Origin of the sequence: Leuconostoc sp. S50 (assembly GCF_016624925.1) — a bacterium.
Taxonomy (GTDB): Bacteria; Bacillota; Bacilli; order Lactobacillales; family Lactobacillaceae; genus Leuconostoc; species Leuconostoc pseudomesenteroides.
This window is the reverse complement of record NZ_JACVUE010000017.1, coordinates 1-43,877: the sequence shown is the minus strand read 5'-3', so window position 1 is coordinate 43,877 and position 43,877 is coordinate 1. Positions and strand designations below refer to the sequence as shown.

At 39.4% G+C, this 43,877-nt stretch carries 37 protein-coding genes and 1 pseudogene; 10 read left to right on the top strand and 28 right to left on the bottom strand.

The window, feature by feature from the left end:
* Positions 1-53: 53 nt before the first annotated feature.
* The 4 genes from IAE53_RS10795 to IAE53_RS10780 all read right to left on the bottom strand — a co-directional run bounded on the left by IAE53_RS10795 (position 54) and on the right by IAE53_RS10780 (position 4,207).
* Positions 54-1,127 (bottom strand): PTS transporter subunit IIC, encoded by a 1,074-nt coding sequence (locus tag IAE53_RS10795; RefSeq protein WP_148423445.1) that lies wholly within the window; start codon positions 1,125-1,127, stop codon positions 54-56.
* Positions 1,128-1,162: 35 nt separating this feature from the next.
* Entirely contained in the window at positions 1,163-2,152 is a 990-nt protein-coding gene (locus tag IAE53_RS10790) for a D-2-hydroxyacid dehydrogenase (protein ID WP_200136484.1), read from the bottom strand.
* Positions 2,145-3,338 carry an aminotransferase class I/II-fold pyridoxal phosphate-dependent enzyme gene (locus tag IAE53_RS10785; protein WP_200136485.1) on the bottom strand — a complete coding sequence of 398 codons (1,194 nt, stop codon included), beginning with the start codon at positions 3,336-3,338 and terminating at the stop codon, positions 2,145-2,147. The genes IAE53_RS10790 and IAE53_RS10785 overlap by 8 nt, the downstream gene beginning before the upstream one ends.
* Positions 3,339-3,622: 284 nt before the next feature.
* Positions 3,623-4,207, bottom strand: a complete 585-nt coding sequence (locus IAE53_RS10780) for a guanylate kinase (RefSeq protein WP_148423713.1) — start codon at positions 4,205-4,207, stop codon at positions 3,623-3,625.
* A gap of 117 nt (positions 4,208-4,324) precedes the next feature.
* Here IAE53_RS10780 and IAE53_RS10775 point away from each other — a divergent pair, with 117 nt between their 5' ends.
* Positions 4,325-5,725 carry an APC family permease gene (locus IAE53_RS10775; protein WP_148423442.1) on the top strand — a complete coding sequence of 467 codons (1,401 nt, stop codon included), beginning with the start codon at positions 4,325-4,327 and terminating at the stop codon, positions 5,723-5,725.
* A 39-nt stretch (positions 5,726-5,764) separates the two neighbouring features.
* Here the strand turns inward: IAE53_RS10775 and IAE53_RS10770 are convergent, their stop codons facing one another.
* Both IAE53_RS10770 and ezrA read right to left on the bottom strand, forming a co-directional pair.
* Entirely contained in the window at positions 5,765-6,292 is a 528-nt protein-coding gene (locus IAE53_RS10770; protein ID WP_148423441.1) for a GNAT family N-acetyltransferase, read from the bottom strand.
* A gap of 48 nt (positions 6,293-6,340) precedes the next feature.
* Positions 6,341-8,056: a septation ring formation regulator EzrA gene (gene ezrA, locus IAE53_RS10765; RefSeq protein ID WP_148423440.1), complete on the bottom strand. Its 1,716-nt coding sequence runs from the start codon at positions 8,054-8,056 to the stop codon at positions 6,341-6,343.
* Between the two features lie 305 nt (positions 8,057-8,361).
* On the opposite strand from ezrA, the gene rpsD reads away from it, so the two are divergent.
* Positions 8,362-8,973 carry a 30S ribosomal protein S4 gene (gene rpsD / locus IAE53_RS10760; protein ID WP_139968492.1) on the top strand — a complete coding sequence of 204 codons (612 nt, stop codon included), beginning with the start codon at positions 8,362-8,364 and terminating at the stop codon, positions 8,971-8,973.
* A gap of 73 nt (positions 8,974-9,046) precedes the next feature.
* Here the strand turns inward: rpsD and IAE53_RS10755 are convergent, their stop codons facing one another.
* Positions 9,047-10,780, bottom strand: coding sequence for an ABC transporter substrate-binding protein (locus tag IAE53_RS10755; RefSeq protein ID WP_200136486.1), 1,734 nt, complete (start codon positions 10,778-10,780; stop codon positions 9,047-9,049).
* A 112-nt stretch (positions 10,781-10,892) separates the two neighbouring features.
* Here IAE53_RS10755 and IAE53_RS10750 point away from each other — a divergent pair, with 112 nt between their 5' ends.
* From IAE53_RS10750 to IAE53_RS10725, 6 genes are all read left to right on the top strand, one after another.
* Complete coding sequence (locus IAE53_RS10750; protein WP_148423438.1) at positions 10,893-12,122, top strand: MFS transporter; 1,230 nt, start codon at positions 10,893-10,895, stop codon at positions 12,120-12,122.
* A gap of 94 nt (positions 12,123-12,216) precedes the next feature.
* Positions 12,217-12,591 carry a YueI family protein gene (locus tag IAE53_RS10745; protein ID WP_010292632.1) on the top strand — a complete coding sequence of 125 codons (375 nt, stop codon included), beginning with the start codon at positions 12,217-12,219 and terminating at the stop codon, positions 12,589-12,591.
* A 7-nt stretch (positions 12,592-12,598) separates the two neighbouring features.
* Positions 12,599-13,882 carry a replication-associated recombination protein A gene (locus IAE53_RS10740; protein WP_148423437.1) on the top strand — a complete coding sequence of 428 codons (1,284 nt, stop codon included), beginning with the start codon at positions 12,599-12,601 and terminating at the stop codon, positions 13,880-13,882.
* A gap of 392 nt (positions 13,883-14,274) precedes the next feature.
* Positions 14,275-14,718, top strand: coding sequence for a universal stress protein (locus IAE53_RS10735; RefSeq protein ID WP_004914992.1), 444 nt, complete (start codon positions 14,275-14,277; stop codon positions 14,716-14,718).
* A gap of 171 nt (positions 14,719-14,889) precedes the next feature.
* Positions 14,890-16,785, top strand: a complete 1,896-nt coding sequence (locus IAE53_RS10730; protein ID WP_200136487.1) for a glycoside hydrolase family 2 TIM barrel-domain containing protein — start codon at positions 14,890-14,892, stop codon at positions 16,783-16,785.
* Entirely contained in the window at positions 16,763-17,728 is a 966-nt protein-coding gene (locus tag IAE53_RS10725; protein ID WP_148423435.1) for a beta-galactosidase small subunit, read from the top strand. The genes IAE53_RS10730 and IAE53_RS10725 overlap by 23 nt, the downstream gene beginning before the upstream one ends.
* An 88-nt stretch (positions 17,729-17,816) precedes the next feature.
* Here the strand turns inward: IAE53_RS10725 and IAE53_RS10720 are convergent, their stop codons facing one another.
* The 7 genes from IAE53_RS10720 to araA form a co-directional block, all read right to left on the bottom strand.
* The gene (locus tag IAE53_RS10720; RefSeq protein WP_148423434.1) at positions 17,817-18,812 is read right to left on the bottom strand and encodes an aldo/keto reductase; all 996 of its coding nucleotides are present in this window, start codon (positions 18,810-18,812) and stop codon (positions 17,817-17,819) included.
* Between the two features lie 40 nt (positions 18,813-18,852).
* Positions 18,853-19,461: a DapH/DapD/GlmU-related protein gene (locus IAE53_RS10715; RefSeq protein WP_010292619.1), complete on the bottom strand. Its 609-nt coding sequence runs from the start codon at positions 19,459-19,461 to the stop codon at positions 18,853-18,855.
* A 36-nt stretch (positions 19,462-19,497) separates the two neighbouring features.
* On the bottom strand, positions 19,498-20,532 hold the full coding sequence (locus tag IAE53_RS10710) for a galactose-1-epimerase (protein WP_148423433.1): 1,035 nt from the start codon (positions 20,530-20,532) through the stop codon (positions 19,498-19,500).
* A 15-nt stretch (positions 20,533-20,547) separates the two neighbouring features.
* Positions 20,548-21,252 carry an L-ribulose-5-phosphate 4-epimerase gene (locus tag IAE53_RS10705; protein ID WP_010292618.1) on the bottom strand — a complete coding sequence of 235 codons (705 nt, stop codon included), beginning with the start codon at positions 21,250-21,252 and terminating at the stop codon, positions 20,548-20,550.
* Between the two features lies 1 nt (position 21,253).
* Positions 21,254-22,873, bottom strand: coding sequence for a xylulokinase (locus IAE53_RS10700; RefSeq protein WP_148423432.1), 1,620 nt, complete (start codon positions 22,871-22,873; stop codon positions 21,254-21,256).
* Positions 22,874-22,975: 102 nt separating this feature from the next.
* Positions 22,976-24,355 carry a sugar porter family MFS transporter gene (locus tag IAE53_RS10695; RefSeq protein ID WP_148423712.1) on the bottom strand — a complete coding sequence of 460 codons (1,380 nt, stop codon included), beginning with the start codon at positions 24,353-24,355 and terminating at the stop codon, positions 22,976-22,978.
* 10 nt (positions 24,356-24,365) lie between these two features.
* Complete coding sequence (gene araA / locus IAE53_RS10690) at positions 24,366-25,790, bottom strand: L-arabinose isomerase (protein WP_148423431.1); 1,425 nt, start codon at positions 25,788-25,790, stop codon at positions 24,366-24,368.
* A 293-nt stretch (positions 25,791-26,083) separates the two neighbouring features.
* Between araA and IAE53_RS10685 the strand changes: the two genes are divergently transcribed.
* Both IAE53_RS10685 and fba read left to right on the top strand, forming a co-directional pair.
* Positions 26,084-26,650 (top strand): hypothetical protein, encoded by a 567-nt coding sequence (locus tag IAE53_RS10685; protein ID WP_200554231.1) that lies wholly within the window; start codon positions 26,084-26,086, stop codon positions 26,648-26,650.
* A 3-nt stretch (positions 26,651-26,653) separates the two neighbouring features.
* On the top strand, positions 26,654-27,532 hold the full coding sequence (gene fba, locus IAE53_RS10680) for a class II fructose-1,6-bisphosphate aldolase (protein WP_200554229.1): 879 nt from the start codon (positions 26,654-26,656) through the stop codon (positions 27,530-27,532).
* Between the two features lie 41 nt (positions 27,533-27,573).
* Here fba and IAE53_RS10675 read toward each other — a convergent pair whose 3' ends face one another.
* The 14 genes and pseudogenes from IAE53_RS10675 to IAE53_RS10610 all read right to left on the bottom strand — a co-directional run.
* Complete coding sequence (locus IAE53_RS10675) at positions 27,574-28,659, bottom strand: GntR family transcriptional regulator (RefSeq protein ID WP_200136505.1); 1,086 nt, start codon at positions 28,657-28,659, stop codon at positions 27,574-27,576.
* Positions 28,660-28,829: 170 nt separating this feature from the next.
* A complete protein-coding gene (locus IAE53_RS10670; protein WP_148423427.1) occupies positions 28,830-29,999 on the bottom strand; it encodes an ROK family protein in 1,170 nt (389 codons plus the stop codon).
* 36 nt (positions 30,000-30,035) lie between these two features.
* On the bottom strand, positions 30,036-31,049 hold the full coding sequence (locus IAE53_RS10665) for an aldose epimerase family protein (RefSeq protein ID WP_200136504.1): 1,014 nt from the start codon (positions 31,047-31,049) through the stop codon (positions 30,036-30,038).
* 59 nt (positions 31,050-31,108) lie between these two features.
* Positions 31,109-32,482, bottom strand: coding sequence for a sugar porter family MFS transporter (locus tag IAE53_RS10660; protein WP_148423425.1), 1,374 nt, complete (start codon positions 32,480-32,482; stop codon positions 31,109-31,111).
* An 84-nt stretch (positions 32,483-32,566) separates the two neighbouring features.
* Positions 32,567-34,255, bottom strand: coding sequence for a glycoside hydrolase family 43 protein (locus tag IAE53_RS10655; RefSeq protein ID WP_148423424.1), 1,689 nt, complete (start codon positions 34,253-34,255; stop codon positions 32,567-32,569).
* A gap of 120 nt (positions 34,256-34,375) precedes the next feature.
* A complete protein-coding gene (locus tag IAE53_RS10650) occupies positions 34,376-34,990 on the bottom strand; it encodes a hypothetical protein (protein WP_242019397.1) in 615 nt (204 codons plus the stop codon).
* 117 nt (positions 34,991-35,107) lie between these two features.
* Positions 35,108-35,914 carry a hypothetical protein gene (locus IAE53_RS10645; protein ID WP_200136503.1) on the bottom strand — a complete coding sequence of 269 codons (807 nt, stop codon included), beginning with the start codon at positions 35,912-35,914 and terminating at the stop codon, positions 35,108-35,110.
* Positions 35,904-36,215, bottom strand: a complete 312-nt coding sequence (gene asp3 / locus IAE53_RS10640; protein ID WP_200136502.1) for an accessory Sec system protein Asp3 — start codon at positions 36,213-36,215, stop codon at positions 35,904-35,906. The genes IAE53_RS10645 and asp3 overlap by 11 nt, the downstream gene beginning before the upstream one ends.
* A 4-nt stretch (positions 36,216-36,219) precedes the next feature.
* A complete protein-coding gene (gene asp2 / locus IAE53_RS10635; RefSeq protein WP_148423422.1) occupies positions 36,220-37,764 on the bottom strand; it encodes an accessory Sec system protein Asp2 in 1,545 nt (514 codons plus the stop codon).
* Between the two features lie 4 nt (positions 37,765-37,768).
* A complete protein-coding gene (gene asp1 / locus IAE53_RS10630) occupies positions 37,769-39,256 on the bottom strand; it encodes an accessory Sec system protein Asp1 (protein WP_200136501.1) in 1,488 nt (495 codons plus the stop codon).
* A complete protein-coding gene (locus IAE53_RS10625; protein WP_148423420.1) occupies positions 39,253-40,083 on the bottom strand; it encodes a glycosyltransferase in 831 nt (276 codons plus the stop codon). The genes asp1 and IAE53_RS10625 overlap by 4 nt, the downstream gene beginning before the upstream one ends.
* Entirely contained in the window at positions 40,073-41,536 is a 1,464-nt protein-coding gene (locus IAE53_RS10620) for a glycosyltransferase (RefSeq protein WP_148423419.1), read from the bottom strand. The genes IAE53_RS10625 and IAE53_RS10620 overlap by 11 nt, the downstream gene beginning before the upstream one ends.
* A gap of 33 nt (positions 41,537-41,569) precedes the next feature.
* Positions 41,570-42,217: a hypothetical protein gene (locus IAE53_RS10615; protein WP_148423418.1), complete on the bottom strand. Its 648-nt coding sequence runs from the start codon at positions 42,215-42,217 to the stop codon at positions 41,570-41,572.
* Between the two features lie 105 nt (positions 42,218-42,322).
* Positions 42,323-43,877 (bottom strand): annotated as a pseudogene (locus IAE53_RS10610) (hypothetical protein); the annotation flags it as partial.

Here is a 43,877-nt window from a genome sequence, read left to right as displayed (position 1 = left end):
CTCCTCTCTCTCGTTCGCTTCATCCACCCCGCCCTTTACCTTATCTTAATAGCTCACTTCAATGTTAACTTTAAATCTTCCGGTTGAATCATATTTATTTTAGTCATAAACAACCACTTCATCCCTAACGCAAGCAAAATTGGTAAAACAACAAACACAATGATCACATTCAACATGGCCATTCCCGTTTTTCCAGCTTCATTAAACGCCGTTAAAGGACCAATGAGGCCGGAAAATCCAAAACCAGCTGAAAAAGGCGTTCCTTTGATGTTTAGCAAAGTGGAAATAGCCCCCATTATAGCGGCCGCTATAGTTGTTGGCAAGAAGAGCTTTGGTTTTGTTAGCATATTAGCCATCTGAATCTTTGGCGAACCAACAAAGTGTGCCAAGGTTCCACCCAGCGGATTCACACTGGCACCCATTGCAGCCAAAGTGAAGCTTGCGACCGTGATACCAACGTTTGCGGCACCAGATCCCACTCCGGTCAAACTAATGGCCATTGCTACTCCAACCGATGATAATGGTGAAACCACTAAAAATGCAAACGCTGCCGCTAGTACAGCCCCCATCAGAATAGGTGTTAAATCAGTGGCTTGCGCAACCCATGACCCAATGACCATTTGCACGCGTCTGAGAGGATCTAAAGTAATTAAACCAATTCCGCCCGCAACAACAAGTACAAACAGCGGTTGGAGTAACATTTTCAAGTGTCCAAAAATTGTTTCAGTTAATTTAACCAATGCCGTGGCAAGTAGCGCTACTAAAATGATATTAAGCACAACGCCCGTTCCACCAATAATCATCCCCTTGGGCGTATTCGTTACAACGCCAGCTGAAACAAACATCGCTAAGCCAATGGAACCAGAATCAATAGTCGACAATTTAAAAATTTGCCCTACTGCAAATCCCGCAACAATTGGTAACGCACTTTGAATCAAGGTTGTCATGAAGCCAATTTGAGTCGCAATTTGATTACCAGAAAACAATAAGAGCAACTGGCTGACTAGCGCTCCAGGAATTAAAGTAATAACAATACCCAAACTAGTGCCATTTAAGACATTAATGATGAACTGTTTGATTGATAAGGGATTTGTTCGTTTTTGAATGTTTTGAGTGAGTGTTGTCATATTTTTTCCTTATGTATGCGCTAAAAAGCGCTTTTTTATATTTCATGTGGTGAAGTGGCGCCTGACAGAAGAGTTAAGACATCATCTAAGGCAAAATCTACCATGTTAGCAACAGCAATATTCGTGAAAAAGGCAATATGTGGTGTTAAGAGGACATTTGGCATCGCCAATAACTTTTTAATGCGCTCATCTGCTACCCCTGTTTTTCGTAAATCATGGTTAAAAACTGGTGACTCGTCGGTTACAGTGTCTAAAGCAACAGCATGCAACTTGCCATTATCTAATGCATCAATAAGATCATCAGTGTTAATCACTGGACCACGAGAGGCATTGACGAGTAAGCCACCATCTTTCATTTGAGAAAAATCAGAAGCAGATAGTAAATTAACAGATGTGTCATTCAAGTCAACGTGCAAACTAATCACGTCACTCTGAGATAAGAGATCTTCCTTAGAAACGTACGTCACAATATCTCGTAGTTCCTCACGCGGTTTAACGTCATAAGCTAAAACTTTTGTCCCCAGCGCATGAAGTAAGCCAGCTAATGTACCACCAATACGACCAGCACCAATGATACCAACTGTCACAGAATGAATTTCTCTCGACTGCAAGCCTGCCCAGCGGAAATCATTTTGTGCAATACGCGCATCAAACTCTGGTGTTCGTCGTAGTAAACGGAAAATTTGCATCAGGGCCATTTCTGCTACTGATCTTGGAGAATAGGCTGGCACATTAGTAACTTTTAATCCGGCGTTTTTGGCCAAGTCGACCTCAATCATGTCATATCCCGCTGTACGCGTCGCAATTTGGCCAACTTGTTGCGCTAGTTGATTGTAAAATGATTGATCGCCACCTATTGCAGCAGTTTGCTGAATCACCAAACCATCAATATCTGTTAAATCGGGCATTGTTTCTGGATGAAACTCATCTCGAGAAATCTCTATTTCAATGTGATGCAATTTGGCGTAGGCATCAATCGCCTCTTCTTCATCATTTCGAACACTAGTCATTAAAATTTTAGTCATTTTTATTTTCTTTCATATATAATGTCAAACGCGACATTGCTTCTTGAAGCGTTTCAATTGCTGCTGCGTAGCTCAAACGAACGTACCCTTCTCCGCCAGGTCCAAAGGAAGAGCCCGGAATCAAAGCTAAGCCATTCTTGTTAGCTAAGTCGCGCGCAAATTCAAAATCATCTTGCAAGTAGCCAGCTGGAATTTTAGCAAAAATGTAAAACGCGCCATCCGGTTTAGCAACTTGAAATCCTAATGATGTCATTTGTTCATAGACAAAGTCTCGACGCTGACGATAGGCTGCCTTCATATCCAAAGTATCTTGACGACCAGCTTCCGTACCTAGCGCTTCTGTCGCGGCTGCCATTGCCGGATTTGAGGCAGTTGTAATTGTAAATTGATGAATCATAGCAATTTTTTGCACTAGTTTTGCTGGTCCAGCCAAAATTCCAATACGATAACCTGTCATGGCATGTGATTTTGATACGCCATTTAGCACAATTGTTTGTTCTGGGAGATATTTTGCCATTGAAACATGATCATTATCATACGAAAGTTCTGAATAAATTTCATCAGAGATGACGATAATATTAGTTTCACGCAGCACGTCAGCCAATGCTTTAACCTGTTCGTCACTGTACGTGACGCCAGTGGGGTTAGATGGAAAGTTCAGAACCACAGCTTTAATAGCGTCACCATGTTCGGCAATCGCAGCTTTCAACAAATCCGGTGTAAGAATAAAATCAGTTGGTGCTGTATTAATATAAACAGGTTGCGCACCGTCAACTAAGCCTACGGCAATGTACAAAGGGAAAATAGGCGTTGGCAAAATAATTTTATCTTCAGGATTAAGTATCGTTGTTAGCGTTGCATAAATTGCTTCTGTGGCACCAACTGTCACAATAATTTCAGATTCAGCATCATAATTAACTTGATAGCGATCTTGTAAAAAGTTGGCAGCCGCTTGACGCAGTGCCAATGTACCATTCGAGGCAGCATAGTGCGAATCATCATTAATAATTGATTGAATTGCAGCTTGTTTGATATGCTCCGGAACATTGAAATCTGGTTCACCCAATGTCAACTTAATAATATTTGGAATGGCACTAACTTCTACATCAAAAGCACGTATCGCTGATGGTCCAACCAGCGAAAGATTTTTATTCAGCGATTGCAATAATTCCGGTTTAACTTCCATTTTCATTCTCCTTAATCAAAACAAATATAAAACGCACACTCGGACGACTATCCGAATGTGCGTTTGCTCATTAATAATGAACTCATCGCGGCATTCGGAACGTTGTCCGAATACCTACGCAAAATGCTTTAAGTATTAGGACGATTAGTCGAAATACTTAAAGTAATAATTTACTGAAATTGCGCGATGTGTACGTGTCATATAACCAATACCTTTTTAAATTATGAGATAATTATAATGCCAAAATTATTTTATGTCAAGCATATTCTAAAAAAAATCACAGTTTATATTTTTTTAGGTAGACTTCTACCATTCATAACGTCCGTTACAATCAAATCTAATCGTGCTTTTGTCTTCGCCCAATCATCATTTTCTAATTGGTAGGCAATTCCTCTCAACGCTTCAGGCAATGTCACATCGCGCATGAATTCCGGTGAAGCAATCCGCTGTTGCACGATTGACGGGTCATCCCCACGAATTTGGACCCGCTCAATTAACACATCTGGATGCGTTACTGTCACAAAAATAATGACAGCTTGTTCACCCAGTTCTCGTGCGTAAGTAATTGCACCTGCCGTATCCAAAACGATCGTCGCAAAATTACTTTGCGCCCACGCTAATGCCAAAGCCTCGTGCGAAGAGCCATATTTTGAACCCGCGTACATGACCCGTTCTAAATAATGATTTTTTTCGAAACTATCATTTGTTTCAAAATAGTAAGCACCGCCATTTTCTTCACGCTCACGTGGCTTTCTGGTCGTGTGTGTAATTACCCTTGGCATATGATAGGTTTCTTGTAAGTAGCGCGCAATGGTGGTTTTCCCAACGCCAGTCGCTCCCGTTATAACAAACACTTTATTATTTTTCATCATCTAAATTCCTTATCTTTCATTGTAACGTAAAACCTCAAACACCGTTAGACAAGAGCGTGTTAAATTGATAAAATAATAGTTATTGATTTATTAAAATTTTGTTGGAGAATTATTATGTCTATATTATCAAGAGCTTTTAAACGGGAGTCAGTCAATAATTATATTGCTGCTGATTCACACATGCAGCGTGTCTTAACCACCAAAGATTTGATCAGTCTAGGGGTTGGAACTGTTATTGGCACAGGTATTTTTATTTTGCCTGGTCACGAAGCGGCTGAGCATGCTGGACCGGCTGTGGCGATCGCTTTTTTGATTGCGGCAGTCTTTTCTGGTTTATCTGGTATGGCGTTTGCTGAATTTTCATCAGCGATGCCAGTGGCTGGTTCAGCCTATTCTTACGGCGGCGTGATTTATGGTGAAATTATTGGTTGGCTACTGGGCTGGTCCTTAATTGTCGAATATTTTCTCGCTGTTTCTGCTATTGCCACTGGCTTTTCTGCTTATTTAGGCAACTTACTGACAATATTTAATATCCATATGCCAAAGGCACTCATGGCAGGTCCAATGGAAGGTGGTGTGGTGAATTTATTTGCCATGCTGATTATTCTGATTGTGGCAGCAATTCTTTCTCGTGGTCTTAGCACCTCGAAAAAGATTGAAAACGGAGCAGTCGTTTTAAAAATTGTCATCCTTGCACTATTCATTATTGGTGGCTCGTTTTTCATTAAAACAACCAATTATGTCCCATTCTATCCAAAAGAATTTCACAGCGGTCTTGGTGGATTGAATGGTATTTGGGCAGCTACCGCTAGCATTATTTTTGCCTTTCTTGGTTTTGATACAATTGCTGCGCATGCTGCCGAAGTTAAAAATCCTCAAAAGACGATGGCAAGAGGTATTGTTGGTACAGTCATTGTTTCTGCCTTGCTTTATACACTTTTCTCAATCGTCTTAACTGGTATTGTTAACTACAAAAAATTAGGTGTTGATGATCCTGCTGCTTTTGCTTTACAAGTCGTTCATCAAACACAATTCTCTGTTGTCATCACGGTTGGTGCACTAATTGGTATGTTTACAGCCGTCTTAGCGCTTGTTTATGCCTCATCACGATTAGCGTATTCTTTCGGTAGAGATGGTTTGCTACCAAGCTCACTGGGGCGCATTTCAAAAGGATCTCATTTACCCGTCAATGCATTGATTGTGGCCGTTGCCATCGAAATGATTTTTGCAGGTTTGATTCCATTAAGTACTTTGGCTAGTTTAATCAACGCCGGAACCTTAGTTGCTTTCATGTTTATCAACTTTGGTATACTGATTTTACGGCGTCGTAAAGACTTAGCTCATGATGGTTTCAAAGTTCCCGGCTATCCTGTCATACCATTCATCGGCGGTTTGTTGAGTCTGTTTTTCATCTCACAGTTGTCAGCTGAAACGCTCAAAATGTTTGGTATCTGGCTTGTGATTGGTATTATTTGGTATTTTGCCTATGGTATCAAGCATTCCAAAATGTCTTAACATAAAAGGATTCATCTAACAGATAGATGAATCCTTTTATTATTGCATTGCAAGATACTGACTCTTAGTCAATATCCAAATTTGGTGTCCTTTTGAATCTACACCTTCAGTATGAAAACCAAGTCGCTGAGGAACCCGCCGACTTCGAACATTACCTTGATCATGTCCAATCCAAATAACGTTAATGGCTAATTCTGTAAATCCGATGTGAAGCAATGCTCTCACTGCTTCACTAACATAGCCATTGCCACGCCGTTGTGGTGTCAAAACATAACCAATTTCTGCATCGTTTTGATTAGAATGGTATCGAAAATCAATTGTACCAATCAACTCATCAGTTTCCAAATCAGCAATGGCATATTTCATGGTGCCGGGTTCATCGTGCCAAAAATAATCACGAATAGATTGTGCTATTTCGGTAATCGTTTGTTTTCTTACTCCAGATAACCAACGTACTGTATCTTCATCGCTCATATATATTAGCATTGCCGACGCATCCGATAGACGAACGCGACGAAGCCGCAAACGCTCAGTTTGAATTTCTGGGTAATCATTAACTTGTTTCATTTGTTGCCTCATTCTTAATGTAAAAAGCCATCACGGTTGTGATGACTTTTAGGACAATGGCGTTTTACGACGCATATAGGAATCAACAATTTTTTCATATATACCAGGTTCAACACTATTAAGTGCTGGCCCCAAGACGTCCATTGCCTGTTTGAAATTGTACTCTCGTTCATAAAACATACGTGCTTGCTCGCTAGCGGCAGCTACCCGCTCACTTGAAGCACGATAACGATTTGAATATTGCAATAGTTGCTCAGTTAGTGCGGCTTCGTCAACAATATCATCTGTCTTTTCTTTTAATGTATCAATATCGGCAGAGACAATGTTAAGCTGACGTTGGACTTCATCCATATCAATCAAATTAGCATTTAGAGACTTAGCCAATCGTTCTAATTCATTGGATACAGCGTAGAAATATTCCAGATAAACCGCTGGCAAACCTGGTAAATTAAGGCGTTCAACAGCGTGTTTAATATTTTCAATTTCTTGTTGATATTGACCGCCAAGCTGACGGGCTGAACGATCTGCTTTTTCCAATCCGGAAATCTTGTCCCAAATTTCAACTTGTTGTGTTTCAATTTCGGCAAACTGCTTCAAGAGTTTTTCTTGTTGAATTCGCAACTCACTATATGAAATTTCTTTGGATTCTAACAAATCATCATTATGATCAATTTGTGCTTCCGCCGTATTAATTTGTTCAAGTAATGTCCGTCGGGTTTCCAACTCTTGGTGATTAAATTGAAAACTTTGTCCCAAACGATCTAATTCAATTGTCAAAGCTTGATTTTGTTCTCGCAAGCGCAACAAATCAGATGATAAGTTATTCGCGTTTTTAACAACATGTTGGCGTGCCTTGACTTCAGTTTCCATTGTATCGTACATATTGTCGATACGTGTTTCAATGTAACCATTTTGCTCAGCAACTTCTTTTAATTTAAGATCAGCCAGTAAGTTTAACACTTGTTGGCGTTGCCCATCAATCGCTTGTAATTCTTGCTCCACGCTATCATTTGGGAACACGTAGCCATCAGCCACCAACTGTGCATGTCCCTGCGCGAGTTCATTTAATTGTTCAACATATTTAACGTTCAATTTGTCAAAGTAAGCCGGAATATCTTGCATCATGTTTTCCATTTGTGTGGTTTCCATGGCAAGTTGTTCGTAAATGTCTGAGGCCGTGGCATGATCACCCGCTTCAGTCAAACGGGTGAATTCATCATAATCACCTTCAAGTTGACTCAAAAACTGGTCAAGTGCAGGATTGGCCGGACCAAACTTGAAATTTTCGGCCAGTAAACGTTTGCGTAAGTCTTCATACTTCTTTTTAAGATCACGAATTGCTTCTCGATGCGCTTCATCAATTTTCTTCAAATCCGACAAACCTGCGCGTACGTCTTTAATGGTCGTCTCTGTATCATCAACCATTGATTGCAAACGCACCATTTCACGGCGTGTTTTAACAATATTGATCCCGCGCGCCTCAAAAAGAACCAAATTGGCTTGTTGATCAATTTTCAAAAATTTATTATTTTGAACGTCGTTATAGTCACTTTCAAATTTTTGATAATTTTTGAGTGATTGCCCTGTCAAGGACAGCTTACGTGCCTCAACCAACTCATTACGAACCTTGAGCGATTCGAGTTGGGCTTTCCGAGCTTTCAGTTCATTGACCTTTTTGACAGTGGCTCTTTGTAAAACAAAGACTGCCAAATAGGCAATAACCACAAGTGCTAATATAATTGCTAGAATTGTAAAATTGAACATAGAGATAGTTTCCGACCTTTTAATTTTCACTCTCAATATTATCACTTATTTAGCTGAATTAAAGGACGTTTGCTAAATCTCAAATCGTTTACAGCTTTCTTAAGAACTTGCTATTTCCTTAGGTTTCTGGTACTATGGGAGAAGTTGTTAAATTGAGTAGCAGTAAGTAAAGAAGCGCGTCAACAGCGCCCCAAATCGTTAGTAAGGCCATAGCTACTGGTTCTGAGAAACGTCAAGTTCGGCGCTGCACGCATCTGGTGCTTACCCTCAAATGTACAGCAAACTACATTTTGGAGGACATATACATGTCACGTTATACAGGTCCAAAGTGGCGCATTTCTCGTCGCTTGGGTGTTTCATTGTCTGGTACTGGTAAAGAATTGTCACGTCGTGCATACGCACCTGGCGATCACGGTGCCGGCCGTCGCGCTAAGATTTCTGAATATGGTACACAATTGCGTGAAAAGCAAAAGTTGCGTTTCACATACGGTTTGACTGAACGTCAATTCCATTCTTTGTTTAACAAAGCTGGTAAGATCCGTAAGGGTACTCACGGTACTAACTTCATGATCTTGTTGGAGCAACGTTTGGATTCATTGGTTTACCGTCTTGGTTTGGCAACGACACGCCAACAAGCACGTCAATTAGTTAACCACGGTCACATCTTGGTTGATGGTAAGCGCGTTGATATCCCATCATACAACGTTCAACCTGGTCAAGTTGTCTCAGTTCGCGAGAAGTCAAAGAACATCTTGCCTATCCAAGTTGCTGTTGAATCAGTAGTGGCTCGTCCACAATTCGTATCATTTGATGCCGAAAAGCTTGAAGGTACTTTAGTTCGTTTGCCAGAACGTGAAGAACTAGATGCCGAAATCAACGAAGCGTTGATCGTCGAATACTACAACCGTTTGGGTTAATAACTTAATTCAATTCGGTTTAAAAAGCACCACCATTCATGATAGTACACCAAAAAGTTGCTTTAACTTTTGGTTACATATCACGTTCGGTTGTGCTTTTTTTGTGTCCTTTTGGCATTTGCCACGCGTTTTTATAGTCATTTCCATATTCACCATTAGCTAGAAATTGATGGATATAGACATCACGAACCGCATGAACTGTATAAATCACGAAAAAATGATCTGTTAACCAATTATCAATCGTCAAATATATAGTATGTCGCTGTTCTATAGTTGGTGCTTGTTTGAATTGAATAACCATTTGCTGTAAATCATTTTTCAAATCAATTGTTAACATCTTTTGTACCAACAATGTCGGGCTTGTTAAAAATTCTATATAAGCAAATTCGTCGTCGTTCATTGGGACATCAGCTAACATGACGAGATCTACTTGTTGCTCCAAAACATCGGAATAGTAATCATTTGTGAAACTATAATACAAAATTTCAATATAAATACCAGCTTGTTGTGCGCGTTCTTGTATCCCCTTTGCCATATCAATAGCCGATTTGATATGCGAAAGCACACCTAGAACAATTGGTTCGCCGGAATAACCAGATTTCCTGATTAAATTTTGGGCCTGCTGCATCGATTTACTATGATCTGCAATAGAATCCTCACGGTTGTAATGACTGGCAATATCACCCAAATGCCTATCAAAGTAACGCATATCAATGATGTTGTATAACGCTTCCCGCACTAATACGTTCTGAATAATAGTCTTGCGATTCATGTTCACGATGACAAATTCAGCACCAGGTATAGCACGTTGTTTTTTTATATAGTCATAATTGCCGTAGTCTTCGGGATTGAATAAATGTTTGGCGATATTATCGTCATCAACTAACAGATACTGAACCTCATCAATCATGGCGCGAAAACCATAATAATTATTGAAAGCTTTCAACCTAAAGATGTCATTTGTGCTTTCAACCACTTCAAAAGCGCCCGTTCCAATCCAATGAAGATTATCAATTGATGAATCACAATCAATAATAATATATTTGGCGTCGACAACAAATCTCGCAAATAGTGGTTCAGAAGCACTAAAATAAAATTCAACGACGTCTGTGGCTCGCGGAACTATTTTTACAAGATTGATCAACTGCCAATAGCGATCACCTACTCGCTGTTGCACACGCTCAAATGTCTTTTTGACATCAAGACTGGTCATTTCTTTGCCATTATGAAATTGCACCCCTTTACGTAAATAGAAAGTCCAGATCGTCGCCGATTGATTTGACGTCCAATGGTGTGCTAATCCTGGTTGTAAACCATTGTCATATTTGATTAACGTATCACCTAGTTGCATAGCTAATTCATATTCATGATGAATAGCCACGTTAACTGGGTCTAATGACGTTATTTTACGCGTCGAAACTTGCCTTAAGATTCTTTTATGATCATCTTGCACTTGTAATCCTAAAAGATTTGTTAATTGACGACGAAATTGTGCCAACCAACTTGTCGGTACGCCTAGTTGAAAGAGATAAAACATCACGTCAGTATCATTTATGGTGATTGCATGACGCATCGTGTCTGTTAACTCAACGCGAAAATCATTCAAAAAATGAATTTGTGACAAATGACCACGTCCTCGTCCCGGTTCATAAGTTAACAATCCGTCATCCGAAAAGTGCCGCAATCTTCGTTGCGTTTGTTTAACTGAAACCGCCCAAAAATCAGCTAATTCTTGGATTCTAAACTGAACAATTGTTCCAAATTTTAAATAATGAAGACGTAATTCAATGTAAATTTTGCTAATCATTTTCATATTCCTGCTGTAAAAGTAGACATTTTATTTTAACGAAGTCCGTTTTACAAAATTAATGTCCATTTTATAATCATAACATGCACTTATGAAAGCGAGAAATAATCTCATGTGGCAAACTTTACATCCTAATATTAAAGCTCGTATCAAAATCCAATTTTTAAGTCGTTTTGGTAGTTCACTGATTTTCCCATTTATGGCTATCTATTTATCCCATGCCTATAATGCACAAACAGCAGGAATCTTAATGATGATTAATATCGTCATTGCTTTTTTAGCCGGTGTTTATGGTGGTCATTTGACAGATATGTATGGACGGCGACCTTTATTGATTACTGGTGAAACCATTAAACTAATCGGATCAGCTGGTATTTTTTTGGCAAACATTCCAGTATACCATCTGCCTTGGCTAACCTTTATCATGATGTCAATTGGCAATATTGCTAGTGGCTTGCTTAGCCCAGCCAGCGAGGCAATGTTAATCGATGTTTCGACTAAAACAACACGTGCCTTTATGTATGCCATCAATTATTGGGCTAGTAACTTATCCTTAATGATTGGCAGCATGCTTGGCGGTTGGTTATTTGAATCACACTTCATAACATTATCTTCTACGCTCGTGATAATTAACACTTTATCACTCTTATTGACGATTTTTTCAATTACCGAAACCTATCAAAGCAACCAAAAATCCTCACCAAAAATCGGCATGCTTGCTGTCTTCAAACACTATAAGCCCGTCTTCAAAGATTTACCATTTCTCATTTTCACGTTAGGTGGCATTTTATTGCTTGCGGTTGAATTTCAACGGACAAATTATATTGCAATTCATCTTGCAGAAAAATTCGTTCACACGACAATATTTACTGTGCCACTGAACGGCGTTAAAATGATTAGCGTGTTAACGACAATCAACACATTAATTATTATATTTTTCACTGCGCTGTTTTCAAATTGGATTGCGCGATATAATACGCGCTATATTTTCACAATTGGCACATTATTATTCACGATTGGCTATGCTTTGCAAGCAACCACAATCACTTTTTTACCACTCCTTATTTCAAGCTTAATTCTATCTTTTGGAGAACTCATGTATGTGCCAACTCGACAGGTACAGTTGGCTATTTTAATGCCCAAAAGCCAGCGTGGCGCCTATATTGCTTTCAATGGTAGTATCTTTCAACTAGGTAAAATATTGGCTAGCTTGGTTTTAGTTGGATCACCACTACTCACTAATTCACTCATCGGCATCCTGATTTTATTTCTAGGCGGTGGCGCTATTATTTTAACGTTACTATCACTAAAAATGTTTGAGGCTCATCACGTTCAAACTTGACAAATAAAATTGATCCGCAAAAATCCTCATCTAAACATGAAAAACCATTCTCAGATAACGTATAATGGAAGTATCAAACGTATCGGAGAAAAATATGGACATCAATGAACGCTTACAGCAAGAGCAACTTGGTAACGGCACACCAAAAATTAATCCTGACGAACAAAGCCGCTACCTTGGCACGTTTCGAGAACGTGTTATTGTTGCTGTTAAAGTTTCGCAACTTGGCAGTACTGCAATACAATCAGCTTTTGCCACTTCGTTAAAATCACACAGCATTGGGAAAGTGCTGATCGACCAAAATCTCGCAGGCGACTATTTTGCTAAATACGTTGGTCTAGCTACGCAAAGCAAGCACCCTTTCACGCTACTATCTGATGCAACCAAAAGCCATCAGCAAGATGATCCAATCGCCGTTTTACTAGCAGCCAACACCGCTGTTAATGTTGATAATATTTATTTAGGATAAGTGCCTCATGCAACAACCGCTTGCGTACCGTATGCGCCCCACAAAAATTGAAGAAATTGTTGGTCAACAACATCTTGTCGGTGAAGGCAAGATTATTTGGCGTATGGTCGCTGCGTATCGCTTGAGTTCCATGATTTTATATGGTCCACCCGGTACAGGTAAGACTTCAATCGCTAGTGCGATTGCTGGTTCGTCAAAATATGCTTTTCGTATGCTTAACGCAGCAACTGATAGTCAAAAAGATCTGCAAATTGTTGCTGAAGAAGCCAAAATGTCTGGTACAGTCGTATTATTGCTCGACGAAATTCATCGTTTGAACAAAGTTAAACAAGACTTTTTGTTGCCACACCTTGAATCAGGGGCAATTATTCTAATCGGTGCTACCACCGAAAATCCATATATCAACGTCACACCAGCCATCCGCTCCCGTACACAGATTTTTCAGGTGAATAGTCTTAGTGCTGAGGATATTAAAAGTGCCGTTGCACGTGCACTAGATGATAAAGAAAAAGGGCTGGGCGAATATGATGTTGCGCTTGATGATAATGCATTAACACAATTATCACGAGCAACTAATGGCGACCTTCGTAGTGCACTCAATGGTTTGGAGCTCGCTGTATTATCCACAAAACCAGATAAAGATAATATCATCCATATTACCTTGCCTATTATTGAAGAAACGGTGCAACGCAAGGCATTGTCAGCAGACAAAGATGGCGATGCACATTATGATGTTATTTCTGCGCTACAAAAATCAATTCGAGGATCAGACGCTGATGCTGCGTTGCATTATGCAGCGCGCATTATTGAATCTGGCGATTTACCAATCCTAGCGCGACGATTAACTGTGATTGCGTATGAAGACATCGGTTTAGCTAATCCAGCTGCAGCACAACGCGCTATAACAGCCATTCAGGCCGCACAAACGCTCGGATTTCCAGAAGCGCGCATTCCATTGGCCAACGCCATAATCGAACTCGCTTTATCACCAAAATCAAATGCTGCTTATACTGCAATTGATAACGCTCTCAGTGATGTGCGCAGTGGTAAAATTTCAGATATTCCAGACCACTTGAAAGATGCGCATTACAAAGGTGCGCAAGATCTTGGTCATGGTGTGGGCTACATTTATCCGCATGATTTTGATAATGACTGGGTGCCGCAACAATATTTACCAGACAAACTCAAAAACAAAACTTACTTCCAACCAAAAGGTAATTCCAAAACCGAAAAGCAATTCCGTGATGTTTATCAGTCGTTAAAATCACAACAACAAAAAGGTTTAAGCTGAAAATGTCAAGACTGTTGTTCAAAATCTTTTCGCGTTATAATATATTTTGAATTACTCAGATATACGCATTGTTGCATCATCAGCTTTTTCCTTACAACCTTTATTTTCGGTTGGGAATTCTTGACTTAGAAGATCTGCCCTTTCATTCGGTAATCTGACAATCTTGATGCACCATCCACCTCGATAATTTCGAGGAAAATCTGCGCAACGATTAACGGTATCAATTGAGTATTCCGGGCATGACCCGTGCGTTCACATTTGTGAACGCTTTTTTATTGGAATTAGACTATTCTGTGAAATAATAGACAATTTACTACTAATTTCAGTATGAAAGCGCTATACTAAAGGTGTAAAGAAAAACCGTGGGAACACGTTTTATGGAGGAAGTTATTATGACAGCAAACTATCACAAGATTTTGGTACCTATGGATGGCTCAAAAGAATCTGAAGCTGCCCTGTCTCGCGCCATTGAATTAACACTGGATGCTGGCGATGCCGGTGTTTTGTCAATTTTGAACGTAATTGATACGCGTGCTTTCCAAAACGTTGCTAGTTTCGATGACACCATGGTTGAAGCTGTGTCAGATGAAACACGCAAAAGCTTAGAAAAGTACAAGGCTCAAGCAACCGAGGCTGGTGTCAAAAATGTTGACTACTTAATTGAATATGGATCACCTAAAGCATTGATTGCTAAAGATGTCCCAAGTGAAGTAAATGCCGATCTAATCGTTATTGGTGCTACTGGCTTGAACGCCGTAGAACGCTTAGTTATTGGTTCAGTAACTGAATTTGTAACTCGCACTGCCAAAACAGACGTATTAGTTGTTCGTGGCTAAGCGCCTCAAAAAAAACAATCTCATGTTGAGGTTGTTTTTTTTTGAATTTGTCGTTTAGTTGTGACTAAAAAATATTTAGTAATCATCAAATAAATTCTATAAAATATTTACTAATTTATGGTAAAATTCTATTGTAAGCGGTTTCATTATTATGCTAATAAAGGAGACATTATGCTAGAAAAATTGGAATGGTTAGATGATCCACGCGTCTTTCGCGTTGGTAAATTGCCAGCTCATAGTGATCACACCATATACCGAACGACAGATGAAATCAAACAAAAGCAATCGAGTTTTATTAAAAGTTTAGATGGTGACTGGCGATTTCATTTTTCAGAAAATCCATCTCAGCGACTGATTGGCTTTGAAAAAATTGATTTTGACGCTGACCACTTCGATCGCATTGCAGTTCCGGGACATATTGAGTTACAAGGATTTGGTCAAATTCACTACATCAATACACTCTACCCTTGGGAAGGCAAAATCTATCGACGCCCACCATATTCTCTAAGTCACGACAAATCATATAAAGGTCTTTTCAGTGAAGCGGCAGACAATACCGTTGGTCAATACATCAAAACATTTACGTTACCAGACAATTTTGCTAAACATGACGTTCATATTCAATTTGATGGTGTTGAAAAATCGATGTATCTGTGGCTCAATGGTCATTTTATTGGTTATTCTGAAGATAGTTTTTCACAAGCTGAATTTGATCTAACACCTTATTTGCAAGCGGGTGAAAATAAATTAGCAGTTGAAGTATATAAATACAGTACAGCTGCCTTTATTGAAGATCAGGACATGTTCCGTTTTTCAGGTATCTTTCGTAGCGTGCGATTGCTTGCAATGCCTCAGGTAAACTTGGTAGACTTGTTTCTCAAGCCTACCGTAGACAAACAATTGCACACAGGCAATTTGTCAATGTCACTATCTTTTGACGGCAAATTAACTGGTACAAGTGCCAAAATAGTGGTTCAAAACCCATCGCAAAACATTGTTTGGCAAGAAACCGTTGCTATTAATAGTCACGTTACGCCTTCAAGTGCAGTCATTGAAAACGTTGCATTATGGTCGCACAAGCACCCTAATTTATATCAATTACTCATCACGATTTTTGATGCTAATCAAAATATTATTGCTGTTGTTCCTTATTCATTTGGCTTTCGTCGTTTGCACAAAGATAGTCATAATCGTGTCACACTTAACAATGTGCCATTGCGCTTAAATGGCGTCAACCGTCATGAATGGAGCCCAACAGGCGGTCGCGCGATCACAATGAGCGACATGGCAAAAGATATTAGTATCTTTAAAGACAACTACATCAATGCAGTGCGTACATCTCACTACCCAAACCAAATACCTTGGTACAATTTATGCGATCAAAATGGCATTTATATGATGGCGGAAACTAACCTAGAATCCCATGGTTCATGGCAAAAAATGGGCGCTGTCGAGCCATCGTATAATGTTCCTGGTTCAATTCCTGAATGGCAAGACGTTGTTTTAGATCGCGCCAAATCCAATTTTGAACAATTTAAAAATCATCCTGCAATTTTGTTTTGGTCATTGGGCAATGAATCCTATACAGGTGACAATATTGCAGCAATGGACGCCTACTTCAAATCAGTTGATGACTCACGTCTAACCCATTATGAAGGTGTTTTTCAAAATCGTATTGATGAGGATCGCATATCTGACGTGGAAAGCCGAATGTATGCACACCCAAAAGCAATCCAAGATTATCTCACCAACCATCCCAAAAAACCTTATTTAAATTGTGAATATATGCATAGTATGGGTAATTCAGTTGGTGGTTTAGGTGATTATATGCAGCTTTTTGATGAATTTGATAGTTATTTAGGTGGCTTCATTTGGGATTATATTGATCAAGCTTTGTACGTAACCGATAAAGTTACTGGTCAGCAAGTGTTAAGATATGGTGGTGATTTTAATGATCGCCATTCAGATTATGAATTTTCAGGTGATGGTATCGTTTTTGCCAACCGTCAAGAGAAGCCAGCCATGCAGGAGGTCAGATATTATTATGGACGCTATGACAATGAATGAGTTACATGTTGTATATGGAGATGGTACGCTTGGGTTACATGGTAACAGCTTTGACTATATTTTTAGTTATGAAAAAGGTGGACTAGAGTCCCTCGTTGTCAACGCAGCAGAATGGCTGTACCGTGTACCAAAATTAACGTTTTGGCGCGCAACAACTGATAATGATCGTGGTAGTCATTTTTCAACTCAATCAGCAGCTTGGTTTGGCGCAGACATGTTCATAACGCTAAAAGATATCAACGTTAAAATAGACGATAAAAGCCTTGGCTTGCCAACCGCACCGGATAACAATCGTTTTTCAAATGAGATTTTTGCTAAAAATGTGGCCATTACCTTCGGCTTTTTAACAGCTACAACACCACAAACAACAGTTGATGTTACCTATTTAGTGAGTCAAAACGGCAACATCACAATCACAGTAAACTACACTGGGACCACTGGATTACCAGAATTACCAGCTTTAGGATTAAGCTTTATCATGCCAGAAGTCGCTGACGGTTTTCAATATACTGGTCTATCTGGCGAAACTTACCCTGATCGACAAGCAGGCGCCTTAACAGGAACGTTTGACATTGTTGGCCTACCGCTAACACCTTATCTGGTACCACAAGAAATGGGCATGCACATGGCAACTCATTATCTAACAGTCAAAAACGCAGCGTCACAGCAAACACACGACCATAGTACGTCAATTAACCGCCTTACTTTTAATCAACATACACAACCATTTGCTTTTTCCGCACTACCTTATACTGCAATTGAGCTTGAAAGCGCCACACATATTGAGGAACTCCCCCTGCCTAGACGTAGCGTCATCACAATTTATGGTGCCGTTCGAGGTGTAGGTGGCATAGACAGCTGGGGTACTGACGTTGAGCCAGAATATCATATTCCCGGCGAAACTGATCATGCTTTCGATTTTACAATTGTACCTTTTCAGTGACATAACTTAACAGTAAAAAAATAGAGGATATATTGGCTGACCAATGTATCCTCTACTTTTTATATTGTTTTTTACACCGTTCTTTCACTCAGTCAACATCATCTAATATTTTATCAATTATCTTCAATTCTTCGACACTAAAGGTTAAGTTTTTGAGTGCATTTACACTATTTTGCAACTGTTCACTTCGACTAGCACCTACTATAACTGATGAAACTTCTTTTTGTCGTAAATTCCATGCAATAGCCATTTCAGCTAAAGTCTGTTCTCTTTTTTCCGCAACACATTCTAACTCTTTAACTGTGTTCAATGTTTTCTCCACCTGTTCCTTTTTAAGAAAAGGACTTGAAGATTTGGCCGCTCGCGAATCATCAGGAATGCCATTTAAGTATCTATTTGTTAATAATCCTTGCGCTAATGGACTAAAAACAACAGCTGCTTTATTATTATCTTTCAAAACCGGAAGTAAATCACCTTCTATCTTTCTGTTAAACATATTGTATCTTGATTGATTAACAACAAAGGGGGTCTTTAATTCATGAAAAATTTTAGAAATAGCAGATGTTTGTTTGCCATCATAGTTAGAAACACCGATATACAAAGCTTTACCTTCACGAACTAATTGATCCAATGCAAGTGCTGTTTCCTCAATAGGTGTTTTAGGATCAGGCCGATGTGAGTAAAAAATGTCAAAATACTCTAAACCCATTCTTTGTAAACTCTGATTAGCACTAGCTATAATACTTTTTCGAGAACCCCAATCACCGTACGGTCCTTCCCACATATGATAGCCAGCTTTACTACTGATAATCATTTCATCTCTATATGCCTTCATATCTCGAGAAAGCACATGGCCAAAATTCTCTTCGGCACTGCCTGGAACTGGACCATAGTTATTAGCCAAATCGTAGTATGTTATTCCTAGGTCAAATGCTTGATGGATAATCTTCTTTTGATTTTCCAAAGAATCGACACTACCAAAATTATGCCATAGCCCAAGAGAAACAGCAGATATTTTAAGTCCGCTGGCTCCCAAACGATTGTAAATCATTTTTTGATAGCGATCTGTATTTGCACTATACATTAGAGACCTCCCTCATTGCATCATTTTATGGAAAATATAACTATAAATTCTTAATTATTCTAGCTGGGTTACCAGCAATGATAGCATCATCACCAAAACTTTTTGTAATGACACTTCCCGCACCAACAACCACATTATCACCTAGGCTGACACCAGGCAAAACCGTCACGTTGCCACCGAACCAACAATCATCGCCTATAGTAATACCTGCATCATATTGCCAACCCTCTCTTCTCAGTATTTTATCATAAGGATGATGATTGGGTGTATATAATGAACAATTTGGACCAATAAAACAGTTTTTACCTATTTTAACTATACCCGCACTGAGTATTTGCAGTCCTGAATTGATAAATGTACCTGGCTTAATAATGACATTTTCTGGATACTCGATACTACTTATAGGAAAATAAATTTCAACACTTGCATCAATATTTGGGGCAATAACTTTAATTTTTTGCAATGCTTTGTCAAAATCATGTTTAGCTATATCATTAATATTTTGAATAGCTTGCGAGCTGGCTTTAACAATTTTTTGCAATTCAGGTTCTTTTCCATACTGATACCAATTTCCATCTAGTAATTTCTGTACAATTGGTTTTCTCTTTAATTTTTCTATTTCAAATGCGTCTAATTCTTTTGCCAACATACTATACCTATTTATTCATTTACAAAAATCTCATGATTAAAAATCCAAGCCAAACAAAGTACGTTCATGATACTGTAAATTTGAATCTAAAATAATATTACCAAATTCTGGATAGCGTTCTGCTCCGGGAGCCACTTGTGTTTCCAGTGTAATGCCACCATGATTTTTGAATAGACCTCTTCTCATTGGAAGACTGAAATCTGTTCCAAAATTTGCGGTAAATATCACAACTGCTGGTGAGCTCGTTGTTAAATTAACAGCGACTAGTCCATCACTTGATGTTAACTTGGCGGCTACTTGATTATTATGTTTTTTATCCAAAAAAAACGGATGATCTAGCCCATTTACCAGTTGATTTTGAGGATTATCTGTCGTAAATACTTCTGCTATTTTTTTTGGTTTTCTGAAATCAAAAGTACTGTCATTCACCGTCTGTTGCAAACCAGTTGTTAAATGATGTTGGTCTAACGGTGCAAATTGGTGGGCATCAATCTGCAAACTATGATTGCCAACACTCTTTGACGGATCGCCATCCAAATTGAAATAAACATGATTGGTTGGATTGAATAAAGTCGCTACATCACTATGTGCTTTATAATCAACTCCCCAACCGTTAGCATTATCTAAACTGTAAGTGACCTCAACAGTCACGCTACCAGGAAAATCATTCTCCTGAGCGGGACTATTATACGTAAAGGTAACCGCAATCAACTCATCAGTAATATTTTTTTGTGATTGCCATAATTTTGTCTCAAAACTGTCTGGCCCACCATGTAATGTATTGCCATTCTCGTTTAGTGGTGTTTGATACTTTTTCCCATCAATATTGAAACGACCCGCGGCGATTCTGCCTGCTACTCGACCGATAGTGGCGCCCATGAAGTGATCTTTTTCTAAATACTCAGCCATAGAATCAAATCCCAAAACTAAATCCCGATACACACCATTAATTGGCACCTGTAGGCGGACAATCCTAGCTCCAAAATTGGTAACACTCAATCGAACACCTTGATCATTTTCCAAAGTATACAGCTTCGCTGAACCACCAAAGCTACTTTCAGTGATGTCCATAATTAACTTCCCCCTTTAATGTTTACCTTGCCCATAATAAGCATTGGCCCCATGTTTACGGAAATAATGACGGTCCAATAAATATTGTGGCACATGAACGTCTTGAGAAGGATTTAATTGCATGGTATGAAAATCCATTTCAGAGACAACATCAAGAACAATTGCGTTGTGCACTGCATCCATGGCATCCTTACCCCAAGTAAAGGGCCCGTGATCATTCGTTAAAACACCAGGAACTGCCAAAGGATCTATATTTTCACGATCAAATACCCTAGCAATGGACTTACCAGTATTTAACTCATACTCACCATCAACTTCTTCTTTGGTCAAACGATCTGCAATTGGGACATCGCCATAAAACGTGTCTGCATGTGTTGTACCTGCCGCTGGAACAGGAACACCTGCCTGCGCAAATGCCACAGCCCATTTAGAATGTGTGTGTACTATTCCGCCAATCTGTTCCCAGTGTCTGTACAAAAAGGCATGCGTTGGCGTATCGCTTGATGGGTTCAAATCACCCTCAACGACGTTACCTTCCAAGTCGACCACAACCATGTCTGAAGCCGTTAGTTTATCATAATCAACACCACTCGGCTTAATCACAAACAATCTTTTTTCTCTGTCTATTTGTGATACATTACCCCAAGTCAAAGTCACTAAGTTATTAGCAGGTAGTGCTAAATTGGCTTCGTAAACTTTTTGTTTCAAATCCTCTAACATTTTATTCATTACCTTTCTTAGCTGGTAGATTTTTTACAGCAGCCAATTCTATTTCTAATCCGTCAATATATCGTTTCATAAACGATTCAAATCCTGCAACGTCTTTTTTGTCAGGTGAAAGTGTCTCAGATTGCTGTTCGGCAAATACACTGTTTTCTAAAAAGTCATCTAAAGATTGATTTTGGGCTTTATTGGCAGTAAACAATGCTAATAAGGCCATGCCCCAAGGTCCGCCTTCTCCTGCAGTCTGCATAACAGTAATATCAGTGTTTAAAGCATCAGCCAAAAGTTTTTGTGCCACAATCGGTGTTTTGAAAACACCTCCTTGGGCCACAATGTTATCAGTCAATACTTGTTCATCTGCCAATATTCGCATACCAATTTTGATGGCACCGAACGCTGTAAATAAATGCATACGCATCAAGTTGCCAATTGTAAATTTTGAATCTGGTTGACGAACTAATAGTGGTCGACCTTCTGGTATAGCTGTAATATTTTCACCAGAATAATAACCATATCCTGTCAATCCGCCCGCGTCGGGTTCTGCTTCATTCAAAGCCGCGTTAAACAATACTTCGTATAATTTGTTAGTCGCTATATCGCTCCCAATTTTATGAGCAAATTCGCTAAATAATTTTGCCCATGCGTTTAAATCTGAAGCAGAGTTATTAGCATGTACCATCGCCACAGGTAAACCGGTTGGTGTTGTCACGATGTCAATATTGCTGTACACGTGCTCAAGATTCTTTTCTAAGACAATCATGGAAAAAATGGAAGTTCCTACCGAAATGTTTCCTGTTCTTTTTTTGACACTATTCGTCGCCACCATACCAGTTCCAGCATCTCCTTCCGGCGGTGCAATGATAGAACCAGACTCTAAGTCACCAGTAGGATCCAAAAGATGGGCGCCATTTTCAGTTAAATTGCCTGCGTTCTGACCTGCGATCAATGGTTTTGGTAAGATATCCTCAATTTGCCATTGATATTGTTGTACTGATTTAAGTGCACTAAATTTTGTCATCATCTCTTGATTATAATGACTAGTTTGCTCATCAATCGGAAACATACCTGACGCATCACCAACACCAATAACTTTTTTACCTGTTAACTGCCAATGGACATATCCGGCCAAAGTCGTTATAAAATCAATGTTTTTAACGTGTGATTCCTGATTCAAAATAGCTTGATACAAATGAGCTACACTCCACCGTTGCGGAATATTAAAATCAAAAAGTTTTGTTAATTCTGTAGCAGCTTCACCTGTTATGGCATTCCGCCAAGTTCTGAACGGTACCAATAATGTATTTTCTTTATCAAATGCCAGGTATCCATGCATCATGGCTGAAAATCCCATAGTTCTAATTTTATTTATCTTAACTCCGTATTCATCTTCAACTTTTTGTTTTAAATTGCGATACGCAGTTTGCAGACCCAACCAAACATCAGAAATCGCATAGGTCCACAGACCGTCCTGAAAGTTGTTGTCCCATTCGTAGCTACCCGAAGCGATTGTTTGAAAATCTTCAGTAGTCAGTATTGCCTTGACAGTAGTAGAACCAAACTCTACCCCAAGAGCGACTTTCCCTTTTTGCAAAGCTGATTTAATTTCTTTCGGTGTCATTGACATTTTTCTCCTTTAAATAAAAAACGCTAATCAGTTTTCATTTATCTGATTAGCGCTTTTAAACTGATACAGATAAATCATGTAAACTTGTCGTATCGTCTAATGATTTGTCCCTTGTGCTTCAATTTCCTCTAGTGTTTTGCCATGTGTTTCTGGTACCGCAAATTTGATAAATAAAACTGCAATGATAGAAATAACACCGAAAATCGCAAATACTGTTGCTTGAGGCATTACAGCCGTCATAATAGGGAACAGTAATCCAACAGCAAATGATCCCAACCAATTAAACGATGATGCTAATCCACTGGCACGACCTCGAATAGCTAATGGGAAGACTTCTCCCACCAGTACCCATGTCAAAGGTGCCCATGTAAAGGAATAAAACGCAACAAATATCGATAGGAACACAACAATTAACATTGGTGGAAACTTATCTGATCCCACAAGTGCATTTAAGGCAGCCGGCATCAAAAATGACAAAGCCATAATTGTGCCACCTAACATCAACAATGTGCGGCGCTTAAACTTATCGGCAATTACCATATACAGTAGTGCACCCAAAACTAAAATCACACCTTGAACAATCGGCCAGAGTAAAGCACTTGAAGCAGCTTGTCCACTTGCCTTTTCAACAATCAATGGAATGTAATAGAAAATCGCGTTGGCTCCCATAAACTGTTGAAATGCGGCAACACCAATTCCGGCAGTTACTAGGTACCGATATTTACTTGAAAACAAAGTTGCTAAAGTAATATTCTTTTGCGCACCTGACTCAATGGCGACCGTTTTTTGAATATCTGCTAATTCAGGTTCCACCTCAGCATCTGTTCGAATAAAGGTCAGGACCTGTTTTGCTTCTGAAAGTTTATTCATTTTAACCAAAAACCTTGGGGACTCAGGCAGTCTAAGGACTCCTAAAAACAGAATAATAGCAGGTACAGCGGCCAACCCTAACATTAATCGCCAAGCTAACATGTGAGGCAACTCCTGAAGTAAGTAGTCAACAATATATGACAACAGCATGCCAGAAACAATCATTAATTGATTTAAACCTGATAAACGTCCTCGTGTTCGAGCTGGTGCCATTTCAGACATATATGAGGGCACTAAGGCTGAAGCGGCACCAACTGCTAATCCTAGCAAGAATCGTGCAATTAACAACCAAGCAACTCCATCATCCGGTGAAAATCCGGCCATAATTGCCCCCAAAGCAAAGACGAATGATGAAGCCAAAATCATTCTACGTCGTCCTAGCTTATCTGAGAGTTGACCAGCTAATGCACCACCTAAAATCGCCCCCAGCATTAGAGTTGAAGTGATCCAACCAATGGTCCCAGCGTCTGTTAAATGCCAATCTTTCTGAAGAAAAGGTAAAGCACCTGTCATTACGCCAATATCATAACCAAATAAAATACCGCCAAATGCCCCGAAAAAATAAATGAAAGAACTAGATATTTTCTTTGTAGGTGTATTATGCATCATGACATCCTCACTTTAAATTAACAAACTTAATACCAAACAAATTAGCCAAGTCTGTTAATTGTTCTGAATCAACCGAGAAGCTCAATGTTGTGTGATGTCCACCACCAACCGCTAACCAACTTTCGGCACCAGCCTTAAGACCAGCCTTCGGTGTCCACAATTGCTTAGCAACAGGGAGATATGGTGTGTCTGCTTCTGGTTTGTTTCCAGTAACATCATAACTAATTAATTTAAATTCATCTCCAAAGTCTGCTAGCGTAACATCTACAGCATCACCAGAGCGACCTGTAAAGACAAGTCGTGCTGGATCTTCTTTACCACCAATATCAAGTGGGTGAACTTCCACACGTGGCTTATCAGAAGCAATTGTTGGATCGACTTCAAGCATATGTGATCCCAAAATAGCTTCGTGCCCCTTACGCAGATCAAGTGTGTAGTCTTCCATAAATGCTGTGGCTTGGTTATGAGAAACAATCTTTAACAAACGTGTCAAAGCAGCTGTTTTCCAGTCCCCTTCTCCAGCAAAACCATAACCATCGGCCATCAAAAGTTGTGCAGCAAGGCCTGGTAATTGTTCTAGTCCTACTAAGTCTTCAAAGTTCGTTGTAAACCCAGAATAGCCTTTATCATCTAAGAACTTTTTGATACCAATATATTCACGCAGTTGATACTTCACATTATGCTCGAATTTTTCAGTGCTGTTATCACCTTGGACAAAATCATATTGATCTTGTAAATCATCATATAGTTTGTCAATGTCTGATTCGTCTACTGAATTGACATATTCAACTAAATCACCAACCCCCCAATAATCTACCGTCCAACCAAGCTTAATTTGGGCTTCAATTTTATCACCGTCAGTTACGGCAACATTTCTCATCTTGTCTGCAAACGTAACAATTTTAATTTTAAAGCTTTCATCATAGGCAACAGCCACGTCCATCCACTTACCAATTTGCAGTTGAATGTCTTCATCAGCCCAGTGACCAAAAATAATTTTATTATTTAGTCGTAGACGTGCATTGATGAAGGCATATTCTCGATCACCATGCGCTGATTGATTTAAATTCATATAATCAAAATCAATAGTGTCATAAGGAATTGTATTTAACATTTGAGTTGCCAAATGCAAAAGCGGTTTGTTCAGTAATTGGGTACCACGAATCCAGTTTTTGGCCGGTGAAAAGGTATGTGCCCAAGTGATAATGCCTGCAACACTATCATCATAATTAGCTTCTTTCATTGTTTCTGTAATGTTTTCGGCGGTTACACCAACAGTTTTAAATTCAATCGGATATGGTAATTTACCAGAATCATTCAATTGACTAATAATTTTTCTTGAGTCTTCTGCCACCTGCTCCAAAACTTCTGGACCGTATAAAAACTGTGATCCTGTAACAAACCAAAACTTGTGCTTCACTTCTGTTGTCATTAATTTTTCCTCCAAAAAATACTTGTTATTGTATTGCATTTCGAAATCATTTAGCTTTCTAGAATCGCCACTTTTGGAAACGCTTACAATGTCATAATAAAATATTTGTCCGTATATGTCAACATTTTATTTTTTTATTGATAAATTTTAAAAATAGCAGTATTATAAATAAAATAGTAATTGGTATACATTTGATTTTTTTATTCTGACGCTGTATAATTTTGTCTATTCCGAATATGTAAGCGTTTTCAACAAAGGAGAATACTATCATCAAACCCAAATTATTCATTGATATGGACAACACTATCGTTGATACCTTGCCTGTATTAAATGCCGAAAATGATAAGCCACATCTATATCAGTTTAAAAAACCAGATCAAATTCCTGGCATTTTTCGATATTTACCACCTTTACCTGACGCTATTGATAGCATTTATGTCCTGTCTCAATACTATGATATGTACATTTTATCAACGGCACCTTGGCAAAACCCTAGTGCTTGGGAAGATAAAATTAGTTGGTTAAATGATTTCTTTGGCAATCAGCCAGATAGCCCATTTTATAAAAAAGTTATTCTGACACACCAAAAAAATTTGAATAAAATTGCTGGTGCCATTTTGCTAGATGATCGGCCCTATCATGGTGCGCATGATTGGGATGACCCAGGATTAGATTCATTTTGGTTACAATATGGTCACGATAAAGAATTGGTATGGTCAAAAAATCTGGTTAATTTTTTAATTGAAGTTGCCAAATCCAATCACGACTCAATTCGCGATAAAATTTTTTCAGTTAATAATAATTATCACTATTCACTCCATCAAACAGATCAAACATTTAAAAAAGAAAGTTGGGAATAACTCATGACAATCGTTTCTGGTAAAGAAATCGTTCAAACAGCGCGTCAACAAGGCTATGCTGTCGGCGCCTTTAATACAAATAATCTTGAATGGACACAAGCCATTTTGCGTGTTGCACAAGCAAAACAAGCTCCTACCATCATCGCTGCTTCGATGGGTGCCATTAAATATATGGGTGGTTTTGAAACCGTTGCTCATATCGTGCGCGACCTCGACCAATCATTTGGCATTACTGTCCCCATTGCCATTCATCTCGATCATGGTGATTACACTGCCGCTAAAGCTGCCATCAAAGCTGGCTTTACATCAGTTATGTTTGATGGGTCACACTTACCATTAGCAGAAAACTTAGAAAAAACACGTGAGATTGTAGCGTTAGCTCATGAACAAAATATTTCAGTTGAAGCTGAAGTAGGCAGTATTGGCGGCGAAGAAGATGGTATCATCGGCACTGGTGAAATCGCGCCTATCGACGATGCAGTTGCCATGATCCAAACGCAAATAGATTTTATTGCAGCAGGGATTGGTAACATTCATGGTCGCTATCCAAAAGATTGGCAAGGGCTAAACCTCGCTCACCTCAGAGACTTAACAACTACTTTAGATAATATGACACACAGTCAGGTACCATTTGTCTTGCATGGTGGTTCTGGTGTCCCAGATGATCAAATTAGAGCAGCTATTAGCATGGGTGTTGCCAAAGTCAATGTGAACACTGAAGCTCAGCTGGCATTCCATCAAGCGTTAAGAGACTTTATTTTAACTGATCAAGATTTGATTGGTAAAAATTATGATCCTAGGAAACTATTAGCACCTGGTGTCACGGCCGTGGAAACGAGTTTGGCAGAACGTCTGGCTGTTTTCGGTGCTGCATCACACTAAAAAAACGCTAACACATTAATTAATGTGTTAGCGTTTTTTCGCTATTCTTTGAGTTTTCGAACAGAATCTCGCTCCACCATGAGTGATTCGTAAACAACAGAGTCCACTTTATGATGATTTATTTTTTGCAATAATAGCGTAGCTGCATCACGTCCCATCATTTGCTGCGCATGCGTCATTGTCGTTAATCTAGGCGACATATACTTTGACAGTTGAAAATCATCAAATCCAATTATCGAGACATCTGTCGGTATTTTTAAGCCAATGTCATTAACTAAATCCATAATTCTGATGGCTAGTTGATCATTATACGCCAAAATGGCCGTGGGCCGTTCTGATGATGTTTTCAATAATAAATCATTCATTTGCTGAAGCGCACTATTAACATTATCAGATTGATACATGATAGGTTTACAGAAAGGAAGTAGTGAAGAATGATCTTGATAAGCCTCAAGATAGCCATTTAATCTGTGAACGCCTTGAAGATCATCAACTTGAAAAACACCTACAATTTTTTTATGATTTTTAGAAAAAAGGTAGTTTGTTGCCTGATAAAAAGCATGTTGATCATCACTAACTAGTGTTGTTCCTTGAATATTTTTATAGGAAGCGTTAATAAAAATAACGGGAATTCCTAATTTCTCAATTTCTTTATACAGGTCAATATTGGTTGTTTCACTCGCGCTTTTTGTTGGTTCAACAATTAATCCCCCGAGATTTTGTCGCATAAAATTTTTTAATGCTGATCGTTCTCTTACAGGATCATTGTGAGTGTTCGCTAATATAAAAGAAAAATTATGCATTGATAAAACTTGGTCAATGCCGTCAATAATGGCAGGAAAAATATATGACGCAATATGCGTGGAAATAACCCCTACTACTTGTGGCACACTTTCTTTTTGCAATATTTCCGTTTTATCTGCTACAAAAGATCCACCACCTTGAATACGATAAATAAAGTTTTCGTTTTCTAAATCAGAAATAGCTCTTCGCACAGTGTAACGACTAACTGAAAATGCGGACATTAATTCGCTTTCAGTAGGTAACTTTTGGTCAACACTGTAGTCTCCACTCAATATTTTATCTAAAATATATTGTTTAATAATTTCATATTTATTAGTTTTCATAAATTTAACCACCACGATAAACCATCACAATATTTGTTAGCACGTAAGAGACACAACTGCATTGTATCGCGACTAATTTTTTTATGGAGATATGGTAATATATTGCGCTATCAACAATTATTGCTAATCACTAACTGTTATTTAATAATGCCACCACTCCAAATTCATACTCAATGGCTGAATTTCAAATCAACATCTTCCAAGTCAAGCACGTGGCGCGTCACACTTGCTGCTCCACCCAGCAAAGTTGCTTGATAAACAGAGTGATTTGCAAATAATAATTCTGATTGACAAGTTGGATTCAGATCTTGATACACTTCAATCACGCGGCCTAATAATTCCGGCATTTCAGCGATAAAACGTGAGTGAATAAAGAGCGCTTGTGGGGCATAGGTTTGTATAATATCATAAGCCATTTGTGCAATGCCACGGACCCAATCATCAATTAACGCTGTTGTTTCTGGTGCATTATGACTAGCACAAGCCACAAAATCAGCACGGACGACTTCTTTTTTGCCTAAAGCTTCGGCCAAACGTTTCAGCATGGCGTCTTCAGAATATAAATCTTCCATGCGAATAATTTCCTTATTCTGAGACCAAACGATACTGCGACCAACTTCACCAGCGCGTCCAGCCAAACCACGATATAACTGACCATCAATAATAATTCCAGCACCAATACCATAGTGAATATTAAGTGCAATTAAATTATCATATTGATCAAGTTGTCGGTAATCATGATAATCCCGAATATAGACAGCCGCATAGTTAGCTTCGTTTTCTAGTAAAACTGGCACACTAATCACTTGTCCAAGCAAATCAGCCAAATCAATACCTGAATAATCAAAAAAAGGAGAGTATGTCACTTGATTTTGATCAACAACGCCATGCACGCCAACCGCAATTCCCATAACACCCTCTTGCGTGCCATATTTTTGCGGTTTAATGCGATGCAAATTTTTCATCATTAAATCCACGACTTGTTTTAGTGTCAAGCCATCAACGTCAAATTCATCAGTCGCAATGACTTCACCACTCAAACGTACCTGTGCCATTCGTAAATGGTGCCGTCCCATATCAAATGCTACCACAAAACCGTAATTACGATTGAAACGAATCATTTTAGCCTTGCGACCACCTGTTTCGGTTGTATCCCCTTCGCCCAAATCTTCAATGAAACCGATATCATCTAAATCACGGTAAATTGAGCTAATTGTTGATTTATGCAATTCTAGGTCAACCGCTAGTTGGGCACGCGACGTTTCTTTAGCATTAAATAACGCTTGTAAAACTAAGCGCTGATTATGATCCCGCATGGTGATTTGATCTGTTTTCTTCATAGCATCGCTGGCATTAAAATAACCAGCACCTCTCCCTTATTTGTGATAACGATAAACAATTTCTGCCACACGGGTTTCATCTTTTTTCAAACGCACGTCACCAAAGGCTGGAATATTTTCAGAGTTTGGTAATGTGTGGGGTTCCAAGGCAACTGCCACCCATTTATGTCCGTTGCCATGATTATTTATCATATCCGATGTCATCGAATTGGCGGTGAAAACAACTAACCCATTTCGATGAGATATTACATCTATTGTACGCGAACTAACCTTATCTTTCAAACTAGCAATTTTTGGTCCTTGAACGACAAAGACATCATCAAAGCCATGCTCTGCGGTTGTTTTATCCAAAGTGGCTAACGCAGCGCCCAAATTCGGCGCCATTCTCAAATCAAATGGCGAATTATGATTGGCAATCGTCTCCCCAGTTGGTACTTTTCCAGTATCAACTGCCAAATGAACTTTACTATTGAGATGCAATTCATGGTTGGAAATATCATCAGATTGGCTTAAATTAAAATAAGCATGTGACGTCGGATTAAATACACCATCAGTTGCACGTTGTGTTCCGCTCATAGTCAAGGTCACAGTATCGTCATCTGAAAGTGTGTAACGTATTTCCGATTCCAAATTCCCCGGAAAGCCATCTTGTGCTGACGTTATAGTCGCCGTCAAGACAATACTATTTTGATCAAATTTTACCGCAAACATAGTATTGGACCAGCCATTCCCACCACCATGTAACGAATTATCACCTTCATTTTGTGGTGTTTGAATCAATTGATCGCCTAGCTTGAATGTTGCATCTTTAATACGACCGGCAACGCGACCAATCAGACGATTCATATAAAAAGGGTTATCAGTGTAACCTGACATCTCCGGTGCTGACAATAACATATTAACTCGTGTTCCTTCGTCAATGACCGAATATTCATGCCAAATGCCGGCATAGTCGAGCACTGTAATCCGCGTGCCATTCTTATTTTCTAAAGAATAAGCAGACACTTTTTGTCCTTCAAAGTTACCAAATGTTTGAATGGTTGTTTTCATTTTTAAAGTCTCTTTCATTTTTGATTTAAAAAAATCAGTCTGACGACTGATTATTGTAATTAATTTATAACAGGTCCATCATTTAAATGATTCTTACGATGACGTAAGCTCGCTTCAATTTGTTCTAGTGAGCGACCACGCGTTTCTATGGTAAACTTATGCACGAACCAAATAGAAATGAAGCACATCACCGCATAGAGATAGAATAAATTACCTGTACCAAAAGCACTTAGCAATGGTGGGAAGGTCAGTGAAACAATCGTGTTCGCTGTCCAGTTGACCACAGCACCAAATGAATTACCTAAACCACGGATATTGAGTGGGAAGCTCTCACCAATCATAACCCACATGACAGGACCCCATGTTGCAGAGAAGAAGGCAATGTAGATTGTCAATGCAATCGCAGCAAGATACGAACCAAACTTGCCTGTACCTGAGAGTTGCATACCAACTGACATCAAAATCAGCGAAATACCCATCCCCCATGCACCGTAAATCAACATTTTCTTACGATCAATTTTGTCCATAATCATGACCGCGACCCAAGTCACAATCACGTTAAAGATACCAATGCCAATGTGCGCCATCAAGGCTGCTGAGACACCAAATCCAATATCAGTGAAAATCGTTGGTGCATAGTAAAGTACCGTGTTACATCCCATGGTTTGTTGGAAAATCGCCAATCCCATCGCCATAATAAGCACTGGCCGACTAAGTGGACCAAACAAATCAGAAAGACCACCAGTTTGGGCAGTTGCTTGTAATTCAATGTCACCTAATTCGGCTTCAACCATTTTTTCATCTTTACTAAACATTGCCAACACTTTACGTGCTGCTTCATTGTCGCCTTGACGTACCAAATATCGTGGTGACTCTGGCAAAACAAGACCACCAAAGAATAAAGCTAACGCTGGTAAAGCTGCCAAAGCCAACATGATACGCCAGCCAAACGTAAAGTCTTGCAACAGATAGTTAGAAATGTACGCAACTAAGATACCAGTCATAATCATCATCTGAAATAATGACGCAACACCACCACGTTTGTCGGCGGGTGCCATTTCAGATAAGTAAGTTGGAATGAGTGACGATGCGCCACCCACGGCTAAACCTAGCACTATTCGTGATGCTACTAAGTGAGCAAAATCAGGTGCTAAACCTGACCAAACCGCACCAACTAAGAAAATGATTGATGACAGCAATAACAACTTTTTACGACCGAATCTATCTGACATCGGTCCAATCACAGCGGCACCAAGAATGGCACCCACAAGGACTGCGGAAACAACCCAGCCTTCTTGCCATTTGGTCAAAGTCAACTGTTTAGAAATAAACAATATGGCACCGGAAATCACACCCGTATCATAACCAAACAATAACCCACCTAAAGCACCAAAGAAGTAAATAAAGCCAGCCGATAATTTATGCACTTTCATTTGTAAGACACTTTCTGTTTAAAAACGTATAATCACTTGAAGTAACAATTACTTGAGATACTATTGCTTATTTATATGTTATTTTCAATAAAATCGACTCTCTGATTTCTGCCATGAATAACTACCGTCAGCTTCTTGGTAATCACCCAATTCCTGATAATCAAAGAAATCAAATTCTGCTGTTGAGTCATACCCTGAATAATCGACTGCAGCTAATCCAACATAGGCCCCCGTGAAGAAACCACCATATTCGCGTACGACATAGTCATCTGACAATACCGCAGCATCTAATGTAATGCCTGTTGCAATCCAGTTTTGACCATCGAATGAATAGTAATAAGTATATGATTCCTTACGATTTTCGGACTTAAACCAAACGTATTCCGTACCTTCAGGAATCACCGGCGCATCGTCTTTAAAGTATGATGTGTATGATCCGTTACGCAAACCACCTTTATTTTCACCAACTTCAATGACATTTTTACCGTCATCATTTTTTGTAATGAAAATAAACGACCAATGTGAGTGGTTGTAGTAATTAGTCAAACCAGCCATTGCTTGATATGAATATGGATCAAACTTTACTTTGGTTTCGGCATCAAAGTAGAAAGCTTGCCAGCGACGTGCAATCAAAGATAAGTCAAACGTGTTAGCTAATGAACCTTGACCGCGTAACACTAATTTGCCCGCGCCAGTGTGACCCATCTTTTCAGTAAATGGTACACGTAGTGTGTTCCAGTTAATGTCAAGCTTGTCATCAGTAAAGTCATCATGTTGTGAATGATCGGCTGGTGCATCAGTCAAAATAGCGTCCTTAGGGGCTTCGACAAACGTTGAACCACCATGACCACCAACAACTCGTGGCCAGCCTGCATCATCCCATTCAACTTTTTGAATTGATGACTCACGACCTAATGTTGACCAACCGCGTGGATCCGTAGCACTCTCCGTTGGATGATTCCAAGGACGAGCTGACAAGGAAGCATAATACCACTCGCCCCCGGGTGTATCAACAAGAGCGCCGTGTCCTTGCTTTTGCAAATAAGCATTTGGCGTGTCAAAGTTAGTTAAGAATGGGCCTTCTGGTTCGCGTTCAAATGACAACGCATCCAAAGTCTGTGAACGTGCAACGACTTCTTGATGAGTAAAGATCGTACCACCTTCCGCCGCAAACAAGTAATATTGACCCTTAATTTTATACAAATGTGGGCCTTCAACTAACTTAACTTCAGTCCCTTTCCAAATTGTACGGGCTGTGTCTGGCTTCAATTTCATCGTTGTTGTATCGAATTCAGTCAAAGTAATACCGTCAAATGGGTGATGATACTCACGATGATCCCATGTCTGTTGCACAAGATACTTGCGACCATCATCGTCATGGAACAATGAGGCATCAAATCCAACACCATTCACCAAAATTGGATCTGACCATGGTCCTTCAATGGATTCCGCAGTCGTCAAGTAATTTTTCATATCTTTAAACGAGCCATCGGTAATTTTAACATCCGTGAAAATTAACCAGAACTTACCGTCGGCATAAGACAAGTCTGGTGCCCAAATACCACCTGATGATGGGTTGCCTTTCATATCCAATAGTGTCGTTGTATCAAGGACATTTTTAACTAAATTCCAATGCACCAAATCTTGTGAGGCGTGAATCCGCACACCTGGGAACCATTCAAATGTTGATGTCGCAATATAGTATGTATCTGCCACACGAATAATGGACGGATCTGAGTTAAATCCCGGTAATACTGGGTTTTGAATCTGCATAGCATGCTTTCCTTTCTTACTACCAAACCGACTTTCTCGTATCTGAAAGCGGTATCATTTCTTTTACAAAATATATCTTACCACGGTTAGTTTGTTCATGCAACCAACTATGATATATTTTTAATCCAAAACGGCACATTCTTGACGTTTTGGTGCGCGGCTTCTCAACACTAACATATAAATAATGCACCCACTCATAATCAATACCCATATCAATGGCACAAACACTGTTTCAAAACTAATGGCATGGATTGCTAAAAGACTCAATAACATTGAGATATCATTCCAAACATAACAAGATAAACTCTCTGAATATGGCGCCCGTTTAATTTTCTGAATCGTTGGAATAATTGCCAAGGCTTCAACAATCGCCAAAATAAACAATAACTCTCCCTGCGTCAGCCCGTGAACCAAGGTCAACAAAAGTGGCACTACAACTGCGCCTAACATCGCCATAATAAATCGTCGATTGGTTGGTTGTTCTTTGGCGTATTTAAGACCCATAACACCAAAATATGAAAAAAAGACGACGCTCAAAACCATTGATGTTGCACCAAAACCGCCACGATTAGCCAAAATAATCACAGCCTCAATTAACGAAATTAATGCCCAAATCATATAGGTCGCAAAATTAGGTTGGAATTGCCCACGCTTCAACGCACGAAGCGCTGGCACATTACGATAAAATACCGCTAACATTGCTAATCCACCTAACCACGTTTGTATATGTAACACCAGTCTATCCTCACTTTCTCATCACGCCACTGACTATCATGATTAGCCTCTACTTTGCTATTTATCATAACAAATATTTATTATCGTGCGTTAAAGTTCATATTTTGTTCACAAAAATTACTTTTTTATATGAAATAAGCGTGATAACCAGCCATGTTTGTTGGTTGTCACCATGTTATCATCTTCAATAAAAGGTACTTCTGCTAATTCCGGTGTTTCGTAATACAATTTTTTTAATCGTGCAGTATTCGGGTTTCGTAATCCCGGCATCTGCGTGAGTAGCGGTTTCTGCTCACTTTCGTCTAACCCAATGAAAGCATCATCTAATGAGATGATTGGGTATGTTTTGCCGTCATTCAAAACAGATTGCGTCGTACGATTATGCTGATTACCCGCTAAATAAGTGGTAGGTTGTACAATGGCATCAGATGAAATAACCGCTTTCCCAGTCATTTGTTTTTGATAATATCCGGCAGCGTAACTTGAAATAGGACCATAACCTATAAATTCGATGATTGACGCATGGCTTTTAACTTTTGCATCCTGAATGATTTGTTTAAGTGCTGTTTCGTAAGTACTGCTTGTTGTTTCATTAACATAAAAGCCGGCCAATAAGCGACCATCAGCGATATATAACACATTTTGCTGAGTTGGCACAATCCACTGATGTGCGTAATCCGTCATATTGTCACTTGGTTCTGAAAAAATGACGCGCAATGTTTGACTTGTCACTAGAGAAGCTTCTTGTAAGTACCAATACAGGTCTTCACCACTATCAAAACGCTCATGATGGTCGCCCGCCAACAATGTACCATTGGTCAACGCAAGACGAATGGTAAACTCATGGAAAATAATATGTTCTGCTCCAGCAGTAATCAATTCAATTTCGTAAGCATCATAATTTTTAGGTACTTCAAACGTCATGATAGGCCACAATTTGGCGATGATAGACATCAAAAAATGTAATCGTTAAGTAGCCAAACATGTGATTGGCGTTTGTAATGTCGCGTTCTAATTCATACGTTTCGCCCTGAATTAGATAGGGAAGATCTGCAAGCTTGTTACTTGCAATGTAATCACGTTTTGAAGCCCACCTTGCAACCACTTGGCCGCTTGGCAGCCATTGATTTTCGTAAAAAACTTGGTTCATCCGGTCAAATCGGATATTTGCCCCTTGTAATTCTAACAACTCTGTCTGTGGTGTCCAATAAATATGATATTGCATAACGTCATTTACCCCCATCGCCTTGAAGCGACCATCTCTTATCGCGTAACGTGTAAAGTCGATTTTTGATGAAAGTAATCATTTCAGAAATCTTTTCAATATGATAACCATGCTCTTCAAAATGGGTCAGGTGCACATGTTGCTCGCGGAAAAAGTCTAACAATTCAGGCAAACTTTCACCATCATATTCATCCAAATCCATTGTAAATAGTGATACATCAATATTTTTCCAATCAATTTGTTTGATATGTTGCCACAATTTTTCGTCAAGAACTACTGTGTCTTCCTTTGACATACGTCCTGTCAAATGTCGACGCATATCAAGCGTCCAATCAGTATTACGATGATGTGGAAAGTCCATTTTAGCTGAAAAAGAACCCAAATTAATAATCGGCTTAGAAATCACAATTGCAGCTGGCTGAATGTCAGCAGCATAATACATCGCTGGATAGCTGCCCATCGAATACCCGTGAAAGATAACGTCATCCCCAGTGATCCCAAGTTCCGCCATCGCTTGGCGAATACGATCTATCACCGTTTGTTCAAAAATTTTAGAGCCCACTTCAAAAACGCCACCTTGTGTGCGCGAATCCGTAAAGAGCAGGTATGGCGTCTCCAGCTCATCAAACACACCCATCAATTCAAATCCATCCGAAAAGAGCCGTGATCCCGCAAAAGATACAATTAAAGGCTTATTTCGCATACCGGGATTAAAATAACTTAAGACCTCTTCTCCTTCAGAAGTAAGGTGCCATTCACCACCCGGTAGCAAGTGCCCTAATCCATGACGTGTCCTGCGTTGATGTAGCGCGTGTAACGATACTTGACCACGCCCTTTTGCCATGACAATCACTTGGTAGTTAGCATAATCAGACAAACCACCAATCGGTGTCAAAGCGTGCAATTGTTCGCCACTGACAATTTGAACTTGTTGTATCTTATCATCCCGAAAAAATACAAATTTCAAGGCAACTTCAATATTTCCTTGCGTCTCATGTTCCAACCAAACTAAATTTTGACGGTTAGGAGATAAATCACCGGCTAAAACTTTTAAATACCCTAGCGCTTGCCACTGTGACCCAAAATCACCACTAAATTGCGTCAAAAAACGACCACCGCGTGATAAATGACCGGTCACTTTTTCTGACGGTACGAATTGTTGTTCACTAAAACGCGTGGCAAACCCAATCTGTCCGAAATACAAGTCCGTCTCAATTCTTTGAACCACCCGATCCGGCGTAAAATCATCAAAATAAAATGCCCGACGCGCCTGTAAAATTGCTAACCATTCCGGTAAAATATTTTTCGTTAAGTAAATCACGTGAAAAGCTGGGCACTGGTTGACATAATCGAAAACAGCTTGATTATCTTGAATTTGATTAGTCAACAAGACGTAATTATATTGATTGGCTGGTTCATCTTCTTCCGGTGATTCTACTAACGTATGAATCTCAGAAACAGGCATATAATGCCAATCAAAAAAATCTGTTTGGGTAATTTGTCGCCAATCAGTATCTCCAATTTGTAGAATTGCAATTTTTCGTTTCATTTAGCTATTCCCCCAGTGGCTTTACTTGATCAAACACCCGCTGCCATTTGGACCAAAGCACTGTATCGTAGTAATTCTCAGAATGCTTGAATGCTTCATTTTTAGCAAATGCCCAATCATTGATATTACGTTGATAAAACTGAATTTTAGCGCTCAGTTCATTGACATCATCAATAATGAAACCATTTTGATTTGCCAACACGAATGGTGTTTTAACAGCATTGATTTGTGGAATCAGGGCTGATAAGGCCAAAGTTTGTAGGTAGGCGTTTGGTTGTGTGTTTAAATCAACCAACACACGGACTTTTTCAATCGCTCGTTGCTGCTTTTCCTCAGTAGGCGCGATGTTTATGATAAAGCGCTCCGCGACTGTTTTTATCGTTGCGGGCTGGTTGCCAGCCATTTTAAGTTCATCTGACAACCCATTATTGTCCAACAACTCATCATCTATGTCAGTCGATTGATCACTTGTTTCGATCAGATTGGTAACCGCTTGTGATAATGCAACCGGTGTGTCGACAATGACGCGCGCATGTTCGTTGTCCCGTAATATCGTGATGAACTGAGAAACGACAGCCAATTGTTGTGCAATCGTTTGATCAGCCACCCAATAATAATCAAGATTGGCGGTTTCTTGAGACTTTCCTTCTGACAAAATAGTCGCAAATGTAGGAATATAATGCTGATTTACCATTGTTGTGCTCACATTATCGGTAACGACTGCTTTCACGCACTGAGGTAGCGTCATCTTTGACGTTTCGCGTCTTTCCTGGGCGCTGTAAATAATATCATGTTGTATGTCGTTTTCTAGCAAAAACTGATTGATAACATCAGTTTGCGTTACAATTAATGGTGCTTCATCACTGATCTTACTGAGTTTTTGTTTCAAAATAGCTTGAAATAAAACTGTCGTATTGGCGAATTTTTTGGCACCAAACCACGTCTCTTTTGTTGTCACAACCTGATCTGGTAGCGAAACATGCATAGCAACTTCACCACTAGGCGTCAAATAATCAACAGCAGTTTTCTCACCATTAACAAAATATGTTGTCCGAGACACAAAACCGCGATCATCAATATCTAAACAAGTTTTTTGATAATCATTTTCATAAAAAATAATGGCTACGATTTGCCCTAAATTATCGCCATCTAATTGAATTTTGGCAAATAACTTGTCATCTTGCATTGCCACAATCTGGTCGGGCATTTCTACAAAATAAACCGTCTCTGGCCAACTAAAATCTTGTACAGCCACCACGCGAGTATCAGTCAAACCGACCTCTTGTATATCATCATATAGTGACCAATATGTCACATGATCTAGATTTTTAGTATGGCACATTGAACGCAGACGCGTCAAATAATCCACCAATAACAAATTCACATCACAGCCTTGCGACTGAAATAATTGTGCTTGATGAATACTGTCATTGCCTTGTGGCATGGCCTGTTCATTTTCATGCCAATCTGGCAAAATATGAATGGTTGTCATGACATTTTCTCCAATTTATTGCTGGCATACCCTGCTTTAATGAGCCGTTGATAATCATCTTTTGACACGATAACCCGTTTAATTTTATGCTGATCGTTGGTTAAAATTTGTATCAAATTCGGGTAAATCTGACCTTGATCATCAATCACGCCTGCCGGCATGATCAGTTGTGTGTTGTCCGGTGCAAAGTCCAACTCACGACCTAACTGCGTAATATCAAATGTCACTTCTGGAAATGATGACATGACATCTAACAAATAAGTATCTGCCGAACTGAATTGTGTTTGTCCATGAACGACAAAATTACGAGCACCATTGAAATAATAATCAACAGTCGACAACTCCCCCGTCGTTTGGTAAAAATCACTTTCCAGTAAATCCCCTTCACTAAAGAATTGGCGAGCAAATAACGTCCCATCTCGATGGTAAATGTCCTTATAATCAAGCTTCCCATCGGCATCCAACCATGAAACAGCCTGTACAATTCTGGTGGATTGTGGAAACCACTTCACTTGCGCCAATTCGCTACCCAAGCTCACAACACTACTCGTCCAATCTTGATTAACGACAATTTGTGCATCATTTGGCACCGACAAATCACTCCACCAGATGCCTTTAGAGACGTCAATTTCAGTCAAATATTGTTGCCGGTAAACATCAAATACTTTTTCTGGCGCAATATGGTGTGCCTCAAGCAGTGACACGGCGTCTTCGTGTGGGGTAGCTAACCATAATTCATCACTATGACCATTAGCTACTTGCTCAATTTGCCATTTAATACCGGCAAAGTTTTGATAGACTAAGCTATTGATGAGTTCAACTTTCATGATTAACCCTCCTAATCAACGCTGACCACTTTTTAGCAATTTCTTGTGTTTGATATTTTTTTGCGACTGCTTCAGCGCCACGTGATAAATCAGCATAATGCGCTGTTGATTGAAAGACTGCCGCCATGGCGTGACTCAATTGCACAACATTTTTTTCAGTTGCATCTTGGTGGCGTTCAAAGGTTGCTAAGTGACCATTCAGACCTTCTTTAACCAATTCTTGTGCACCAAAAAAATTAGCATAAGTCGCAATGGGTAGCGCGTCACTAATAGCCTCAATATACGTCAAACCAAACCCTTCCGAATAGGAGGCTGACACAAAAGCGTCGTATTGCTTCAAATCATCAATGACATGTTGACTCAAACCCGCCAAAGTCACAAATTTCTGTAATTTGAGCTCACTAATGCTCTTTTTAATATGAGGTATATCACCGCCATCACCATAAATAGTTAGGGTAGCATTTAGTCCTTGATCCCGTAACAATTTAATTGCTGACACGATTTGGGTAATATGTTTTTCTGGATGAAGACGAGATGCTGTCACAAATCGCGCCTCTTTTCCTGACCAATGGCGCGCCGGCATAACAGTTTCAACACCACCAACCGGAATAGTGGTAATTTTATCAAGTTGTTTCTGTCCAACACGTGACAAATCAGCTTTCATCGCTTGCGTTTGCACTTCAGTGGCGTTAATGACAGCAGACATATCGTCAAAGTGATCAAACATGTATTGATAATAATTATTCCAAAGTGGATGTGCCCCTTCAAATTGCGCCAAATGGGCAGCATGAACAACATCAAGTAATTTGACACCCGCACCATGGCGTTTCAGATGAATCAGAGCTTCTTCATGTTCTTGCCCTCGATCAATGATGTAAAGACTATTAGGGTAAGTCTGATTTAACTGTTCATAAAAAAACATCACTAAAGCTTCATAAGTTTGGAAAAAATAATCTCGCCCTTTAAAGTTAAATAATCGTATGCTAACAGGTTGCTTTTTTTGGGAACCAGAATCGCGATAATGCCACATTATTTTGTGATTGCCATTGGTTAAAATCACGCGGTCGTCATCTACCAAATAAAGTTTACGCTCATCAGAATACCGCTTCACGCGTTGAATCGTTTCAAGATACCCACCTGTTGTTTGACGATCAAATCGCCGTTGCGTATGCGTTTGATCCCATAATACTTCTTCATGATACTCGCTCACCTCACGCAATCCATTGCGCAAATAATCATCCGGATCATCACTTAAAAAATAATCATAAAGCCCAATTACTTCAGATTCTTGCAAATGCCATTCCGCTGCATGTTCATGCAGTTTTGGTAGTAAGTCTGAATAAATCATCTTGAAGGGTTGGTGTGCTTGCCGAAAAATATCCGCACGATAAAATTGCGCGTGCTCCACACCACTGTTGCCATGCCCAATTGCTTTGTTCACAAAAAAGATCACGATAAATTCCTTTCTACTGCTCACTTAAATTAATTATTGTTCTGCGATATTAATCAGTTCTTTACCATCTTTGGCAGCATACAAAATATTTTGACTATTGTTCACCCCCATCAGTTCTAATGTATATCCTGGTTTGAAAGCAGTACCAATTGTTTTAGAAGTTGCTTTTAATGAATTGGTGAAAGACTGCCAGCCGGTTGTGGCCGCTTGATTAGGGTGAGCCTCAACGACACTCACACTCTCAGCCAATTGTGTTTTGGCATATAAACGCAGTTGAAATGCTTTCTTTTTTTCATCAAATGACACATCACCAATCTGTTGATAAGCTGTGTCTAGGCTCCGGGCATATTTTGTTTCTTGTAAGGAAAGTGCCTGTTGCTGATCTTCTGCTGATGTTGTTGGAATTTCAATCGTATGTGATCCGCTGACATTTTCAAAGCTCTTTTGCATGGCTGCTCTTTGACTAGCAGTCAGCTGCGCCACTTTTTTGGTAGTATCTTGTCGTGATTTAATTTGTTTAATTGTTGCTGGTAACTTACTTGCACTCCAGACAGTACCACCAATAAGCAAGAGGGTTAAAAATAATGGCACAAAAAGTGTGCCATACTTGCGATAATTTTGAATTGTAAAAGTCACCATCATTAACGTCAATATTATGAACATAATAAGTAAAAATATCATTATAATCCCTCTTTTAACCAGTTTAGCATAAAAAAGTCTCCATAAATGTGGTTTATATCACAATTATAGAGACTTTTTATCTAATGATGCAATATTCTCAATAAATTACTTTGTTTCTGCATCATCTTCTTTTTTACGACGTTTTGCTGCCAATAAGAAGCCCGAAATTAAGATCAGTGGCGTTAAAATCTCTAAGATTAACCTAATGTTGAATTTGTCACCCGTTTCATATTGTCCAATCAAAATACGACGTGCCGTAATAATTTTCGGATTTTCTGGTAACAGACCTTTCAGAACTGTTGCCTGACTGGGTACACTCAAGCTATTTGCGCTAGTTACTTTTTCAGCACTAATTGTTGACGCCGTAGTAGTCAACTTCGCTGTCATATTCGAACCAGTTGTAGATTCAAGTGTTTGGACACGATCGGTTGCTTGACTTTTAACGACAATATTGCCAGTTGCGTCATCTACTTGTGATTTTGACTGACGTTCACTTGATACTTCTGACTGATGTAGACTAGTCAACGTCGAATCAAACTCACTCGTAAATTCGCTTACTGATTGCGATTTTGACTCACTTGTTGATGTCTCATCAGACGGCATCACGCGAACACTTGTTGAGTCACTTTGGTTGACAATTGCCGTACTGTCGCTTAATGACGTGGCATCTGATAACTTAACACTAGTGGCAATCACTTCACTAGCAGAGTTGTTATTACTGATACTTGCGGAAATATCTTCGCTCACGCTCAAACTTGCGTTGACCGATTGACTGTTGCTAATCGATGTGTCATTTGAAGCAACATATACAGCACTGGTGGCATTATGCTCACTCACTATTATTGCGCTTGTTGATTCTGATGTACTCAAACTGACACTTGCCGATATTTCATCGCTAGCTATCGTTGAAAGAGACTGACTTTGATTTGCCTGTGAACTTGATGTGGACAAGCTTTCACTTGATTTCGTAGAATTTAATTCACTGTATTCAGAAGTTGATACATTTTCACTAGTGATTGTCGCACTAGTTGAATTTTTAGTGCTCAAACTTACTGAATTTGATGCTAAATCGCTAGCAACTGTTGAAGTCGATTCACTATTGGCTGTTAAATCACGCAATGAGACTGATGTGCTTGTTGAGCGACTGTCTGATACCAAATCACTTGCTAGCTTACTATCGGATTCTGAAACGCTCGTTGACGTTGACTCACTCAATGAAAGTGATGTGCTCATCGAGCGACTACCAGAAACCAAATCACTTTGAGACGTAGAATCTGCTAATGAAACTGACGTGCTCGTTGAGCGACTGTCTGATACCGATTCGCTCGCTTGTTTACTTTCTGATTCTGAAACGTTCGTTGAGGTTATAACTCTCGTTGAAGCTGAGTCACTCTTTGATGTCGACTCACTATTCGAAACTGACTCGCTATTTGACGTTGATTCGCTGTTTGAAACAGATTCACTATTTGACGTTGATTCACTCTTCGAAATTGTCTCACTCTTTGATGTCGATTCGCTGTTTGAAACTAATTCGCTTTGTGACGTTGACTCACTGTTCGAGAGGGACTCACTATTTGACGTTGACTCACTGTTCGAAATTGACTCGCTCTTTGACGTTGATTCGCTGTTCGAAACAGATTCACTGTTTGACGTCGATGCG

Excerpts from the sequence above, each read along its gene's own strand:
- asp3 (WP_200136502.1), bottom strand. The coding sequence starts at position 36,215 with ATGCAATATCATATTTATTGGACACCACAGACAGAGTTGTTAGAATTA.
- IAE53_RS10625 (WP_148423420.1), bottom strand. The coding sequence starts at position 40,083 with ATGAAAGTTGAACTCATCAATAGCTTAGTCTATCAAAACTTTGCCGGT.
- IAE53_RS10730 (WP_200136487.1), top strand. The coding sequence starts at position 14,890 with ATGCTAGAAAAATTGGAATGGTTAGATGATCCACGCGTCTTTCGCGTT.
- IAE53_RS10665 (WP_200136504.1), bottom strand. The coding sequence starts at position 31,049 with ATGAAAACAACCATTCAAACATTTGGTAACTTTGAAGGACAAAAAGTG.
- ezrA (WP_148423440.1), bottom strand. The coding sequence starts at position 8,056 with ATGTTCAATTTTACAATTCTAGCAATTATATTAGCACTTGTGGTTATT.
- IAE53_RS10715 (WP_010292619.1), bottom strand. The coding sequence starts at position 19,461 with ATGTTGGCAAAAGAATTAGACGCATTTGAAATAGAAAAATTAAAGAGA.
- IAE53_RS10740 (WP_148423437.1), top strand. The coding sequence starts at position 12,599 with ATGCAACAACCGCTTGCGTACCGTATGCGCCCCACAAAAATTGAAGAA.
- fba (WP_200554229.1), top strand. The coding sequence starts at position 26,654 with ATGACAATCGTTTCTGGTAAAGAAATCGTTCAAACAGCGCGTCAACAA.
- IAE53_RS10660 (WP_148423425.1), bottom strand. The coding sequence starts at position 32,482 with ATGAAAGTGCATAAATTATCGGCTGGCTTTATTTACTTCTTTGGTGCT.
- IAE53_RS10795 (WP_148423445.1), bottom strand. The coding sequence starts at position 1,127 with ATGACAACACTCACTCAAAACATTCAAAAACGAACAAATCCCTTATCA.
- asp2 (WP_148423422.1), bottom strand. The coding sequence starts at position 37,764 with ATGAAACGAAAAATTGCAATTCTACAAATTGGAGATACTGATTGGCGA.
- IAE53_RS10670 (WP_148423427.1), bottom strand. The coding sequence starts at position 29,999 with ATGAAGAAAACAGATCAAATCACCATGCGGGATCATAATCAGCGCTTA.
- IAE53_RS10710 (WP_148423433.1), bottom strand. The coding sequence starts at position 20,532 with ATGGACATCACTGAAAGTAGCTTTGGTGGTTCAGCGAAGCTGTATACT.
- IAE53_RS10735 (WP_004914992.1), top strand. The coding sequence starts at position 14,275 with ATGACAGCAAACTATCACAAGATTTTGGTACCTATGGATGGCTCAAAA.
- IAE53_RS10745 (WP_010292632.1), top strand. The coding sequence starts at position 12,217 with ATGGACATCAATGAACGCTTACAGCAAGAGCAACTTGGTAACGGCACA.
- IAE53_RS10705 (WP_010292618.1), bottom strand. The coding sequence starts at position 21,252 with ATGTTAGAGGATTTGAAACAAAAAGTTTACGAAGCCAATTTAGCACTA.
- IAE53_RS10645 (WP_200136503.1), bottom strand. The coding sequence starts at position 35,914 with ATGACGTTTGAAGTACCTAAAAATTATGATGCTTACGAAATTGAATTG.
- IAE53_RS10700 (WP_148423432.1), bottom strand. The coding sequence starts at position 22,873 with ATGACACCGAAAGAAATTAAATCAGCTTTGCAAAAAGGGAAAGTCGCT.
- IAE53_RS10675 (WP_200136505.1), bottom strand. The coding sequence starts at position 28,659 with ATGAAAACTAATAAATATGAAATTATTAAACAATATATTTTAGATAAA.
- IAE53_RS10615 (WP_148423418.1), bottom strand. The coding sequence starts at position 42,217 with ATGATATTTTTACTTATTATGTTCATAATATTGACGTTAATGATGGTG.
- araA (WP_148423431.1), bottom strand. The coding sequence starts at position 25,790 with ATGACAACAGAAGTGAAGCACAAGTTTTGGTTTGTTACAGGATCACAG.
- IAE53_RS10750 (WP_148423438.1), top strand. The coding sequence starts at position 10,893 with ATGTGGCAAACTTTACATCCTAATATTAAAGCTCGTATCAAAATCCAA.
- IAE53_RS10695 (WP_148423712.1), bottom strand. The coding sequence starts at position 24,355 with ATGCATAATACACCTACAAAGAAAATATCTAGTTCTTTCATTTATTTT.
- IAE53_RS10655 (WP_148423424.1), bottom strand. The coding sequence starts at position 34,255 with ATGCAGATTCAAAACCCAGTATTACCGGGATTTAACTCAGATCCGTCC.
- IAE53_RS10755 (WP_200136486.1), bottom strand. The coding sequence starts at position 10,780 with ATGATTAGCAAAATTTACATTGAATTACGTCTTCATTATTTAAAATTT.
- IAE53_RS10775 (WP_148423442.1), top strand. The coding sequence starts at position 4,325 with ATGTCTATATTATCAAGAGCTTTTAAACGGGAGTCAGTCAATAATTAT.
- IAE53_RS10720 (WP_148423434.1), bottom strand. The coding sequence starts at position 18,812 with ATGTATAGTGCAAATACAGATCGCTATCAAAAAATGATTTACAATCGT.
- IAE53_RS10770 (WP_148423441.1), bottom strand. The coding sequence starts at position 6,292 with ATGAAACAAGTTAATGATTACCCAGAAATTCAAACTGAGCGTTTGCGG.
- IAE53_RS10725 (WP_148423435.1), top strand. The coding sequence starts at position 16,763 with ATGGACGCTATGACAATGAATGAGTTACATGTTGTATATGGAGATGGT.
- IAE53_RS10685 (WP_200554231.1), top strand. The coding sequence starts at position 26,084 with ATGGACAACACTATCGTTGATACCTTGCCTGTATTAAATGCCGAAAAT.
- IAE53_RS10785 (WP_200136485.1), bottom strand. The coding sequence starts at position 3,338 with ATGGAAGTTAAACCGGAATTATTGCAATCGCTGAATAAAAATCTTTCG.
- asp1 (WP_200136501.1), bottom strand. The coding sequence starts at position 39,256 with ATGACAACCATTCATATTTTGCCAGATTGGCATGAAAATGAACAGGCC.
- IAE53_RS10790 (WP_200136484.1), bottom strand. The coding sequence starts at position 2,152 with ATGACTAAAATTTTAATGACTAGTGTTCGAAATGATGAAGAAGAGGCG.
- IAE53_RS10780 (WP_148423713.1), bottom strand. The coding sequence starts at position 4,207 with ATGAAAAATAATAAAGTGTTTGTTATAACGGGAGCGACTGGCGTTGGG.
- rpsD (WP_139968492.1), top strand. The coding sequence starts at position 8,362 with ATGTCACGTTATACAGGTCCAAAGTGGCGCATTTCTCGTCGCTTGGGT.